Annotated in this window: 51 protein-coding genes (1 of these 51 running past the window's edge); 19 read left to right on the top strand and 32 right to left on the bottom strand. The window is 65.3% G+C overall.

Annotated features, from left to right (window positions below; all coding sequences use genetic code 11):
• Positions 1 to 334: 334 nt before the first annotated feature.
• The 6 genes from E0702_RS09345 to E0702_RS09370 all read right to left on the bottom strand — a co-directional run bounded on the left by E0702_RS09345 (position 335) and on the right by E0702_RS09370 (position 8,744).
• Positions 335 to 1,816, bottom strand: a complete 1,482-nt coding sequence (locus E0702_RS09345) for a bifunctional 2-methylcitrate dehydratase/aconitate hydratase (protein WP_205741916.1) — start codon at positions 1,814 to 1,816, stop codon at positions 335 to 337.
• Between the two features lie 193 nt (positions 1,817 to 2,009).
• Positions 2,010 to 3,200: a 2-methylaconitate cis-trans isomerase PrpF gene (gene prpF / locus E0702_RS09350; RefSeq protein ID WP_132043145.1), complete on the bottom strand. Its 1,191-nt coding sequence runs from the start codon at positions 3,198 to 3,200 to the stop codon at positions 2,010 to 2,012.
• On the bottom strand, positions 3,197 to 5,821 hold the full coding sequence (acnD, locus tag E0702_RS09355) for a Fe/S-dependent 2-methylisocitrate dehydratase AcnD (RefSeq protein WP_132043147.1): 2,625 nt from the start codon (positions 5,819 to 5,821) through the stop codon (positions 3,197 to 3,199). The genes prpF and acnD overlap by 4 nt, the downstream gene beginning before the upstream one ends.
• Before the next feature lie 90 nt (positions 5,822 to 5,911).
• A complete protein-coding gene (gene prpC, locus E0702_RS09360) occupies positions 5,912 to 7,039 on the bottom strand; it encodes a bifunctional 2-methylcitrate synthase/citrate synthase (RefSeq protein ID WP_132043148.1) in 1,128 nt (375 codons plus the stop codon).
• 56 nt (positions 7,040 to 7,095) lie between these two features.
• Positions 7,096 to 8,001, bottom strand: a complete 906-nt coding sequence (gene prpB, locus E0702_RS09365) for a methylisocitrate lyase (RefSeq protein ID WP_132043150.1) — start codon at positions 7,999 to 8,001, stop codon at positions 7,096 to 7,098.
• Between the two features lie 32 nt (positions 8,002 to 8,033).
• Positions 8,034 to 8,744, bottom strand: a complete 711-nt coding sequence (locus tag E0702_RS09370) for a GntR family transcriptional regulator (RefSeq protein WP_132043152.1) — start codon at positions 8,742 to 8,744, stop codon at positions 8,034 to 8,036.
• Between the two features lie 226 nt (positions 8,745 to 8,970).
• On the opposite strand from E0702_RS09370, the gene pabB reads away from it, so the two are divergent.
• Positions 8,971 to 10,347, top strand: coding sequence for an aminodeoxychorismate synthase component I (pabB, locus tag E0702_RS09375; RefSeq protein WP_132043154.1), 1,377 nt, complete (start codon positions 8,971 to 8,973; stop codon positions 10,345 to 10,347).
• A gap of 108 nt (positions 10,348 to 10,455) precedes the next feature.
• A complete protein-coding gene (locus E0702_RS09380) occupies positions 10,456 to 11,076 on the top strand; it encodes a phosphoadenosine phosphosulfate reductase domain-containing protein (protein WP_132043156.1) in 621 nt (206 codons plus the stop codon).
• A gap of 55 nt (positions 11,077 to 11,131) precedes the next feature.
• Here E0702_RS09380 and cysB read toward each other — a convergent pair whose 3' ends face one another.
• Complete coding sequence (gene cysB, locus E0702_RS09385) at positions 11,132 to 12,103, bottom strand: HTH-type transcriptional regulator CysB (protein WP_132043158.1); 972 nt, start codon at positions 12,101 to 12,103, stop codon at positions 11,132 to 11,134.
• A gap of 240 nt (positions 12,104 to 12,343) precedes the next feature.
• Here cysB and trxA point away from each other — a divergent pair, with 240 nt between their 5' ends.
• Positions 12,344 to 12,667, top strand: a complete 324-nt coding sequence (trxA, locus tag E0702_RS09390) for a thioredoxin (RefSeq protein WP_132043160.1) — start codon at positions 12,344 to 12,346, stop codon at positions 12,665 to 12,667.
• 78 nt (positions 12,668 to 12,745) lie between these two features.
• Here the strand turns inward: trxA and E0702_RS09395 are convergent, their stop codons facing one another.
• Together E0702_RS09395 and serS are read right to left on the bottom strand one after the other, a co-directional pair.
• A complete protein-coding gene (locus tag E0702_RS09395) occupies positions 12,746 to 13,840 on the bottom strand; it encodes an AI-2E family transporter (RefSeq protein WP_132043162.1) in 1,095 nt (364 codons plus the stop codon).
• A 143-nt stretch (positions 13,841 to 13,983) separates the two neighbouring features.
• Entirely contained in the window at positions 13,984 to 15,261 is a 1,278-nt protein-coding gene (serS, locus tag E0702_RS09400; protein WP_132043164.1) for a serine--tRNA ligase, read from the bottom strand.
• A 179-nt stretch (positions 15,262 to 15,440) separates the two neighbouring features.
• On the opposite strand from serS, the gene E0702_RS09405 reads away from it, so the two are divergent.
• From E0702_RS09405 to E0702_RS09415, 3 genes are all read left to right on the top strand, one after another.
• Positions 15,441 to 18,767 carry an FAD-binding and (Fe-S)-binding domain-containing protein gene (locus tag E0702_RS09405; RefSeq protein WP_132043166.1) on the top strand — a complete coding sequence of 1,109 codons (3,327 nt, stop codon included), beginning with the start codon at positions 15,441 to 15,443 and terminating at the stop codon, positions 18,765 to 18,767.
• Between the two features lie 40 nt (positions 18,768 to 18,807).
• A complete protein-coding gene (locus E0702_RS09410; RefSeq protein WP_132043168.1) occupies positions 18,808 to 20,607 on the top strand; it encodes a cation:proton antiporter in 1,800 nt (599 codons plus the stop codon).
• Between the two features lie 211 nt (positions 20,608 to 20,818).
• Positions 20,819 to 22,894: a TonB-dependent receptor family protein gene (locus E0702_RS09415; protein WP_132043170.1), complete on the top strand. Its 2,076-nt coding sequence runs from the start codon at positions 20,819 to 20,821 to the stop codon at positions 22,892 to 22,894.
• Between the two features lie 173 nt (positions 22,895 to 23,067).
• Here E0702_RS09415 and trpC read toward each other — a convergent pair whose 3' ends face one another.
• From trpC to E0702_RS09440, 5 genes are all read right to left on the bottom strand, one after another.
• Positions 23,068 to 23,877, bottom strand: a complete 810-nt coding sequence (gene trpC / locus E0702_RS09420) for an indole-3-glycerol phosphate synthase TrpC (protein WP_132043172.1) — start codon at positions 23,875 to 23,877, stop codon at positions 23,068 to 23,070.
• A gap of 26 nt (positions 23,878 to 23,903) precedes the next feature.
• Positions 23,904 to 24,923: an anthranilate phosphoribosyltransferase gene (gene trpD, locus E0702_RS09425; RefSeq protein WP_132043330.1), complete on the bottom strand. Its 1,020-nt coding sequence runs from the start codon at positions 24,921 to 24,923 to the stop codon at positions 23,904 to 23,906.
• 16 nt (positions 24,924 to 24,939) lie between these two features.
• Positions 24,940 to 25,548: an anthranilate synthase component II gene (locus tag E0702_RS09430; RefSeq protein WP_132043174.1), complete on the bottom strand. Its 609-nt coding sequence runs from the start codon at positions 25,546 to 25,548 to the stop codon at positions 24,940 to 24,942.
• Positions 25,549 to 25,567: 19 nt separating this feature from the next.
• Entirely contained in the window at positions 25,568 to 27,064 is a 1,497-nt protein-coding gene (gene trpE / locus E0702_RS09435; RefSeq protein WP_132043332.1) for an anthranilate synthase component I, read from the bottom strand.
• A gap of 255 nt (positions 27,065 to 27,319) precedes the next feature.
• A complete protein-coding gene (locus E0702_RS09440) occupies positions 27,320 to 28,018 on the bottom strand; it encodes a phosphoglycolate phosphatase (RefSeq protein ID WP_132043176.1) in 699 nt (232 codons plus the stop codon).
• Between the two features lie 104 nt (positions 28,019 to 28,122).
• Between E0702_RS09440 and E0702_RS09445 the strand changes: the two genes are divergently transcribed.
• Positions 28,123 to 29,421, top strand: a complete 1,299-nt coding sequence (locus tag E0702_RS09445; RefSeq protein ID WP_132043178.1) for an NAD(P)/FAD-dependent oxidoreductase — start codon at positions 28,123 to 28,125, stop codon at positions 29,419 to 29,421.
• Here the strand turns inward: E0702_RS09445 and E0702_RS09450 are convergent.
• The 10 genes from E0702_RS09450 to E0702_RS09495 all read right to left on the bottom strand — a co-directional run bounded on the left by E0702_RS09450 (position 29,413) and on the right by E0702_RS09495 (position 36,643).
• Complete coding sequence (locus E0702_RS09450) at positions 29,413 to 29,736, bottom strand: GIY-YIG nuclease family protein (protein ID WP_368816856.1); 324 nt, start codon at positions 29,734 to 29,736, stop codon at positions 29,413 to 29,415. The two genes, E0702_RS09445 and E0702_RS09450, sit on opposite strands and share 9 nt — an antisense overlap.
• Position 29,737: 1 nt before the next feature.
• On the bottom strand, positions 29,738 to 30,439 hold the full coding sequence (rpe, locus tag E0702_RS09455; protein ID WP_132043180.1) for a ribulose-phosphate 3-epimerase: 702 nt from the start codon (positions 30,437 to 30,439) through the stop codon (positions 29,738 to 29,740).
• Positions 30,440 to 30,664: 225 nt separating this feature from the next.
• Entirely contained in the window at positions 30,665 to 31,261 is a 597-nt protein-coding gene (locus tag E0702_RS09460) for a HupE/UreJ family protein (protein WP_132043182.1), read from the bottom strand.
• A 65-nt stretch (positions 31,262 to 31,326) separates the two neighbouring features.
• Entirely contained in the window at positions 31,327 to 31,962 is a 636-nt protein-coding gene (ureG, locus tag E0702_RS09465; RefSeq protein WP_132043184.1) for an urease accessory protein UreG, read from the bottom strand.
• Between the two features lie 147 nt (positions 31,963 to 32,109).
• Positions 32,110 to 32,829 (bottom strand): urease accessory protein UreF, encoded by a 720-nt coding sequence (locus E0702_RS09470; protein WP_132043186.1) that lies wholly within the window; start codon positions 32,827 to 32,829, stop codon positions 32,110 to 32,112.
• The gene (ureE, locus tag E0702_RS09475) at positions 32,819 to 33,292 is read right to left on the bottom strand and encodes an urease accessory protein UreE (protein WP_132043188.1); all 474 of its coding nucleotides are present in this window, start codon (positions 33,290 to 33,292) and stop codon (positions 32,819 to 32,821) included. The genes E0702_RS09470 and ureE overlap by 11 nt, the downstream gene beginning before the upstream one ends.
• 44 nt (positions 33,293 to 33,336) lie before the next feature.
• Complete coding sequence (ureC, locus tag E0702_RS09480; RefSeq protein WP_132043190.1) at positions 33,337 to 35,040, bottom strand: urease subunit alpha; 1,704 nt, start codon at positions 35,038 to 35,040, stop codon at positions 33,337 to 33,339.
• Positions 35,037 to 35,399, bottom strand: coding sequence for an urease subunit beta (locus tag E0702_RS09485; protein WP_132043192.1), 363 nt, complete (start codon positions 35,397 to 35,399; stop codon positions 35,037 to 35,039). Before E0702_RS09485 ends, ureC begins: the two co-directional genes overlap by 4 nt.
• Positions 35,400 to 35,410: 11 nt before the next feature.
• Positions 35,411 to 35,713, bottom strand: coding sequence for an urease subunit gamma (gene ureA / locus E0702_RS09490; RefSeq protein WP_132043194.1), 303 nt, complete (start codon positions 35,711 to 35,713; stop codon positions 35,411 to 35,413).
• Between the two features lie 48 nt (positions 35,714 to 35,761).
• A complete protein-coding gene (locus E0702_RS09495; protein WP_132043196.1) occupies positions 35,762 to 36,643 on the bottom strand; it encodes an urease accessory protein UreD in 882 nt (293 codons plus the stop codon).
• Between the two features lie 1,186 nt (positions 36,644 to 37,829).
• On the opposite strand from E0702_RS09495, the gene cysP reads away from it, so the two are divergent.
• From cysP to msrQ, 6 genes are all read left to right on the top strand, one after another.
• Positions 37,830 to 38,840, top strand: coding sequence for a thiosulfate ABC transporter substrate-binding protein CysP (gene cysP / locus E0702_RS09500; protein ID WP_132043198.1), 1,011 nt, complete (start codon positions 37,830 to 37,832; stop codon positions 38,838 to 38,840).
• Between the two features lie 16 nt (positions 38,841 to 38,856).
• Positions 38,857 to 39,708: a sulfate ABC transporter permease subunit CysT gene (cysT, locus tag E0702_RS09505; RefSeq protein ID WP_132043200.1), complete on the top strand. Its 852-nt coding sequence runs from the start codon at positions 38,857 to 38,859 to the stop codon at positions 39,706 to 39,708.
• On the top strand, positions 39,708 to 40,535 hold the full coding sequence (gene cysW / locus E0702_RS09510; RefSeq protein ID WP_132043202.1) for a sulfate ABC transporter permease subunit CysW: 828 nt from the start codon (positions 39,708 to 39,710) through the stop codon (positions 40,533 to 40,535). The genes cysT and cysW overlap by 1 nt, the downstream gene beginning before the upstream one ends.
• Entirely contained in the window at positions 40,532 to 41,680 is a 1,149-nt protein-coding gene (locus E0702_RS09515) for a sulfate/molybdate ABC transporter ATP-binding protein (RefSeq protein WP_132043204.1), read from the top strand. The genes cysW and E0702_RS09515 overlap by 4 nt, the downstream gene beginning before the upstream one ends.
• Positions 41,681 to 41,892: 212 nt before the next feature.
• Positions 41,893 to 42,909, top strand: coding sequence for a protein-methionine-sulfoxide reductase catalytic subunit MsrP (gene msrP, locus E0702_RS09520; protein ID WP_132043206.1), 1,017 nt, complete (start codon positions 41,893 to 41,895; stop codon positions 42,907 to 42,909).
• Complete coding sequence (msrQ, locus tag E0702_RS09525) at positions 42,909 to 43,553, top strand: protein-methionine-sulfoxide reductase heme-binding subunit MsrQ (protein ID WP_132043208.1); 645 nt, start codon at positions 42,909 to 42,911, stop codon at positions 43,551 to 43,553. The genes msrP and msrQ overlap by 1 nt, the downstream gene beginning before the upstream one ends.
• Before the next feature lie 149 nt (positions 43,554 to 43,702).
• Here the strand turns inward: msrQ and E0702_RS09530 are convergent, their stop codons facing one another.
• Entirely contained in the window at positions 43,703 to 44,131 is a 429-nt protein-coding gene (locus tag E0702_RS09530) for a GNAT family N-acetyltransferase (RefSeq protein WP_132043210.1), read from the bottom strand.
• A gap of 115 nt (positions 44,132 to 44,246) precedes the next feature.
• On the opposite strand from E0702_RS09530, the gene E0702_RS09535 reads away from it, so the two are divergent.
• Positions 44,247 to 44,837, top strand: coding sequence for a YajG family lipoprotein (locus E0702_RS09535; RefSeq protein ID WP_132043212.1), 591 nt, complete (start codon positions 44,247 to 44,249; stop codon positions 44,835 to 44,837).
• 3 nt (positions 44,838 to 44,840) lie between these two features.
• Here the strand turns inward: E0702_RS09535 and E0702_RS09540 are convergent, their stop codons facing one another.
• Positions 44,841 to 45,482: a thiopurine S-methyltransferase gene (locus tag E0702_RS09540; protein ID WP_132043214.1), complete on the bottom strand. Its 642-nt coding sequence runs from the start codon at positions 45,480 to 45,482 to the stop codon at positions 44,841 to 44,843.
• Between the two features lie 6 nt (positions 45,483 to 45,488).
• A complete protein-coding gene (locus tag E0702_RS09545) occupies positions 45,489 to 46,127 on the bottom strand; it encodes a TIGR04211 family SH3 domain-containing protein (RefSeq protein WP_132043216.1) in 639 nt (212 codons plus the stop codon).
• Between the two features lie 546 nt (positions 46,128 to 46,673).
• Between E0702_RS09545 and miaB the strand changes: the two genes are divergently transcribed.
• The 5 genes from miaB to lnt all read left to right on the top strand — a co-directional run bounded on the left by miaB (position 46,674) and on the right by lnt (position 52,051).
• Positions 46,674 to 48,017 (top strand): tRNA (N6-isopentenyl adenosine(37)-C2)-methylthiotransferase MiaB, encoded by a 1,344-nt coding sequence (miaB, locus tag E0702_RS09550; protein ID WP_132043218.1) that lies wholly within the window; start codon positions 46,674 to 46,676, stop codon positions 48,015 to 48,017.
• Between the two features lie 92 nt (positions 48,018 to 48,109).
• The gene (locus tag E0702_RS09555) at positions 48,110 to 49,195 is read left to right on the top strand and encodes a PhoH family protein (RefSeq protein ID WP_132043220.1); all 1,086 of its coding nucleotides are present in this window, start codon (positions 48,110 to 48,112) and stop codon (positions 49,193 to 49,195) included.
• Positions 49,192 to 49,680: an rRNA maturation RNase YbeY gene (gene ybeY / locus E0702_RS09560; RefSeq protein WP_132043221.1), complete on the top strand. Its 489-nt coding sequence runs from the start codon at positions 49,192 to 49,194 to the stop codon at positions 49,678 to 49,680. Before E0702_RS09555 ends, ybeY begins: the two co-directional genes overlap by 4 nt.
• The gene (locus tag E0702_RS09565) at positions 49,677 to 50,558 is read left to right on the top strand and encodes an HlyC/CorC family transporter (protein WP_132043223.1); all 882 of its coding nucleotides are present in this window, start codon (positions 49,677 to 49,679) and stop codon (positions 50,556 to 50,558) included. The genes ybeY and E0702_RS09565 overlap by 4 nt, the downstream gene beginning before the upstream one ends.
• Positions 50,559 to 50,581: 23 nt before the next feature.
• Positions 50,582 to 52,051 (top strand): apolipoprotein N-acyltransferase, encoded by a 1,470-nt coding sequence (lnt, locus tag E0702_RS09570; protein WP_132043225.1) that lies wholly within the window; start codon positions 50,582 to 50,584, stop codon positions 52,049 to 52,051.
• A 228-nt stretch (positions 52,052 to 52,279) separates the two neighbouring features.
• On the opposite strand, the gene phaC is transcribed toward lnt, so the two are convergent.
• From phaC to prmB, 5 genes are all read right to left on the bottom strand, one after another.
• Complete coding sequence (gene phaC, locus E0702_RS09575; RefSeq protein WP_132043227.1) at positions 52,280 to 54,118, bottom strand: class I poly(R)-hydroxyalkanoic acid synthase; 1,839 nt, start codon at positions 54,116 to 54,118, stop codon at positions 52,280 to 52,282.
• A gap of 142 nt (positions 54,119 to 54,260) precedes the next feature.
• Positions 54,261 to 54,683 carry a phasin family protein gene (locus E0702_RS09580; protein ID WP_132043229.1) on the bottom strand — a complete coding sequence of 141 codons (423 nt, stop codon included), beginning with the start codon at positions 54,681 to 54,683 and terminating at the stop codon, positions 54,261 to 54,263.
• 203 nt (positions 54,684 to 54,886) lie between these two features.
• Entirely contained in the window at positions 54,887 to 55,372 is a 486-nt protein-coding gene (locus tag E0702_RS09585; RefSeq protein WP_132043231.1) for a hypothetical protein, read from the bottom strand.
• 84 nt (positions 55,373 to 55,456) lie between these two features.
• Positions 55,457 to 56,542 carry a chorismate synthase gene (aroC, locus tag E0702_RS09590; RefSeq protein WP_132043233.1) on the bottom strand — a complete coding sequence of 362 codons (1,086 nt, stop codon included), beginning with the start codon at positions 56,540 to 56,542 and terminating at the stop codon, positions 55,457 to 55,459.
• 32 nt (positions 56,543 to 56,574) lie between these two features.
• Positions 56,575 to 56,942, bottom strand: partial view of a 50S ribosomal protein L3 N(5)-glutamine methyltransferase gene (gene prmB / locus E0702_RS09595; protein WP_132043235.1) — the 3' portion only. Its footprint extends 586 nt past the window's final position; the window shows 368 of its 954 coding nt (coding positions 587-954); its start codon lies beyond the right edge, outside the window; the stop codon is at positions 56,575 to 56,577.

Consider the following 56,942-nt stretch of genomic DNA (forward strand, 5'->3'; position numbering starts at 1 on the left):
AGGCCTTGAGGCCGCCGTCACGAGTGGCGCACATTCTAGCGAATCTGCCGCGACTGTCAACCGGTATTTTTCGACACCTTCCGAAAAACCCATTGCAGAACAGTCACTTCTGCCACATTCACCGCCGGTAACGTTTGTCCGTTGCCGGCAGAGGATGCGTACTTTACGGCTTTCCCGGCGGGTCCGCAAGCCCTTTCGGAAAAAATTCGAGTTCATCAAAATTCGACGTAGATACGCCACAACATGCACTTCGACACTACTTCGTCACTCCTCTGCCTTGCCAGAGGGGCGGGGCCATGCCTGGCACTCGAGCCCATGGCCCCTCCCCCCACCGTCAGATCACCAGGAGATCCATGAAGCGATGAACCGGTGTCGCCTCCAGGCCCTGCTGGTCCTGACAGAGCGTGACTATCCTCTCGCTGCGTGCCCGCGGGAAGCGCGTCTCGAGATTGCGCCGGAACTTCTCTTCCAGCACCGGAATTCCCTCCTTGCGACGCCGGCGATGGCCGATGGGATACTCCACCGCGACCTGCTCGGTAGAGGTGCCGTCGGTAAAGAAGACCTGAATGGCATTGGCGATGGAGCGCTTTTCGGGGTCCAGATAGTCACGGGTATAACGAGGCTCCTCCACGACCTCCATCTTGCCACGCAGCGTGTCGATCTCGGGATGCGCAACATGAAAGTCATCCTCGTAGTGCTCCGCGTTCAGCTCTCCAAGCATCAGGGGCACGGCCACCATGTACTGCAGACAGTGGTCTCGATCCGCCGGGTTGGCCAGGTCGCCCTCCTTGGAGATGATGCGAATCGCCGACTCGTGAGTGGTGATCACGATTCGCTCGACCTCATCGAGCCGCCCCTTGATCATGGGATGCAGGGTCACCGCCGCCTCGCAGGCGGTCTGGGCATGGAACTCGGCCGGGAAGGAGAGCTTGAAGAGGATATTCTCCATCACGTAGCTGCCGAACTCGCGCTGAAAGCGGAAGCGCCGCTCCTCATCGGGCTTGGTGGCCAGATCACGATTGGTGTGACTGAACAGCACATCATAGAACCCCCACTGGGAGGCGGTGAGTGCCCCGGGGATACCCATCTCGCCGCGCAGGGCGATATCCGCCAGGCGTACCGCCCGGGAAGTGGCATCCCCCGCCGCCCAGCTCTTGCGTGAACCGGCGTTGGGAGCGTGTCTGTAGGTACGCAGGCTCTGGCCATCCACCCAGGCATGGGAGAGCGCCGCGAGCAGCTGCTCACGGTCGGCCCCGAGCAGCCGGGCCGCTACCGCCGTGGAGGCTACCTTGACCAGCACCACATGATCGAGCCCCACCCGATTGAAGGAGTTCTCCAGCGCCAGCACGCCCTGAATCTCGTGAGCCATGATCATCGCTTCGAGAACGTCTCGCATCACCAGCGGCGCCTCGCCCTGGGCCACGCGTTTCTGGGACAGGTGGTCGGCCACGGCAAGGATGGCCCCCAGGTTGTCGGAAGGGTGCCCCCACTCTGCCGCCAGCCAGGTGTCGTTGTAATCGAGCCAGCGCACGATCGCCCCGATGTCCCAGGCCGCCTTGACGGGGTCGAGCCGGAAGGAAGTGCCCGGCACTCTGGCCCCGTGAGGCACCACGGTTCCTTCCACCAGGGGTCCGAGGTGCTTGGTACACTCGGGAAAGCGCAGCGCCAGCAATCCGCAGCCCAGGGTGTCCATCAGGCAGAGCCTGGCCGTATCCCAGGCTTCGTCGCTTGCGATGCGATAGTTCAGAACATAGTCGGCGATCTTCTGCAGCTCGGCGTCATAGTCAGGCCGCACATTGGCTTCCACGGTACTCATGATCATCTCCTGCCGTCGCTTGAACCCCTACCCTACCATGACCATAGAAAACGCCCCGGATCCTGTCTTGAACTGGGATCCGGGGCGTTGGGTGCTGCCTCCTCGTGAAGTGCCGCCCCATCGGCCATCGCTGCCCTATCGACTATGTCAGACGATGGCCTGGCGACGGGGTGGCACCTCGATCAAGGCTATACTAGAAGCTGTCACCGGGCACGCGCACCCACCCCTCCATCAGCACCCGGGCGCTGCGGCTCATCACCGCCTCGTCGATGACCCAGCGACCCTCCACCAGGCTCGCCTCGGCCCCCACCCGCAGAGTGCCCGAGGGGTGCCCGAAGGTGACAGCGCGGCGCTTGCCGCCGCCTGCGGCCAGATTGACCAGGGTGCCCTCGATGGCGGCGGCCGAGGCGATCGCCACCGCCGCGGTTCCCATCATGGCGTGATGCAGCTTGCCCATGGAGAGGGCACGCACCACCAGGTCGATCTCGCCGGCCTCGACCCGCTTGCCGCTGGAGGCGACGTAGTCGCTCGGCGGCGCCACGAAGGCCACCTTGGGGGTGTGCTGACGGGACGCCGCCTCGCCGACGTCGCTGATCAGCCCCATCTTCACCGCCCCATGAGCGCGAATGGTTTCGAACATTGCCAGCGCATCGGCATCGCCGTTGATCGCCTCCTGGAGCTCGGTACCGGTGTAGCCGAGCTCGGCGGCATTGACGAAGATGGTCGGAATACCGGCGTTGATCAGCGTTGCCTTGAGCGTACCCCCCTTCACCACGTCGGGCGGCACCTCGAGGTCATCGACCAGGTTACCGGTGGGGAAGATGGCTCCCTCGCCGTCGGCCGGGTCCTTGAAGGCCACCGGAACCTCGGCGGCCGGAAAGGTCACGCCATCCAGCTCGAAGTCACCGGACTCCTGAACCTGGCCATCGCGGATCGGCACCCGAGAGACGATCGTCTTGCCGATATTGGCCTGCCAGATGCGCACCTCGACCTCGCCGTTTTCCGGGATGCGCGCCGGGTCCACCAGGCCATTGCCGATCGCGAAGGGCCCCACCGCCGCGGAAAGATTGCCGCAGTTACCGCTCCAGTCGACGAAGGCCTTGTCGATGGAGACCTGGCCGAACAGGTAGTCAACGTCGTGGCCGGGGCGCTCGCTGCGACTCACGATCACCGTCTTGCTGGTGCTGGAGGTGGCGCCCCCCATGCCATCGATCTGCTTCTGGTAGGGGTCCGGACTACCGATCACCCTCATCAACAGGCGATCGCGCGCTTCACCCGCCACCTGCGCAGCCTCCGGCAGATCACACAGCCTGAAGAAGACCCCCTTGCTGGTGCCGCCACGCATATAAGTGGCGGGGATCCTGATCTGGGGTAACTGACTCATGCGCTCGCCACCTCCTCACTCCCTACCCCCTCCAGGAAGTCCTTGGCGAAGCGCTGCAGCACGCCCCCGGCGGAGTAGACGGTGACCTCCTCCGCGGTATCCAGACGGCAGATCACCGGGACCCGGTCGACCTCGCCGGTCTTGCGATGGATCACCAGCTCGAGGGTCGCCCCCGGTTCAGCCTTGCCTTCCACATCATAGGTCTCGGTGCCATCCAGCTGCAGGGTATGCCGGGTGGTCCCCTCCTGGAACTGCAGCGGCATCACGCCCATGCCGATCAGGTTGGTGCGGTGGATGCGCTCGAAGCCCTCGGCGGCAATCGCTTCGACCCCGGCCAGGGCCACGCCCTTGGCCGCCCAGTCACGCGAGGAGCCCTGGCCATAGTCGGCACCGGCGATGATGATCAGCGGCTGCTTGCGATTCATGTAGGTCTCGATGGCCTCCCACATGCGCATCACTTCACCTTCCGGCTCGACCCGCGCCAGCGAGCCCTGCACCACCTCGCCGCTCTCGTCCCGCACCATTTCGTTGAACAGCTTGGGATTGGCCAGGGTGGCCCGCTGGGCCGTGAGGTGGTCGCCACGATGGGTCGCGTAGGAGTTGAAGTCCTCCTCGGGCAGGCCCATCTTGTGCAGATACTCCCCGGCGGCGCTATCCATCATGATGGCATTGGACGGCGACAGATGGTCGGTCGTGATGTTGTCCGGCAGGATCGCCAGCGGCCGCATGCCCTTGAGCTCGCGCTCCGCCGCCATGGTGCCTTCCCAGTAAGGGGGGCGACGAATATAGGTGCTCTGCGGACGCCAGTCGTAAAGCGGGCTCTCGGCCTTCTCGGCGGCGTCCAGGTCGAACATCGGGATATAGACCTGCTTGAACTGCTCCGGCTTGACGTGCTCGGCGACAATGGCATCGATCTCCTCGTCGGAGGGCCACAGGTCCTTGAGCGTCACCGGGTTGCCGTCCGCGTCGGTACCAAGCACATCCTTCTCGATATCGAAGCGCACGGTACCGGCGATGGCGTAGGCAACCACCAGCGGCGGCGAGGCCAGGAAGGCCTGCTTGGCGTAGGGGTGAATGCGGCCATCGAAGTTGCGGTTACCGGAGAGCACCGCGGTGGAGTAGAGATCACGATCGATGATCTCCTGCTGGATCTCGGGATCCAGGGCGCCGGACATGCCGTTACAGGTGGTGCAGGCGTAGGCAACGATGCCGAAACCGAGCTTCTCCAGCTCCGGAAGCAGACCGGCCTCCTCAAGATAGAGGCGCGCCACTTTTGATCCCGGGGCAAATGAGGACTTCACCCAGGGCTTGCGAATCAGGCCGAGCTCATTGGCCTTCTTGGCCAGCAGCCCCGCGGCGACCACGTTGCGTGGGTTTGAGGTGTTGGTACAGCTGGTGATGGCGGCGATGATCACCGCACCATCCGGCAGCTTGCCCTCTCTCTCCTCCGCCAGGGCCTTGTCGTAGTCGACCGCAATGCCACGCTTCTCCAGATCGCTGGTGGCCAGGCGACGATGCGGATTGGAGGGACCCGCCAGGTTGCGCTCGACGGTGGAGAGATCGAAGGTCAGCACGCGCTCGTACTTGGCACTCTCCAGGCTGTCGGCCCACAGGCCAACCTGCTTGGCATAGGTCTCGACCAACGCGACCTGCTCCGGCTCGCGGCCGGTGATGGTCAGGTAGTCGAGCGTCTGCTCATCGATATAGAACATCCCCGCGGAGGCGCCATACTCCGGCGTCATGTTGGAGATGGTGGCACGGTCGCCGATGGTCAGGCTCCTGGCCCCTTCGCCGAAGAACTCCAGGTAGGCCCCCACCACCCGCTCCTTGCGCAGGAACTCGGTGATCGCCAGCACGATATCGGTGGCGGTGATCCCCGGCTGTCGCTTGCCGGTCAGCTCCACACCGACGATATCGGGCAGACGCATCATGGAGGGGCGCCCGAGCATCACGGTCTCGGCCTCGAGCCCGCCGACCCCGATGGCGATGACCCCCAGACAGTCGATATGCGGCGTGTGGCTATCGGTGCCCACACAGGTGTCGGGGAAGGCAACGCCATCCCGCGACTGCACCACCGGCGACATCTTCTCCAGATTGATCTGGTGCATGATGCCGTTGCCGGCGGGAATCACGTCGACGTTCTCGAAGGCGGTCTTGGTCCACTCGATAAAGTGGAAGCGGTCCTCGTTGCGACGATCCTCGATGGCGCGGTTCTTGTCGAAGGCATCCGCCTCGAAACCGGCGTGCTCGACGGCCAGGGAGTGGTCGACGATCAGCTGGGTGGGCACCACCGGGTTGACCTTGGAGGGATCGCCCCCCTGCTCCGCGATCGCATCCCTCAGGCCGGCCAGATCGACGAGGGCCGTCTGGCCGAGGATGTCGTGACACACCACACGCGCTGGGTACCAGGGAAAGTCCAGGTCACGGCGACGCTCGATCAGCTGCTTCAGGGCGTCGGTCAACAGCGCCGGCTCGCAGCGGCGCACCAGCTGCTCGGCCAGCACCCGTGAAGTGTAAGGAAGGGTCTCATAGGCACCGGGTTGAATCTCCTCGACGGCAGCACGCACATCGAAGTAGTCCAGCTCGGTACCGGGGAGCGGTTTACGATAATCAGTATTCATGGCTTCGAGATCTCTTGCAGACAGCTGGCCGCGAGGCGGGAAAAGGCGACAGGACGGCTCGAGGAGCCGCCCTGCAATGCCCCTGGTCGATCAGTCACGCTGCTCGATGGGCACCCACTCGCTGTGTTCCGGGCCCACATAGTCGGCGCTGGGACGAATGATGCGGTTGTTGGCACGCTGCTCGAAGACATGCGCGGCCCAGCCGGTCACCCGCGACATCACGAAGATCGGGGTAAACAGCTTGGTGGGGATATCCATGAAGTGATAGGCGCTGGCATGGAAGAAGTCGGCGTTGCAGAACAGCTTCTTCTCGCGCCACATTACCGCCTCGACACGCTCGGAGACCGGGTAGAGCACGCTGTCACCGACGTCCTCGGAGAGCTTCTTCGACCACTCCTTGATGATGGCATTGCGCGGATCGGACTCGCGATAGATCGCGTGACCGAAGCCCATGATCTTGTCCTTGCGCTCGAGCATGCCGAGGATTTCGCGCTCGGCCTCATCCGGCGACTGCCAGTTCTCGATCATCGCCATGGCGGCCTCGTTGGCACCGCCATGCAGCGGACCCCGCAGGGAGCCAATGGCACCGGTCACGCAGGAGTGCATGTCGGAGAGCGTGGAGGCGCAGACGCGAGCGGTAAAGGTCGAGGCATTGAACTCGTGCTCGGCATAGAGAATCAGCGAAACGTTCATGACCCGGGCATGCAGCTCGGAGGCCGGCTCGCCCCGCAGCATATGCAGGAAGTGTCCGCCGATGGAGGCATCATCGGTCTCGGTCTCGATGCGCACCCCGTCGTGGCTGAAGCGGTACCAGTAGCAGATGATCGAGGGCAGGACGGCGAGCAGACGGTCGGCGACATCCTGCTGCTCGTCAAAGCTCTGCTCGGTCTCGAGGTTGCCCAGCATGGAAGCGCCGGTGCGCATCACGTCCATGGGGTGGGCATCCCTGGGGATCTGCTCGAGCACGCTCTTGAGTTCGGCAGGCAGGCCGCGAAGCCCCTTGAGCTTGGTGATATAGGCGTCGAGCTCGGCCTGGTTGGGCAGCTTGCCCTTGAGCAGCAGGTAGGCCACCTCCTCGAACTTCGCCTTCTCGGCCAGCTCCTTGACGTCGTAGCCACGGTAGGTCAAGCCGGAGCCGGTCTTGCCCACGGTGCACAGGGCGGTGGTGCCGGCACTCTGGCCGCGCAGGCCTGCGCCGCTGACGGGTTTATCAGCCATGTTATCTCTCCTCTTGATGGTGTATCCGTGGTGCTGTTTCCAGTGCGGCATGCGCCTCAGGCGTCGCTGCCCTTCTCTTCAAGCTGACTCTCCGCGAACAGGGCATCGAGCTTCCGCTCGAAGCTGTGGTAGTTGAGGAAGTCGTAGAGCTCATCGCGGGTCTGCATCATGTCGACCACATCACGCTGATGGCCATTGTCATGGATGCTCTGATAGACCTTGAGCGCCGCCGCATTCATGGCACGGAAGGCGGACAGCGGATAGAGCACCATGCGGCAGCCCACCTCGGCGAGCTCCTGCTGGGAAAACAGCGGCGTGGCACCGAACTCGGTGATATTGGCCAGAATCGGCGCATCGACGCGCTCACAGAAGGCCTTGTAGTCGTCGAGGGTGTGAACCGCCTCGGCGAAGATGGCATCGGCACCCGCCTCGATGCACGCCTGGGCGCGCTCGATGGCGGCATCCAGCCCATCCTTCTGGAAGGCATCGGTACGCGCAATCAGATAGAAATCCGGTTCGATACGCGCGTCGGCGGCGGCCTTGACGCGGTCCACCATCTCCTGCTGGGAGACGATCGCCTTGTTGGGGCGGTGACCGCAGCGCTTCTGGGCCACCTGATCCTCCAGATGGACCGCCGCCACGCCGGCGCGCTGCATCTCCTTGACGGTGCGCGCGATATTGAAGGCGCCGCCCCAGCCAGTATCGATGTCCACCAGCAGCGGCAGGTCGGTGGCACCACAGATGCGGTGAGCATCCTCAACCACGTCGTTCATGGTCGTCATGCCCAGGTCCGGCAGGCCGAAGGAGGCATTGGCCACGCCGCCGCCGGAAAGATAGATGGCCTGATGGCCTACACGCTCGGCCATCATGGCCGTGTAGGCATTGATGGTACCGACGATGGGGAGAGGGCGGTTGGCCTCGAGAGCGGCACGAAAGCGAGCGCCGGGGGTCTGCTGGGTCATGGTGTTTCTCCTGGTGATATCGGGAAGATGGGTCAGGCCGGGGAGTCTTCCGACTCCCTCAGGGACGCGGCGTAGCGATCGACGACATTGGCCCGGGAAGCACTGACGTGACGGCGCATCAGTAGCTCGGCAAGCTCGGCGTCACCGGCCTCGATGGCATCGACGATGCGGTGATGCTCGACGAAGGCACGCTGGGGGCGCGACCCACTGGCGCTGAACTGGGTGCGATAGAGCCGCACCAGGTAGTAGAGGTCATCGCAGAGCATGGTCACCAGCATGCGATTGTGGCTGCCCTGGACAATGCGATAGTGGAAGTCCAGGTCACCCTCGCGCTGGAAGTAGGCCTCCCCCTTCTTGAGGTCGGCCTGGCGTTCATGCAGCGCCAGCACCTCACGCAGGCCGGCAATTTCCTCGGCGGTCATGTGCTCCGCCGCCAGGCGGGCGGCCATGCTCTCGAGGGCCTCGCGGACATCGAACAGTTCAAGCAGCTCCTGTATGGAGAGCTTCACCACCCTCGCGCCAACATGAGGGACGCGCTCGATCAGCCGGTGGGCTTCCAGCCGGCGCATCGCCTCGCGCAGCGGCCCGCGAGAGATGCCATAGGTCCTGGACAGCCCCGGCTCGGTAATCTTGCTGCCCGGCACCAGCTCGCCACGCACGATGGCGTCCTGCAGCTGCTGGAAGACCCGTTCGGCGAGAGTGCGAACTTCGGGGCTAGGTGATTCGGCTTCGACTGGCTTCATGATGATTGTCGACAATTCTTGAGTGAAGAAAGAGTAGCCATTGCCGGACTTCGGGTCAACACGGCGTCATGGGCGAGTGATACGTCTTTGGTTGTAGACATTTTCCCCTTCTCGCTTCGAGATGTCGACAATGTTGTCGGCCACATAGAGACCAATGGTGCATATCGACGAGGACAACGACGTTTTCGACGCCTAGAATGGGCTCCCCGATTGCATAGGCCCTGCGATGACCGCCCAGCTCCAGATCACGCCTCACCCCTACCGGCCCACCCCGCTATCCGCCTTCGCCCGCCTGCGCCGAAGGCCGGGGGCCGTGCTGCTGGACAGTGGTCGACCAGAGGCCCCGGGCGGCCGCTACGACATTCTGTCGAGCGACCCGCTGGCGGTGCTGACGGTGGATGAGTCAGGCCGGGTGGAGGGCGTGCCAGAGCTTCGGGACCTGGCTCCCTTTGACGCCCAGCAGGCCCTGCTCGAGGGCCTGAACGAGAGCATGACGGTACCGGAGAGCGAGCTGCCCTTCCTGGGTGGGCTGATCGGCTACTGGAGCTACGACCTCGGCTACTATCTGGAGCGAGTGGGGAAGCGTGCCCGCCGTGTCGTGACGCTGCCTGACAGCCGGGTCGGCCTCTACGACTGGGCATTGATCCAGGATCATGAGCGTAGAGAGGCCTGGCTGGTGGCCACCCCGGAGCGTCGCCAACAGGCACTCGAGTGGCTGAACGCCGCCCCCGCACCGGAGGCCCCCTTTCAGCTGACGGCCTCCTTTGCTGCCGAGCTCGACCGCGACGCCTATCTGGCACGCTTCGACGCCGTGCAGCACTATATTCGTGCCGGCGACTGCTATCAGGTCAACCTGGCCCAACGCTTCAGCGCTCCCTACCGGGGCGAGCTGTGGAGCGCCTACCGGCGCCTGCGCAAGGCGACACCGACGCCCTTCGCCGGCTTCATGGCCTGGCCCTCCGCCAATGGTGAGCAGGCGATACTCTCGCTCTCCCCGGAGCGCTTCCTTGAGTGCCGCAACGACCATGTGGAGACCCGCCCAATCAAGGGAACACGCCCACGCGGCGACACCCCGACAAGCGACGCCCGCCTGGCCGCCGAGCTTAAGCAAAGCCGCAAGGATCGCGCCGAAAATGTGATGATCGTCGATCTGCTGCGCAACGACCTGGGCCGCCGCTGCCGCCCCGGTACGGTGCGGGTACCTCAGCTCTGTGGCCTGGAGAGCTACGTCAATGTTCACCATCTGGTCAGCGTGGTCACCGGCACGCTTGCCGACGGATGCACGCCGCTGGACCTGCTAGCCGCCGCCTTCCCCGGCGGCTCCATCACCGGCGCCCCCAAGGTGCGTGCCATGCAGATCATCGACGAACTCGAACCCAGCCGGCGCAGCGTCTACTGCGGCAGCCTCGGCTACGTGGATACTCGGGGGCGGATGGACACCTCCATCGCCATTCGCACCGCTGTGGCGGACGGCGACCGCGTGCACCTCTGGGGCGGTGGGGGCCTGGTGGCCGACTCGGAGGGTGAAGCCGAATATCAGGAGACCTGGGACAAGATCCATCACCTGATGGCGGCGCTCGCTACAGAAGGCAACAAAGAATAAGAAAACAAACTCTTATTCTTAAATGATAATAACAACGCAAGAAATCGGTATTGGGCGAACGCCTTGCGGTTCGGCTAGGGTGGTCGACATACGTATCAGGAGCCCCCCATGATCGAGACCCTCGACATCATCAACCGCGACCTCGGCCAGGACCCGGAAGCGCTTATCCGCTGGGCCCTCGACCAGGGCAGCCAGCCGATCTGCACCACCAACTTCCGTCCCTTCGAGGCGGTGATCCTGCATATGGTGGCCAGTCAGCGACCCGACATCCCGGTGGTCTGGATGGACCATGGCTACAATACCGAGGCCACCTACCGCTTCGCCGACGCCTTGGTTCGCCGCCTCGACCTAAACCTGATCAGCTTTCTGCCAATCCGCACCCGCGCTCACCGCGAAGCGCTGGAGGGTCCCTTCCCCGGCATCGATGATCCGCGTCATGAAGTCTTTACCCAGGAGGTGAAGATCGAGCCCTTCGAGCGTGCCCTCGCGCAGATGGCACCGGACGTCTGGTTCACCGCCCTACGTGCCGAGGACACTCCGCAACGTTCCCGCATGGCTCCGGTCAGCCGCAACGCCGATGGCCTGCTGAAGGTAGCGCCCTTGCTGCACTGGACGGCGAAGGAGCTCCACGCCTACCTCCAGCGTCACGACCTGCCCAACGAGTTCGACTATTTCGACCCCACCAAGGTCGAGGCCAAGCGCGAGTGCGGGCTACACCTGCAGCACTGAGTCCGCCGAATGCACGATGGTCGCCTTCGCCGATACATCGAGCTCCCGCAGGCGCCTAGCGCAGCGGTAGTTCGATACCCTCGAAGAGACCGCGCTCATGACGCGGCCCGGCGGCCAGGGCGGCATCCACGGTATCGCGATCCAGGTGAGGCGCGAAACCCTGCAGGAAGTCATACATGTAGCCGCGCATGAAGGTACCGCGGCGAATGCCGATCTTGGTGGTGGAGCTCGCGAACAGGTGGCTGGCGTCCAGCGCCACCAGGTCGGTATCCTGCTCGGGATCCACTGCCATGCCGGCAACGATCCCTACCCCCATCCCCAACCGGACATAGGTCTTGATCACGTCGGCATCGGCGGCGGTCAACACCACATTGGGAGTAAGCCCCTGTTCGCGGAAGGCGTCATCGAGCTGGGAGCGGCCGGTAAAGCCAAACACGTAGGTGACCAGCGGATGGCGTGCGATGGCCTCCAGGGTCAGCTCCTTCTCCTCCGCCAGCGGATGGCCCTGGGGCACCAGGATGCAGCGGTTCCAGCGATAACAGGGGAGCAGTACCAGATCGTTGAATAGCCCCAGGGATTCGGTGGCGATGGCGAAGTCGGCCTGACCATCGCTGACCATCTGGGCGATCTGCTTGGGCGTACCCTGCTGCATATGCAGGGCCACGTCGGGGTACTGGCGGGTAAACTCCCGGATCACCGGCGGCAAGGCATAGCGCGCCTGGGTATGGGTGGTGGCCACCGACAGGCTGCCGCGGCGCTCGTCGCTGAACTCCTGGGCCACCTCCTTGATGTTCTCGGTAAGGCGCAACACCTCACCGGCAAGCTCCACGATGGCCTGGCCGGCAGGAGTCACTCGCGTCAGATGCTTGCCGCTGCGAGCAAAGATCTCGACCCCCAGCTCGTCCTCGAGCAGACGGACCTGCTTGGAGATGCCAGGCTGCGAGGTAAACAGACTCTGAGCGGTGGCGGAGACATTGAGATTATGACGGGTCACTTCCCAGATATAGCGCAACTGTTGCAGCTTCATGACGACTCTCCCGTACCGCCCCATCCGCTGGAGGCGTCAAGGTATCAAAAAGGAATATAAAAAGAGATGTTAATTCATATCTAGCATATAATGCCAGACTTCGCACTAGTCGCCGATGCGCATTCTCGATTTGCCAGCACTCCAGTCGACCGCTAACATCGTCCGACCGGCTGGGTGACCCACACATGTCACCTGCCACCCCTGTCCGCTCGATGCAGCGCAACGAAACTGGAGAACCCCATGGCCAATAACGTCGATGTCACCAACGCCAACTTCGAGCAGGAAGTCCTCAAGGCCGAGACCCCGGTGCTGCTCAAGTTCTGGGCACCCTGGTGCGGTCCCTGCAAGGTGATGGCCCCGGTAGTCGACGAGGTCGCCGAGGAGCGCAGCGGCAACCTCAAGGTCGTCAGCATCAATGTCGACGACGCCCCCGAAATCGCCGCCGAGCAGGGCGTGCGCGGCGTTCCCACCGTGATGCTGTTCAAGTCCGGCACCAAGATCGCCTCGCTGGTTGGTGCGCAGTCCAAGTCCCAGCTCAGCCAGTTCATCGAACAGAACGCCTGAGCAGCAGCGTCCCGCCCGATACATCGCCCCGGCCCTGGCCGGGGCGATGTCGTTTTCGCCCTCTCTACTTCTGCCCTCTCACTCCTCGTCATGCCTGTTGGGCTGGAGCCTCTCCCTTACCCGTGAGGCCTCATTGCCAGGCCCCAGCAGATGCGCGATCCAGCGCGTCTCGGGGTGGCTGTCCAAGGCAATCTTCAGGGTCATGGTCAGCACCACCGACAGCAGCATCCCCACCGCCCCGAAGATCCAGCCCCAGACCACCAGCGACAGGAAGGCGATAAAGGTCGACAGGCCCAGCGCCTTGCCCATCATGCGCGGCTCGACGATATTGCCGAGCAGGAAGTTGATGCCGAGATAGGCCGCGGCGAGCAGCAGCGCATCGAACAGGCCCCCATCGGGAGAGACCACCAGCAGCAGCACCGGTGGCAGCGCCGCAATGGCCGAGCCGATATTGGGAATGTAGTTGAGCCCGAAGGCCAGCACCGCCCACAGCAGCGGAAAGTCCACCCCCACCAGCAGACAGGCGATCCAGACCAGCACCCCGGTTACCAGGCTGACCACCGTCTTCACCGCCAGGTACCGCTTGAGCCTCAGGCTGAACTCGTTGAAACGCTCAAGGCTCGCCGCGGGATTCTCCAGAGCCTGGGAGACCTTGTCGCGAAAACTGAGCGTCTCGAAGAGCAGAAACACCGCCAGCAGCCCCACGATCACACTCTGCATCAGCAGGTTGCCCACCTCGCCGATCAACGACGGGATCCACCCCCCCAGCTGCTCGGCATCCAGCAACTCCGCCAGGCGGTCGGTGTCGATGGCCAGCCCCAGTCGCGACAGGCCATCCAGCAGCCTCAGATAGTAGTCGTAGAGCTTCTGTTCGATGTCCGGCAGGGTGTCGACGAAGGTGCCGAAGCTGTTGACCAGCAGTCCTCCCAGTAGCAAGAACACGACACCGATCACCACCAGGGTCAGCCACACCGACAGGCGCAACCCCAGGCCGTGGCGATTGAGCCATAAGACCGGTGCCGTGCAGATCACCGCGATAAAGGCCGCCAGCAGCATGGGCACCAGCAGACTGGCCCCGGCCCGCATCCCGGCCACAATGACCACCAGTGCCGCCAGGGCCAACACCAGGTTCAGCGGTATGATGCCCGACGTATCGTCGTTAGCGTCTCGCATCCTTATCTCCCAAGCCATTGATGGTTTCCATCATGCCCCCTGGGCAATGCTTCAACAATCGACACCCCCCCTGACTTACACCTCAACAAAACGGCGAACCCCCGCCGGCGGCGGGGGTTCGGGAGGTGCTGGTGCCGAGCATCTTAGCGATTGATGCTCTCCTGGCCGCCCATGTAGGGTCGCAGTACCTCGGGCACGGTCACCGAACCGTCGGCCTGCTGGTAGTTCTCCAGCACTGCCACCAGGCAGCGGCCCACCGCCAGACCGGAGCCGTTGAGGGTATGCAGCAGCTGCGGTTTCTTCTGCTCGGGGTGACGGAAGCGCGCCTGCATGCGTCGTGCCTGGAAGTCCTCGCAGTTGGAGACCGAGGAGATCTCCCGGTAGGTCTCCTGGCTGGGAATCCACACCTCGAGGTCATAGGTCTTGGCGGCGCCAAAGCCCATGTCGCCGGTGCACAGCGTCACCACTCGGTAGGGCAGCTCGAGGGCCTGCAGGATCGCCTCGGCATGGCCCCGCATCTCCTCCAGCACCGCATAGCTCTGCTCGGGCATCACCAGCTGCACCATCTCCACCTTGTCGAACTGGTGCTGGCGAATCATCCCGCGCGTATCGCGCCCGTGAGAGCCCGCCTCGCTGCGAAAGCAGGGCGAGTGGGCGGCCAGTTTCAGCGGTAGCCTCTTGGCATCCAGGATCTCGTCCCGGGCGAAGTTGGTCAGCGGCACCTCGGCGGTGGGGATCAGGTGGTAGCCGCGCTCGTCGTCCAGCCGGAACAGATCCTCGCCGAACTTGGGCAGCTGACCGGTCCCCCGCAACGAGGCCTCGTTGACCATATAGGGTACATAGCACTCCTCGTAACCATGCTCCTGGGTCTGCTTGTCGAGCATGAACTGCGTCAGCGCTCGGTGCAGCCGAGCGATAGGCCCACGCATCACCGCAAACCGCGCCCCGGTGAGCTTGGCCGCCAGGTCAAAGTCGAGATCCCCCTTCAGCTCGCCCAGGTCGACATGGTCGCGTACCTCGAAATCGAACTCCCGAGGCTGGCCCCAACGATGCAGCTCGACATTGTCGCTCTCGTCGCCGCCTTCCGGGACGCTCTCATGGGGCAGGTTGGGAATGCCGCTCACCGCATCATCCCACTCGGCCTGGACCTCTGCCAGGCGTGCCTTGGCGCTATCCAGGCGCTCGCCCAGGTCACTGACCTCGTCGAGCAGCGGCTGAATATCCTCCCCCGATGCCTTGGCCTTGCCGATGGCCTTGGAGCGAGTGTTGCGCTCGTTCTGCAGCGACTCGGTCTCGGCCTGCAGCTCCCGGCGACGGGACTCCAGCGCCCCAAGGCGGTCGATATCCAGGGCAAAGCCCCGCTTGGCGAGTCGTTGGGCGACCGTCTCGAGGTCGCTGCGCAGCAGTTTGGGATCGAGCATGGCATCCGGTCCGTAGCAGTCGGTGATTGGGGTGTCGGCCGCAGGAAGCGGCGGCAGTAGCAGGCCGCCCATTGTAGGCAAAAGGCGGTAGGGGCGCCACGCGAACCGGGCAGCCGGGGTGCGCCTCGGAGCCCCGCGCGGTAGAGTAGAGACACCCTCGCCTGCCCTTGAAGATACCCATGATCGCACGACTGGATACCACCAACGCCGCCACCTCCCCTGGAGTCGCCACGCCCTATCTCCGTTTCCTCGAGGCCCTGAAGGTGGCCGGTTTCGAGGGCGAGGTCGCCCCCGACTATGCCGATCGCACGGTGCTCGCCACCGATAACTCCATCTACCAGCGTCTGCCCCAGGCGGTGCTCTATCCCCGCCACGGCGAGGACCTGCAGCGCATCGCCCACCTGGCGGGTCAGGTGGAGCATCGGCAGGTGGTCCTCACCCCGCGCGGCGGCGGCACCGGCACCAACGGTCAGTCGTTGACCGACGGCCTGGTGGTGGATGTCTCTCGGCACATGAACCGAATCCTCGATATCGACGTCGAGAACCGTCGGGTGCGGGTCCAGGCCGGGGTGGTCAAGGACCAGCTCAATGCGGCACTCAAGCCTTACGGGCTCTTCTTCGCCCCGGAGCTCTCCACCTCCAACCGCGCCACCATCGGCGGCATGATCGCCACCGACGCCAGCGGCCAGGGCAGCTGCGAGTACGGCAAGACCCGCGACCACGTGCTCGAGCTCGAGGTGCTGCTGCTGGGGGGCGAGCGGCTGGTGAGCCATCCGGTCGAGGAGCACGACCTCGAGTTGCTATGTGGCGGCGATACCGTCAGCGCCCGCGTCTACCGCACCGCCCGTGAGATCATCGACACCCAGGGCGAGCTGATCGCCGAGAAGTTTCCGCCTCTCAACCGCTGCCTGACCGGCTATGACCTGGCGCACCTGAGAGACGCCCGGGGGCGCCTCGACATGAACAGCCTGCTCTGCGGCTCCGAGGGCTCGCTGGGCCTCCTCGACGAGGCGGTGCTCAATGTGCTGCCGATTCCCGGACACTCGACCCTGGTCAATGTGCGCTACGCCACCTTCATGGACGCCCTGCGCGATGCTCAGACCCTCAAGAGCAGCGGAGGCGCTTCACAACCCCAGCCGCAGGCGCGTCCCACCTCCATCGAAACGGTGGATGACCGCGTCTTGATGCTGGCCATGGAGGATTTCGTCTGGGATAGCGTTGCGGAGTTCTTTCCGACCGGCGCTCCGGCGGCCGGCGACCCGGCGGCCGGCGACCCGGCGGCCGGCGACCCGGGAGCGGGAGCGGGAGACACCCCGGTGCGCGGCATCAACCTGGTGGAGTTCAACGACGATGACCCCGAACGCCTGAGCCAGCGCGTCGACGCCTTCTGCCGCCACCTGGAGGCGGACGGGGGCGTCGAGCGCCTGGGCTTCACCCTCGCCCGGGGGCGAGCAGAGATTCAGAAGGTCTACGCCATGCGCAAGCGGGCCGTGGGCCTGCTGGGCAATGCCAGGGTCGATGCCAAGGGCGAGAAGCGCCCCATCCCCTTCGTCGAGGACACCGCGGTGCCGCCGGAGCACCTCGCCGACTTTATCGCCGAATTTCGTGCCGCCCTGGATGCCCGGGGCCTCGAGTACGGCATGTTCGGCCATGTCGACGCCGGTGTGCTCCATGTGCGCCCCGCCATCGACATGAAGGACCCCGAGCAGGAGAAGCTGATCCGCGTGGTCTCCGACGAGGTGGCAGAGCTGACGAAGAAGTACGGCGGCCTGCTGTGGGGCGAGCACGGCAAGGGCGTTCGCTCGGAGTATGCACCGACCTTCTTTGGCGAGCTCTATCCCAGCCTGCAGCGGATCAAGGCCGCCTTCGACCCCCATAATCAGCTGAACCCCGGCAAGATCGCCACTCCGGTTTCTATTCGGCCCGAAAACGCGGATAGAGCTCCCCTGGCCGAAAATGACGCCCAGGCCAATCAGTCCAGCCCGGAAGGGGGCGAAGACGAGCAGACCGTCAAGTGGGTCGACCCTGGCCTGCTGACCATCGACGGTGTGACCACCCGCGGTCAGCTCGACCGCACCATCGACGAGCAGGCATGGCAGGCCCATGCCGCCACCGTCTACTGCAATGGCAATGGCGCCTGCTACAACTACGACCCCGACGACGCCATGTGCCCGTCGTGGAAGGCCACTCGCGACCGCATCCACTCCCCCAAGGGGCGTGCCAGCCTGATCCGCGAGTGGCTTCGCCTGCAGGGCGAGGCCGGCGTCGATCTCGTCGAGGAGACGCGTCGAAGGAGGGCCGAGGGCACCTGGAGCTTTATCAAGGGCTTCCCCCGGCGGCTCAGAAACACCCTGGCCAGGCGGCGCGGCGAGGCGGACTTCTCCCATGAGGTGTATGACGCCATGGCGGGCTGCCTGGCCTGCAAGTCCTGCGCCGGCCAGTGTCCAATCAAGGTCAATGTGCCCGACTCCCGCGCCCAGTTCCTGGAGGCCTATCACGGTCGCTACCTGCGTCCGCCGCGTGACTACCTGATCGGCGGCCTGGAGTTCATGGTTCCGACCCTGGCCCGCCTCGCTCCGCTTTACAATGCCGCCCTGGGCAATCGCCTGGTTGACCGCCTGCTGGCCGGCCCCATCGGCATGGTGGACAGCCCCCGGCTCTCCCGCGCCAGCCTTGCCAGGCAGCTGACGGCCTGGGGCGTCGCCGAGGCGACCCCCACCTCGCTCGGCCTGCTGACCGAGGCCCAGAAGGCACGCAGCGTGGTGATCGTCCAGGACGCCTTCACCAGCTATTTCGAGGCCAGGCTGGTCATGGATATCGTCGAGCTGTTGAGCCGGCTGGAGTTCCGTGTCTTCGTGGCCCCCTTCTCCCCCAATGGCAAGCCGCTCAATGTCCAGGGCTTTCTGGGCGCCTTCGAGCGCACCGCCGCCAGGCAGGCCGAGCGGCTCAGGATGCTGGCCGAGGCCGGGGTAGCCCTGGTGGGCATCGACCCGGCCATGACCCTCACCTATCGCCAGGAGTACGTGAAGGCCCTGGGTCCGAAGGCGGTGCCCGAGGTGCTGATGCTCCAGGAGTGGCTGGTGACCCAGGCCACCACTCTGGCCCGACGACTCGATCGTCCCGAGAGCGAATCGGATGCCCCCGGATACCGACTTCTTAGCCACTGCACCGAGAAGACCAACGCCCCGGGAAGCCCGAAAGCCTGGCAACAGGTCTTTGCCGCCTTCGGCCTGGAGCTGGAGCTTCTCGCCAGCGGCTGCTGCGGCATGTCCGGCACCTATGGCCACGAGGCTCGCAACCTGGAGACCTCCAGAGCCATCTACGCCCAGTCATGGCAGCCGGTGGTGGAGGATGACGCCAATACCGGGCGACTGCTGGCCACCGGCTACTCCTGTCGCAGCCAGGTAAAGCGGCTCTCCGAGACCGCCCTGCCCCACCCGCTACAGGCACTGCTGGCCGAGCTCAAGCGCCAGGGCTGCCACGCAGATAGCGCTAGCCATCGTTAGTCACTAATCTGCAGAGTGGAACCCAGCCAGGAGCCTCGCCATGGAAAGCCCCGCGGTATTGATCACGGGCATCGGCCTGCTGTCGCTGACCTGCCAGTGGCTGGCGTGGCGCCTCCGGGTCCCCGCCATCCTGCCGCTGCTGGTCACCGGCATCCTGATCGGACCGATAAGCGGTCTGCTCGACCCCGATGCCCTGCTGGGCAACCTACTCTTCCCGCTGGTCTCGCTGGCCGTGGCGGTGATCCTCTTCGAGGGCAGCCTTACCCTCAATCTGGGGGAGCTTCGCGGTCATGGCCATACGGTGCGGCGACTGGTCACCTGGGGAGCGCTGATCACCGCCCTGGTTAGTGCCCTGGCCGCTCACTGGCTGCTGGGGTTGCCCTGGGGCATGGCCAGCGTGCTCGGCGCCCTGCTGGTGGTCACCGGTCCCACGGTGGTGCTGCCCCTCCTCAAGACGCTACGCGCCAGGGAGTCGCTGAGCCAGATCCTGCGCTGGGAGGGCATACTGATCGACCCGGTTGGCGCCATCGGTGCCGTGCTGGTTTATGAGTACGTGGCAATCGGCTCCGCGGGCGACCCCTTTACCCATACCCTGGCGCTGTTCGGGATGACGCTCGCGATCGGCTTCGGCCTGGGCAGTGCAGGCGGCTACCTGTGGGGCCGGGTGCTGCGGCATCACTGGCTGCCACGCCAGCTGCACAGCTTCGGCACCCTGATGGTCATGCTGACGCTGTTCACCCTCTCCGACCAGCTGCTCCATGAGTCGGGGCTGCTTACCGTGACCGTGATGGGCGCCTGGCTGGCCAATATGAAGCGAGTTCCTACCGAGCCGATCATCGAGTTCAAGGAGACGCTCACCGTCCTGCTGATCTCGGGGCTCTTTATCCTGTTGGCCGCCCGCCTGCGCCTGGATCAGCTCGCCCTGCTCGGCTGGCCCGCCTGGGGGTATCTCGCCATCCTTATACTGGTAGCCCGCCCTCTGGCGGTGTGGTTCTGCACCCTGGGCAGCAATCTCGAGCTCAAGGAGAAGGCACTCCTGGCCTGGATCTCCCCCCGCGGCATCGTCGCCGCGGCCGTCGCCTCGCTGTTCGCCCTGAAGCTGGAGGAGCAGGGCGTGGAGGGTGCCGAGATGCTGGTGCCGGTCACCTTCCTGGTGATTATCACGACCGTGGTGATCCAGAGCCTGCTCTCACGCCCTATCGCCAGGGCCCTGGGGGTGATGACGCCACCGCCCAGCGGTTTTTTGATCCTGGGAGCCAACCCGGTGGCCCGCGCCATCGGCGCCGCTCTCATGCGTGCCGGTCTGCCGGTACGCCTGGCCGATACCGACTGGGAGGCGCTGGAGGCGGCGCGCATGGCGGGGTTGCCGGTCTACTACGGCAAGCCTCACTCCAAGCATGCCGAGACCCACCTGGAGCTGACCGGCCTGGGCCACTTCCTGCCGCTATCTCCCTACCGCGAAGCGAATGATCTGGCGGCGTTGCACTATGCCGAGCGGTTTGTCCCGGGCAGGGTATTTCGTCTGGAGACACGTCGCGAAAGCCAGGCCGAGCGCCAGCTCCCTCAGGACCTGGATATCCTGCCACGTCTGTTTGGCGAGAGGGTCAACTGGGCCGAGCTGGCCAGCCGCGTCGCCCGCGGCGCCGAGGTACGCGTGGCCCACCTGCATGAAGAGCACGACTTCGCCGCCTACCGCCGCGACCATGACGACCATCTGCAGGCGCTGTTCTGCATCGATGCCAGGGGGCATGTCCGCGTGGCCAGCGACCACGCCGACCTCGCCCCGGAGGCCGGTGAGACGGTCATCTGTCTGATCGACCCGGAGTCGCCGGCCTTCTGAACTGAAGTTGTCAGGCTTCGCCGAAACAGCTTCGTTACCACACAGCGAGACCCCAGGACGCGAGTCGCTTCTTTCCGGAAGCAGCGTGTAAAGCCGGATGCTCTTTCTCGCCGGCGAGAATAGCCGGGATCACTACACTGTGATCAGGCATCCCGTCTGCGGAAGACGCGCGCCAAGACCATAACAATCCGCAAGGAAGAGGAAAGGCGCCATGAAAAAGGAGATTCCACTGCTGATGTTGCTTGGAGGGGTCGCTGCCGTTTCGGCCTCTGCTCAAGAGAACAGCGAACGGGACAATAATGATCAGGCGAATCGGCAGCTCCCCACCATCACCATTCACGCACCACGACTGACACGTAGCCTCTATGACACCCCCTCTGCCGTCACGACCCTGACCCGAGAGGAGATCCAGCGGGGACAGCAAGGGGTGCGACTGGACGAGGCCCTGGACAGGGTGCCCGGGGTCTTCTTGCAGAACCGCGATAACTTCGCCCAGGGGCAACGCATCTCCAGTCGTGGTTTCGGTGCACGCGGGACCTTCGGGATCCGCGGCCTGCACATCCGCGTCGATGGCATTCCCTACACCCTGCCCGATGGCCAGGCTCAGATCGATGCGGTGGACCTCGACAGCGCAGAGCGCATCGAGGTGATTCGGGGCCCCTCCTCGGTGCTCTATGGCAACGCCGCCGGTGGGGTGATCGACATCACCACCGGTGACGGCAGCGAACTGTGCCGCTCGCCGGTGTTGCGCCTGCAGGGCGGCAGCGATGACTTCCGCAAGCTTTCGCTGCGCAACGGCGGCGAATCCGAAAACTGGGTCCATAGCGTCAGCGTCTCGGCGCTGGATTTCGATGGCTATCGGGAACAAAGCAAGGTGGAGAAACGCGTGCTCAATGCCAGGGTAGGCTACCGCCTGGATGCCGACCGGAGCCTCTCGGCGCTGGTCAATCTCCTCGACATGCCCACCGCCCAGGACCCCAGCGCCCTGACGCTGGGGGAGGTCGCCGAGGATCCACGCCAGGCCCGCGATATTGCCATCGAACTCGATTCGGGACAGAGCGTGGAACAGCAGCTGGTTGGGCTGCACTATGAGGACCTCGACGCCATGGGGGGAGAAATCAATGTCCGCGGCTTCATCAGCCGGCGGGACTTCGAGCAGCAACTCCCCTTCCCTGGCAGCAGCCTGATCGACTATCAACGGCACTACTATGGCGGCGGCGCCGGTTACACCGGAGCGGCCACCCTGGGTGACATGTCGCTGCGCCATGTCACCGGGATCGACCTGGCACGTCAGGAGGACGACCGTGGGCGCCGCTCGGTGGATGCGCTGGGCGATGTCACCGGTATCACCGCCGATGAGCAGCAGGACGCAACCTCCGCGGGTGTCTTCCTGCAGACGGAGCTGGGGGTGACCGAAACACTCGACCTGAGTGCCGGCGTCCGCCACGACCAGATCCGCATGACGATCGACGATCGTTTTGTCGATGACGGTCGCGACGACAGTGGCGAGCGCACCTTCCGCGAGTGGACCGGCAGCCTGGGACTGAGCTATCGCTACCACCCCGATCATCAGGTCTATGCCACGGTCGGCAACGCCTTCGAGACGCCGACCTTCACGGAGTTCGCGCGTGACGATGGGCGCGGTGGCTTCAACCCTGAGATCCAGCCTCAGAAGGCGCTGAACCGTGAGGTTGGCCTGCGAGGCATCTTCGGCAACGGACTGCGCTACGAGATGGTCGCCTTCTCGGTCGACGTCGACGACGAGTTGATCGGTTACGAGGCCACCGAAGGCAGGACCTACTACAAGAATGCCGGCAAGACCTCCCGCGACGGCATCGAGCTGGGCGTGGACTGGAGCTTCTCACTGGCCTGGCGACTTGCCAGCGCCCTAACCCTGGCCGACTACCGCTTCGACAGGTTCGACGACGGCAGCAACGACTTCAGCGACAACCGCCTCCCGGGGCAGCCGAGGCAGGTGTGGCAAAACGCCCTGACCTGGTACGGCAACGGGGACCGTTTCGCCAGCCTCGAGGCCCAGTACACCGGCGACTACTACGCCGACAACGCCAACGAGGTAACGATCGACGACCATTGGCTGTTCAATCTCAAGGCCGGCGACGGCTGGCGACTCGGCGATGGAGCTACCTACCTGAGCGCCAGCCTGGGCATCCGCAACCTGCTCGACGAGGCGTACTACGAGAATGTGCGCATCAATGCCTTCGGGGGGCGCTACTATGAACCCGCCGCGGGGCGCACCATCTCCGCCGGCCTGGAGCTGTCCTTCTAGGCGAGCTGTTCACCACCCGATGCACCAGCCCCTGTCCTCAGGGCGATAACGCACCGCTGAGAGCCCAGCCGGGTCCCCAGCGAGGGGGTCCTCCGGTGGAGCCGGCCTCCTGTTGTAGGAGCCGGTCCACTACTCTTGAGCAGCCTCGTCCCGCAGAGAGTTGCGAGTCACGTTCAGAAGAACAGTCCGCGCAGGGCCTCACCCGGGTCGGGCTGGCGCATGAAGGCCTCGCCGACGAGGAAGGCATTGACATCATGCTCGCGCATGCGCAGCACGTCGCCGGGGGTGTGAATGCCGGACTCGGTGACCACGGTGACGCCTTCGGGGATGCGCGGCAGCAGCTCGAGGGTGGTATCGAGGGTGGTGTCGAAGGTGTGCAGGTCGCGGTTGTTGATGCCCACCAGGCTGAGATCCAGCTTGAGGGCTCGCTCCAGCTCCAGGGCGTCGTGGACCTCCACCAGCACATCCATGCCCAGCTCCACCGCCTGCCGGTGAAGGTCAGCCATCTGCCTGTCCTCCAGGGCGGCAACGATCAGCAGAATGCAGTCGGCCCCGATGGCACGCGCCTCGCTCACCTGATAGCCGTGGGTGATGAAGTCCTTGCGAATCACCGGCAGCGAGCAGGCGTCGCGGGCCTCGATCAGGCAGTCCTCATGGCCCTGGAAGAAGTCGGCGTCGGTGAGCACCGAGAGGCAGGCGGCACCCCCCGCGGCGTAGCTGGCGGCAATCTCGCCGGGATGGAAGTCGTCGCGGATCACCCCCTTGGAGGGCGAGGCCTTCTTGATCTCGGCGATGATCGCCGGGTCACCCTCGGCGATGCGCCGCTCCAGCGCCGCCACGAAGCCCCGCGGAGAATCCTGCTCGGCGGCCAGACGCAGCAGCTCCGCCTCCGACACGGCGCGGGCACGCTCACGGACCTCTTCGTCCTTGCGCTGGAGAATTCGGGTCAGGATGGTAGGGGTCGCCCCCGGGGATACACTCATGTTTTGACTCCTGGGTGGGGGTACGCTTACTGCAGGAAGACGCGGGTGAAGTTGGCCAGCTCCTTGAGCTTCTCGAGGGGCAGCTTCGAGGCCTGGGCATCCTGGGCCAGGGCCACCCCCTCCTTCAGGCTGTCGGCCACATCGGCGGCATAGAGGGCCGCCCCGGCATTCAGCGACACGATATCGGCCGCCGGCCCCTCGCCTCTCAAGGCCTGCTCCACCAGGCGCAGGCTGTCCTCGGCGGTCGCGACCCGCAGCGAGTCGAGGGACTGCCGCTGGATACCGAGCTCTTCGGGGGTGATCACGTATTCGTGAATCTCGCCCTCCCTGAGCTCCGCCACCCGGGTCGGTCGGGCCAGGGAGATCTCGTCCAGGCCATCCTCGGCATGCACCACCAGCACATGGTGACTCCCCAGGCGGCGCAGCACCTCGGCCATCAGCGGCACCAGCTCCGGGGCATAGACCCCCAGCACCTGATTGGGAGCGCCGGCGGGGTTGGTCAACGGCCCCAGGATATTGAACAACGTACGCACCCCCATCTCGCGGCGCGGCACCACCGCATGGCGCATCGCCGGGTGGTGGTTGGGGGCGAACATGAAGCCCACGCCCACCTGCTCGATGCAGCGCGCCACCTGCTCGGCATCGAGGTCCAGATGGATCCCCGCCACGGCGAACAGGTCGGCACTGCCCGAGGAGGAGGAGACACCGCGGTTCCCGTGCTTGGCCACGTGGCCACCGGCGGCGGCCACCACGAAACTGGAGGCGGTGGAGACGTTGAACAGGTTGGCGCCGTCGCCACCGGTGCCGACGATATCGACCACGTGGTCCGCCTTGAGGTGGACCGGGCGCATCAGCTCGCGCATCACCTGGGCGGCGGCACTGATCTCCTCGGCGGTCTCGCCCTTCATGGCCATGCCCATCAAAAAGGCGGCGATCTGGGGGTCACTGACCTCACCGGTCATGATCTGGCGCATGACCTGGTGGGTCTGGTCGAAGTTGAGGTTCTCGCGGCGCATCAGGGCACCGAGGGCATCTCGCATCTGCATCATGGATCTCCTCGAATCAGGCACGGCCCAGCGGCACCTGGGGGTGACGCTTGAGAAAGTTGGCCAGCAGCTCATGGCCCTGGCGGGTCAGGATCGACTCGGGGTGGAACTGCACGCCTTCCACATCCAGCGCACGGTGGCGCAGGCCCATGATCAACCCGGGGGTAATATCATCGTCGGCGGTCCAGGCGGTGATCTCCAGGCAGTCAGGCAGTCCCTCACGCTCCACGGTCAGCGAGTGGTAGCGGGTGACGTCCAGCGGGTCATCGAGGCCGGCGAACACGCCCTGACCGGCATGACGGATGGCCGAGGTCTTGCCGTGCATCACCTCCGGAGCACGCACCACCCGGCCACCATAGACCTGGCCGATGGCCTGATGCCCCAGGCAGACGCCGAGTATCGGCAGCCTGCCGGCGAAGTGGCGGATGGCCTCCATGGAGATGCCCGCCTGATCGGGCGTGCAGGGCCCCGGGGAGATCACCAGGTGGGTCGGGGCCAAGGCCTCGATCTCGGCCAGGGTGATCGCATCGTTGCGGTGAGTCTCGACCTCGGCGCCCAGCTCGGCGAGATACTGCACCACGTTGAAGGTGAAACTGTCGTAATTGTCGATCATGCAGACTTTCATGGGTCTCTCCGCCACCGGGCTATTCGAGGTTGTCCAGGCCGCGCTCGGCCATGGCCACGGCGCGAAACAGGGCGCGCCCCTTGTTGAGGGTCTCCTGCCACTCCATCTCGGGCACCGAGTCGGCGACGATGCCGGCCCCCGCCTGGACATGCAGCTGGCCATCCTTGATCACCGCGGTGCGGATGGCGATGGCGGTGTCCAGATTGCCGTGCCAGGAGAGATAGCCGACCGCCCCCGAGTAGATGCCGCGCTTGACCGGCTCCAGCTCGTCGATGATCTCCAGGGCGCGGATCTTGGGGGCACCGGAGACGGTGCCCGCCGGAAAGGTGGCGCGCAGGGCATCCATGGCGGTCAGCCCCGGCTTGAGCCGCCCGGTGACGTTGGAGACGATATGCATCACGTGGGAGTAGCGCTCCACCACCATCTCCTCCGTGACCTTGACCGAACCGGTCTCGCTGATGCGGCCGACATCGTTGCGCCCCAGATCGATCAGCATCAGGTGCTCGGCGCGCTCCTTGGGGTCGGCCAGCAGCTCCTCCTCCAGGGCGCGATCCTCCTCTTCGGTGCGCCCACGCTTGCGGGTGCCGGCAATGGGCCTCACCGTCACCTCACCCTCCTCCAGGCGGGTCAGAATCTCCGGCGAGGAGCCGGCCACCTGGTGGTCGCCCAGGTCGAGGAAGAACATGTAGGGCGAGGGGTTGAGACTGCGCAGCGCCCGATAGAGATCCAGCGGCGCGGCCCGGTAGGGAATCGACATCCGCTGGGAGGGGACGCACTGCATGACATCACCGGCCAGCACATACTCCTTGATGGTCTCCACCGCCGACTTGAAGCCCGTCTCGGTAAATCCGGAGCTGAAATCGCCCTCCTCCACCGCCGCACTGCCGGTACCGGGGCTGACGGTATTGAGGGTGGCGCTGCGCAGGCGAATCTCCAGCGCCTCGAGGCGCTCGACCGCGCTGGCATACGCGTCGGGCTGCGCCGGGTCGGCATAGGTCCAGAGGGCCAGGCGACCGGAGAGGTTATCGAACACCACCAGCTCATCGCACACCATGAGCAGGATATCCGGCACCCCCAGCGGGTCGGGCTTGGCCGCGGCGGCCTCGCTGCGCAGGCGCGGCTCGATATAACGGATGGTGTCGTAGCCGAAGTATCCCACCAGGCCACCATCGAAGCGGGGCTGATCGTCCAGCCGGGGCACCTTGAAGCGCGCCTGGAACTGCTCGATCCACTCGAGGGGATCCTTTACCTCGGCGGCGCCATGCAGCTCGCCGTCGACGATATGGCTGATGCTGTGACCTCGCACCTCGATGCGCTCGCGGCAGGGCAGCCCGATGATCGAGTAGCGCCCCCACTTCTCGCCGCCCTGCACGGACTCCAGCAGGAAGGTCCAGGGCGCATTGGCGAGTTTCATGTAGGTAGAGAGCGGTGTGTCGAGGTCGGCCAGCACCTCGCGGGTGACCGGAATACGGTTGTAGCCGGCATCGGCCAGCTGCTGAAAGCGTTCGGGGGACATCATGCCCGGGCTCCTCGGTAAAACGGTTGACGGTGGTAAACGCAGGGCGCCGGGGCGAGTCAGTGGCCGCGGCTCAGAACGATATGAGCGTCACCATCGCCAGCGACAGGGAGCAGGCAGGCGGGCAGCGGCGCGGGCAGCGCTGATGTGAAGGAGTGTATCCGGCAACGTGCGGGTGGTCATCGGGTGGTGTCCGCGTCTTATAGTAATAACATATTGAAAAGGCTATTTCTTATAGCAATAGCCGAATTCACGTTAAACGAGTTCCGCCAGCGATTCAACCACGCTGTCCGGGTCGCTGTCGCGCACCGGCTCACCGTGGTTGTAGCCATAGGGGACCGCCAGGGTGCGAAAGCCCGCCGCCTTGCCGGCGGCGATATCGTGGCGTGAGTCTCCCACCATCAGGCAGGCCGACGGAGACACCGCAAAATGGGCCGCAACATGCAACAGCGGTGCCGGGTGGGGCTTCTTCTCGGCCAGGCTGTCGCCCCCCAGGCACAGCGAGAAGTAGTCGGCCAGGCCCAGGTCATCCAGCAGGGGCGAAATAAAGGCCTCGGGCTTGTTGGTTACCAGCGCCAGGGGCAGATCGCGGTCGCGCAGCCCGTCCAGGCACTCTCGCACCCCCGGGTAGAGCCGGGTGTGGGCACCGGGGGCGCGGGCATAGTGCGCGAGGAAGGCGGCGTGGGCGCGCTCCAGCAGGCCATCTGGCAAAGGGCCAGCCGGCGGGGCGCCGGGGTCACCCTCGTTCACTTGAGCAGTAAATCGCAACGCCCGCTCCATCAATACCAGCGAGCCATTGCCCACCCAGTCACGCACCCGCGCCCTGCCGACGGCGGGCAGGCCCAGCTCGGTCAGGGCGGCGTCCACGGCGATGGCCATGTCGGGCACCGAGTCGATCAGGGTACCGTCCAGGTCGAAGGCCACCAGTTCGATGCCTTCCAGAATGGGGTGCATGCGCTGACTCCAGGAGAGTGAAAGCCATATTGTGCCGCACGGGTCATGGGCAGGGAATGCCAACCGGCCTATGCTGGTGTTTTCACGTGCCAGGGAGTGTCCGTATGAGCATACCGAGAATCGTGGTAGTGGGCGGCGGCGCCGGCGGCCTGGAGCTGGTAACTCGCCTAGGCCGTCGGCTGGGACGGCGCGGTCGGGCCGAGATCGTGCTGGTCGACCGCAGCCCGACCCACATCTGGAAGCCGCTGCTGCACGAGGTCGCCACCGGTGCCCTCGACTCGGGCCTCGACGAGATCGCCTACCCCAGCCATGCCCGCGCCAATGGCTATCGATTTCAACGTGGCACCCTGTGCGGTCTCGACCGACAGCGGCAGCGGCTGCAGCTGGCCGCCGTGCTTGACGATGACGGCCAGGAGATTCTGCCGGCTCGCGAGCTGGCCTACGACCGACTGATACTGGCGCTGGGCAGCGTCAGCAATGACTTCGGCACGGAGGGAGTGGCCGAACACTGCCACTTTATCGACTGCCCCGAGCAGGCCGAGGCCTTCCGGCGCGATATGCTCGATACCTTTCTGCGCTTCAGCGCCAGCACGCAGGACCCATCCCCGCGACTGAGGGTAGGCATCGTGGGGGGAGGCGCCACCGGAGTGGAGCTCGCCGCCCAGCTCTACGATGCCCTGCTGATGCTGCACAGCTACGGGGTCACCGAGCTGGAGCGCCATCAGCTCGAGATATCGCTTATCGAGGCCGCCGATGACGTGCTGCCGGCCCTCCCCGCACGCGTCCGTCAGGCGGTGCGTGATGAACTCCAGGGCCTCGGCGTCAAGGTGCACACCGAAACGCGGGTGACGCAGATCGATGCCGACGCCATCCATACCGCCGACGGCCAGTGTATCGCCACCGATCTCGCTGTCTGGGCGGCGGGCATCAAGGCGCCCGACATCCTCGCCGAGCTGGACCTGACCCTGGCCAAGGGTCAGCGTCTCGTCGTTCACGACACCCTGCAGAACGTCGACGATCCCAATATCTTCGCCCTCGGCGACTGCGCCAGCTGCCCCCAGGAGGACGGCGGCACGGTGCCGCCACGCGCCCAGGCCGCTCACCAGCAGGCCCTGCACCTCTACCGCAACCTGCACGCCCAGCTCGACGGCAAGCCACTCAAGCCATTCGTCTATCGCGACCGCGGCTCGCTGATCTCGTTGGCCCACTTCGAGGCGATCGGCACGCTGATGCGCGGTACCTCGGCCCGCCGCCTGTTCGTCGAGGGCCACCTGGCCAAGTTCTTCTATATCTCGCTCTACCGTCTGCACCAGCGAGCCGTTCACGGCAATCTGAAGACAGGGATCATCATGCTGGTAGATGGACTGAACCGATTCATACGCCCGCGCCTGAAGCTACACTGAGGCCCCTTCGGTCCGCTGACGCAGCCAGGCCCGCTTGCGGGCGGCCGTTAGGCGCTTGATCTCGGCCTCACGGCGCAGCGCCGTGCCATGGTCACCGACTGGCTCGTGATGGCGCAGCGTCAGGGGCCCCTTGCCGCGCAGCGCCTTGGCCCCCCGCCCCGCCCGATGCTCGGCCAGGCGCCGGTCGACGTCGGTGGTAATGCCGGTATATAGGGCCCCCGCGGCCGTCTCGATCACGTAGAGATACCAGCGGGGCGCCTTGGCCTGGGGTGTCTCGGCCTTGGGTATCTCGGCGTGGCGAGCCTCGGTGCTCACCTCAGCGCACGCTGGCCAGCTGTTCGCGGAAGTCGCGAATCACACCGTCGTAGCGATGCGGATCGGCCTCGTTGCGAGCCTTGAACACCGCCGAACCGGCCACGAAGGTGTCGGCTCCGGCACGCGCGATCTCGGCGATATTGTCCACCTTGACCCCGCCATCCACCTCGAGGCGAATGTCCCGGCCGGAGGCATCGATGCGCTGGCGTGCCTCGCGCAACTTGTCGAGGGTGGCGGGAATGAACGACTGCCCCCCGAAGCCCGGGTTGACGCTCATCAGCAGCACCATATCGATCTTGTCCATCACATAGTCGAGATAGGAGAGCGGAGTGGCCGGGTTGAAGACCAGGCCGGCCCGGCAGCCGCCGTCACGGATCAGCTGCAGGGAGCGGTCGATATGGTCGGAGGCCTCGGGGTGGAAGGTGATGATGCTGGCCCCGGCGTCAATGAAGTCGCCGATCAGCTGGTCCACCGGACGCACCATCAGGTGAACATCGATGGGAGCGGTTACGCCGTGCTTTCTGAGGGCCTCACAGACCATGGGCCCGATGGTCAGGTTGGGCACATAATGATTGTCCATCACATCGAAATGGACGATATCGGCACCGGAGGCCAGCACGTTGTCCACCTCCTCGCCGAGGCGGGCGAAGTCGGCGGAGAGGATCGAGGGCGCAATCTGGAAGTCGCGGGGGGCAGCGGTCATGATGGCACGGTTCCTGTAGGTCCTGTAGGTGTAACGCAAGGCTAGCGAAGACGCTATTTTAGCAGCTCATCGCGCCGCGCTCGCCCCCGTTGCGAACGAGAACGACGAGAGCGACGAGGCGGCGCCTCGGCAATCGGCCTGCGCGCGGACATACGACAACGCCTCGCGCGCTCCCGGGAGCGCGCGAGGCGTGTCGGTGGATCAGGCAGCGTGCGCCCGGCCGCGTCAGCTCAGCGCCAGTGCACCGCCCAGTGCGGCCACCGCACCACCCAGCAGGCGCAGCCAGCGGCTATCGGCGCGCTGCATCCAGGCACCCAGGCCGCGGCCCGCCACGGTGATCGCCAGGGTCGCCAGCAGGAAGCCGACCATATAGCTGACCAGCGCCGCGCCGTGCGGCATCTCGGTGCCATGGGCGTGGCCATGGAACAGCATGAACAGCGCCACCAGCGCCGCGCCGGCGGCACCGGGCAACCTCGTCAGGGTGGCAATCAGGATGCCCGCCAGCAGTACCGAGGCGATGATCCCCGCCTCCACGCCGGGCAGCGCCACGCCGCCCAGCGCCAACATCGCTCCCAACAGCATACCGCCAATCATGAACAGCGGCGCGCCGCGTCGCATCAGCGGCCCCTGGCGTACACTCCAGACGCCAATGGCGGCCATGGCCAGCAGGTGGTCGAGGCCCATCAGCGGGTGCAGCAGACCGCTGAGAAAGCCGCCGTGAGTATGCTCACCGTGGCCGGGGTGGGCCAGAGCCAGCGTGGCGGTCAGCAGCAGGCCCACGGCCAGCAGTGCCTGAAGGGCGCGTTGCGGTGCAGTCTTCATAGGAACTCCCTGTGCAAGGATTGGGTGGCAGATTGGGGTGACGCTCGGCCGGTTCGTGGCCGCGCTCAGGCGGTCTCGGCGCCTGCCGAACGCCGATCGGGCAGCATGCCCTGCCTAAGAATGAAGCGAATGATCTCTTCCAGACCGACTCCGTCGTGCAGGTTGGTGAACACGAAGGGACGCTCGCCGCGCATCTTCCGCGCGTCGCGCTCCATCACCTCAAGGGAGGCGTGCACGTACTCGGCGATATCGATCTTGTTGATGATCAGCAGATCCGACTTGGTGATGCCGGGACCGCCCTTGCGCGGAATCTTGTCGCCGGCGCCGACGTCGATTACGTACAACGTCAGGTCCGAGAGTTCCGGGCTGAAGGTGGCCGCCAGGTTGTCGCCGCCGGACTCCACGAACACCAGCTCCAGGCCGGGGTGACGGGCCTGCAAGTCATCGATCGCCGCCAGGTTCATGGAGGCGTCTTCGCGGATCGCGGTATGTGGACAGCCGCCGGTCTCCACGCCGAGGATGCGGTCGGCGTCCAGCGCCTGATGGCGCAGCAGGAAGTCGGCGTCCTCGCGAGTGAAGATATCGTTGGTCACCACGCCGATGTCGTAGTGGTCGCGCAGGGCGCGGCACAGCTGGCGCAGCAGCGCGGTCTTGCCGGAGCCCACGGGGCCACCGACCCCGACACGTAGACAGTGAGTCATGGCACTCTTCCTCTGGGTCACACGCTTGGATGTGACAGGTTCAGTCGTTGCGCGCGCGATTGCGGCACGCGCGATGGTTTCCCGACCAGGGTATGGCGGCAGGTGTCGGCGCCTCACCGGACGGGCTCGATCGGGCGGCGGTCGCCCTCAACTGCGGAACATCCGCGAATACTGGGTCTCGTGCTGAGCGCTGACCAGGGCCAGCCCCGGCAACAGCGCCCCCAGCTCGGCGGTGGCGCGCCCCTCGGCGGCGTCCACCGCCGCCACCAGACGCGGACGCAGCACTTCATACAGGCGCTGGGCGGCCACATGACCAAGCGGCATCACCTTGCAGGCCACCGCCAGCTGGTTTTCCAGCCAGGCCCAGGCGAAGCCCAGCTGGGCCTGACGTGGCGCCAAACGACGCCGGTGGGCAACCCAGGCGAACACCGTAAGGTAGCCGGGTTCCGGTGGCAGCGCGGCATCACCCCGCGCCGGGCAGGGCAGCAGATCCAGCCCGCGCAGCAGCCGCAACAGCGCCTCGCCCAGCCGCCGCTCCTCCTCGTAGAGCTCGGCGGTTTCGCGCTGGGCCAGTAACCAGTCGTTCCAGTCGCACAGTGCCGCGCTGTCCGCCGCGGCCCAGGCCGCCTGCAGGTGACCCAGTACCGGCAGCTCGCAGCGGCTCAAGCCGTCATCCAGCACCCCGCTCAACCAGTCTGCCAGTGCCGCTTCGTCACTCACCCAGCCCCGCTCGATGGCCCCCTCCAGCCCCTGGGACCAGGCAAAGGCACCGATGGGCAGCGCCGGGCTGACCAGCTGCAGCAGCCCCAGCAGCGCCAGATCCGAGGTGCCCCCCGCAGCGGGCCGCTGCACGACATCAGTGGGCATGGTGGTGACCATGCGCAGGCCCCGCCGAATAGGCACCCGGCTCCGGGTCGAAGGGCGCCTGATGGCGGCTCAGCCGTGCGCCCAGGCGCTCGGCCAAGTCCTCCAGCACATGGTCAGGAGGAAAGCGCACCCAATGGCCACCGTCATCGTCCGTGCCGATGGCCAGCGAGACATGGCGGTTGCCCAGGTGGTAGCAAAGCCGACCCAGCGCCAGCCCCCCATCGATATGCGCGGTGACCACCGGTTCGGCGGCGGCCCGTACGCGTACCAGCTCCCCGTTGCGGGCGCGCAGCCGGTCGCCCTCGCGCAGCACCGAGCCGCGCTCCAGAAACAGCCCGACCTCGCGGCCACCGTCGGTAAGTGCCCGCAGACGCCCCCGGGTGCGCCGGTCATAAGGCAGGGTCAGGGTATCCAGCTCCGCGCCGTCGGCCTCGCCGGCGACGCGTTCGATCAATTCCAGCATCGTGGTCTCTCCTGCTGTTTTCAGAACCGTGTTTAGAGCCGTGTTCAGAAAAGGTGATAGCGCTGGGCCAGGGGCACCTCGGCCAGGGGTTCACAGGTCAGCAGCTCGCCGTCGGCATGGACCTCGTAGGTCTGAGGGTCCACCGTCAGCGTCGGGCAGGCATCGTTGAGCTTCATGTCGGTCTTGCGCACCTGGCGCACGTCGCGACAGGCCACCAGCCGGCTGTTCAGTCCCAGGCGCTCCGCCAGGTTGTGCTCCAGCGCCGCCTGGCTGACAAAACTTATGCGGGTGGCGCTGGCCGCCTTGCCAAGGGCACCGAACATGCGCCGGTAGTGCACCGGTTGCGGCGTCGAGATCGAGCCGTTGGGATCACCCATGGCCGCCCCCGCCACCATGCCTCCCTTGAGCACCAGCTCCGGCTTGACGCCGAAGAAGGCCGGCCGCCACAGCACCAGGTCGGCCAGCTTGCCGACCTCCACCGAGCCGATCTCGTGGGCCACGCCGTGGGTGATGGCCGGGTTGATCGTGTACTTGGCGACATAGCGCCGGGCCCGCACATTGTCGGTACCCCGCTCCCGATCCTCGGGCAGCAGGCCGCGCTGAACGCGCATCTTGTGGGCGGTCTGCCAGGTGCGGCAGACCACTTCGCCGATCCGCCCCATGGCCTGGGAGTCGGAGGAGATCATCGAGATCACGCCCAGGTCATGAAGAATATCCTCGGCGGCGATGGTCTCCCGGCGAATGCGGGAGTCGGCGAAGGCCACATCCTCGGGAATATTGGGGTCGAGGTTGTGGCACACCATCAACATGTCGAGGTGCTCGTCCACGGTGTTGACCGTGTAGGGCCGGGTCGGATTGGTCGACGAGGGCAGCACGTAAGGCAGCGCGCAGGCGGTGATGATGTCCGGCGCGTGACCACCGCCGGCGCCCTCGGTGTGGTAGGTGTGAATGCAGCGCCCCTTGAATGCCGCCAGGGTATCCTCGACGAACCCCGACTCGTTGAGGCTGTCGGCGTGGATGGCGATCTGCACGTCGTAGCGCTCGGCAACGTCAAGGCAGGTGTCGATGGAGGCCGGCGCCGCGCCCCAGTCCTCGTGGATCTTCAGCCCCATGGCACCCGCCTCGAGCTGCTGCTCCAGCGCCCGGGGGCTGCTCGAGCTGCCCTTGCCGAGCAGGCCGATGTTGATCGGCAGCTCGTCCACCGCCTGCAACATCTTGCCCAGATGCCAGGCTCCCGAGGTGCAGGTGGTGGCATTGGAGGCGGTGGTGGGGCCGGTGCCGCCGCCGATCATCGTCGTCAGGCCGCTCATCAGCGCCTCGTCGACCTGCTGGGGGCAGATGTAGTGGACATGAGTATCCACGCCACCCGCGGTGAGGATCCGTCCCTCGCCGGCGATGATATCGGTGCCGGCACCGATCACGACGCTCACCCCCTCCTGGGTGTCCGGGTTGCCCGCCTTCCCGATGGCGGCGATGCGGCCCGCCTTCAGCCCCACGTCGGCCTTGACGATGCCCCACCAGTCGAGGATCACCACATTGGTGATCACGGTATCCATGACCCTATCATCGTGGCACTGGCTCTGGCCCATGCCGTCGCGAACCACCTTGCCACCACCGAAAATGACCTCGTCGCCGTAGTGGGTCGCGTCGCGCTCGATCTCGATCCACAGCTCGGTGTCACCCAGCCGGATCCGATCACCGGTGGTCGGCCCGTACATGTCGGCATATGCCTGGCGAGAAATCTTCACGCGCCTGCCCCTCCGCTGTTCTGGCTGCTTTCCTGACTGCCTGCCGCCCCCTCTTCAAGCGCCCCCATCACCTCGCCGCGGAAGCCGTGAATCTGTCGCCGGCCGGCAAACGGCACCAGCGTCACCTCACGGGTCTGACCCGGCTCGAAGCGGATCGCCGTGCCCGCGGCAATGTCCAGACGCCAGCCGATGACCGTGGCGCGATCGAAGCGCAGGGCCGGATTGGTCTCGGCGAAATGGTAGTGGGACCCCACCTGAATCGGCCGGTCGCCGGTATTGGCCACGCTCAGGCTGATGCGCTCACGCCCCGCGCACAGCGCAATGGCGCCGTCGCGCAGCTGATACTCACCGGGAATCATCGCTACTCTCCTTACACGATCGGGTTATGGACAGTGACCAGCTTGGTGCCATCGGGGAAGGTGGCCTCCACCTGAACGTCCTGAATCATCTCGGCGACACCCTCCATGACCTCGTCGCGGCCCAGCAGATGGCGGCTGGAGCCCATCAGCTCGGCCACGCTGCGCCCATCACGCGCGCCTTCCATGATCGCGCAGCTGATCAGCGCCACCGCCTCGGGGTAGTTCAACTTCAGCCCTCGGGCCTTGCGCCGCTCGGCGAGCAGGCCGGCGGTGAACAGCAGCAGCTTGTCTTTGTCTCTTGGGGTCAGTTCCATCAGTCAGCTCCAGTTATCCAATGGTGGCGTCCGTACGGCGGTCGCCACTCAGGTCAGCCAGATGCGCGGCACCGTCGCCGCCTGTCCGGTCAGCCGGGGGCGCAGCAGCTCCCGGGCGTGCTGAAACAGCGCCCAGGCCTGATTACGCTCCTGGCCCAGGTAGCGCAGCAGCAGCACGCCGCGGCGGACGGTGACCGCCCAGTACTCGGCGGCTGGCAGGGCATCACGCAGCGCCACCGTGGCCTCCGCCGGGTCGGGCAGACCCACGACCCACAGGGTGCCCTGTACGGTGGCGCCTCCCTGCCCCCAGGGGCCGTGGAAACGGGGATGTTCCGGCTCAAGCAGCTGACGCTCCAGCCACAGCGGTCGGCCGTTGTGCAGCAGCCGAAACCGCTGCTCCAGGCGGCCACTGGCGAAGGGCAGCCCGCTGGCCGGGCGCCCCAGCCCCAGCAGCTCCCAGCCCAGGCAGCGCGCACCACTCGCCAGCTCAAGGGTCAAACTCTGTACGCCTCGCGAACCGTCGAAGGCCAGGGTTTCCTGAGGCACCCACTCCAGGATCGCGTCATCGGCCACCGCCAGCCGGGTGTGCTGAGTCCAGGCCACCGCGTGGCTGTCGGCCCGGTAGAGCTTGCTCGCCGCCGGTGTGGTCACCAGCGCCTGGGCACCCGTCTCCACACTCACGTCGATCTGCAACGCATCGCCGCTGACCAACCCACCTGGGGGGTGCAGCAGATAGACATGGCAGCAGCCACTGCGTCCTTCCGGGTAGAACGGGCGCTGCACCCGCAGCGGGCCGTGGTGATACGCCCGGCTCATCCGGGTCACCCCCGACGCGTCGGTGTCATCCATGCTGAAGCCCAGCGATAGCGCCGCATCCCAGCGGCGCGCCGCGTCGAAGCGGTGCCCGGAACTCACTGGGTTCTGTGTCATCACGCGTCACTCCCTCCTGTAGCCGCTCTCGCCACCCGCCCTGGCCGGCTGGCTTGTTTCCAGCAGCCAGCCGCCAGGCGTCTCGCTTTATAGTACGCCTCTTATCGGCACCTATTTCGGCACCATTCTCGACATAAACCCACGGAAATACCCAGCCATTCACGGCAGAAATATCGTCGTTATTGCGCAATTTTTGACAAGCCAATCCACGACACCCTTGAAAAAGGGTGCAGAACAAAGTGATAATTATCACTAAACTTGTCTACGGTGTTTTACGAAAAAACCGGCTAATATCTTTCGCCAACAATACTTCGACTCAACACGAAACCATTCTCGCAAAATGCGCGGAAACACGATCAAACCAACCAAACCATCGCGCAGCCAAAACCACCTCGTCGCATCGCGACAACACGCAAGATGACGCAACGACATCCGGTATCGCCTGACACTTGATGGTCAGCAGTGATTCATCATCATGTTGCCGAAAAAGTGCCGACACGACGCAGCCAGGGCCCAGCGCGTCTCGCGCCGGAGGCCGGCGGGATGGCAGTTCACTTCGACATTAAGGCGGTTTTCGGGGGACACAGAGGCCCCAGTCGCTAAGGCGCGCTCGATGAGCTCCAGGGCCAGCGGCCCGGCTGTATTGAACACCACATAACGCAACACTCTCGCTAGTCTTGCATCACTCCTGGCCTTGACAAGATGGGGAACCTTGTCGTGCCAAGCGTTACACCCAAGGGACTGGGCTGAATCGAGGCGCTACTGATTAGCACCCTCGGTTGGATAACGAACCACCGAGATATTCGATATCCACGGCGATCGATCTGAGGGCGAAAATAGCTCCGTCGACACATCCTGTCAAGGCTTTTTTTGAAAAAAATGAGCCCCATATTTCGCCATCACATCTTTCGATTATTACTGGCTATTTTTTGTACCACACCTTCGGTTACGAATGCCTATTATTTGTACCATCCTCACGATGGCGATTGGCTATTTCCTGTACCAACAGGATGAAAATCGCCCGCATGATTACCGCGGCGTCACCCTCCTGGGCAAGACTCCACACCAGGAGGAGCTCGGTTCGACTTCATATATTCAAAAAACGAATAACAAAAACCATTGTAATTACCTTTCATGGGTCATAACCTGCTTCCACTGCGATACATCTATTACCCGGAGTCTCGTCATGACCCTCGATCTGCGTTTTTCGCGCTCACTGCTCGCTATTGCCCTGGGTGCCGGCCTGGCCGCGCCGGCGGCGGCCGCCGACCGGGAGCTGCTCAACTCCTCCTACGATATTGCCAGAGAGCTCTTCGCGGCGATCAACCCCGAGTTCATCGCCCACTGGCAGGAGAACGAGGGCGAGGAGGTTTCCATCCAGCAGTCCCATGGCGGCTCCTCCGCTCAGGCTCGCGCCATCCTTCAGGGGTTGCGCGCCGACGTGGTGACCTACAACCAGGTCACCGATGTCCAGGTACTGGCCGACGACGGCCTGGTGGCCGAGGACTGGCAGCAGCAGCTGCCCAACAACGCCTCGCCCTACTACTCCACCACCGCTTTCCTGGTGCGCAAGGGCAACCCCAAGGGCATCGAGAGCTGGGACGACCTGGACGATGAAGGGGTGGAGATCGTCTTTCCCAACCCCAAGACCTCGGGTAACGGCCGCTATACCTACCTGGCCGCCTGGGGCTTCGCGGATCACCAGTTCGACGGAGACGAGGCCAGGATCCAGGACTTCATGCGCGACTTCCTGGGCAACGTGGTGGTGTTCGATACCGGCGGTCGCGGTGCCACCACCAGCTTTATCGAGCGCGGTATCGGCGATGTGCTGATCAGCTTCGAGTCCGAGGTCAACAATATTCGTGGCGAATACGGCAGCGATGACTACGAGGTGATCGTGCCGCCGGTCAGCATTCTGGCGGAGTTCCCGGTCGCGGTGGTCGAGCCCAATACCGAGCGCAATGGCACCGAAGAGCTGGCCCGCGCCTATGTGGAGTACCTCTATAGCGAGGAGGCACAGCGCCAGCTGGCCGGCTTCAACTACCGTGTGCATGACGAGTCGGTGGCCGAGGAGTTTGCCGATCAGTTCCCGGAAACCGAGCTGCTGCGTGTCGAGGAGGTCTTCGGCGGCTGGGATGCGGCCATGGAGACCCACTTCGGCAGCGGCGGCCAGCTCGACCAGCTGCAGCGTCGCTGAGCCTGGGGGACGATCGATGAGCTCCCTGGCCCTCCGCCTGCCCCGTCGCCGCGTGCTGCCCGGTTTCGGTCTGTCGCTGGGCATCAGCCTGACGTTCGTCTCGCTGGTACTGCTGCTGCCGATGACCGGCCTGGTGGGCCAGCTCAAGGGGCTCAGCCTCGCCGAGTACTGGGCGATCATCAGCGATGGCCGGGTGGTGGCCAGCTACACGGTCACCATCGGCGCCGCCGCGGTGGCGGCGCTGGCCAATGCCGTGTTCGGACTGCTGCTGGCCTGGGTGCTGGTGCGCTACGAGTTTCCGGGCAAGCGCCTGCTCGATGCCCTGATGGACCTGCCCTTCGCGCTGCCCACGGCGGTGGCGGGCATCACCCTGGCCACCCTCTACGCCGGCAACGGCTGGGTCGGCGGCCTGATCGAGCCGCTGGGCCTCGAGGTGGCCTACACCTGGGTCGGGATCGCCCTGGCCATGGCCTTCACCAGCATCCCCTTCGTGGTGCGGACGGTGCAGCCGGTGCTGGAGGACCTCCCCCACGAGGTGGATGAGGCCGCCATGACCCTGGGCGCCTCGGACGCCACCGGCTTTCGCCGCGTGATCCTGCCCTACCTGTGGCCGGCACTGGTCACCGGCACCGGGCTCGCCTTCGTGCGCTCGCTGGGCGAATTCGGCGCGATCATCTTTATCGCGGGCAATGCCCCGTTCGAGACCGAGATCACCGCGCTGATGATCTTCGTCAAGCTTCAGGAGTACGACTATGCCGGCGCCTCGGCGATCGCCTCGGTGGTACTGGCCGTCTCGCTGGCCCTGCTGCTGGTGATCAATATCTGGCAGGGGCACTTCATCAAGCGACTCCATGGAGGACGTGGCTGATGCAACGTATCGGTGATGCCCCCGCGGTGCGCCGCGCCCTGATCACCGCCGCCGTGCTTCTCGCGGGACTGTTCCTGCTGCTGCCGCTGGCGGCCATCTTCGCCCAGGCCTTCTCCCAGGGTGTCGGGGTGTTCTGGCACAATATCAGCGACCGCTACACTCTGGCGGCGATCGGCCTGACCCTGTTTATCGCCGTCCTGACCATCCCCATCTGCCTGGTGTTCGGGGTGGCCCTGGCCTGGCTGGTGACCCGCTTCGACTTCCCCGGTCGGCGCCTGCTGCAGACGCTGATCGATATTCCCTTCGCGGTATCGCCGGTGGTGGCCGGGCTCATCTACCTGCTGCTCTACGGCCGTAACGGCTGGATCGGTGGCTGGCTCGACGCCCACGATATCCAGCTGATGTTCGCCTGGCCGGGCATCCTGATGGTGACGGTATTTGTCACCAGTCCCTTCGTGGCCCGGGAGCTGATCCCGCTGATGCAGGCCCAGGGCTCCCGCGAGGAGGAGGCCGCCGTGACCCTGGGGGCACCGGGCTGGACCATCTTCCGCCGGGTCACCCTGCCCAATATCCGCTGGGCACTGCTCTACGGCGTGGTGCTGACCAACGCCCGGGCGGTGGGCGAGTTCGGTGCCGTCTCGGTCGTTTCCGGGGCCATCCGCGGCCAGACCATGACCCTGCCCCTGCATCTGGAGCAGCTCTATCAGGACTACAACGCCGTGGGCGCCTTCGCCAGCGCCGCCCTGCTGGCCCTGATCGCCCTGTTCACCCTGGCCGCCAAGGCCGGCCTGGAATGGCGCACCGCGCGCCAGGAGGTTACCCCATGAGCATCCGATTGACCGATATCGCCAAGCACTATGGTCACACAGGGAAGGGTCACACAGGGAAGGGTCACACAGGGAAGGGTCGCCCCGGCCAGGCTAATGGACGCGCCCTGGAGCCGGTGAACCTGGAGGTCGCCGACGGCGAGCTGGTCGGCCTGCTCGGCCCCTCGGGCTCGGGCAAGACCACCCTGCTGCGCATCATCGCCGGTCTCGAGTCGCCGGACCGCGACCCGGCCGGGCGCATCCTGTTCGGCGATCGCGACGTCACCGACGTGCATGTTCGCGACCGCCGCATCGGCTTCGTCTTCCAGCATTACGCGCTGTTCCGCCATATGACGGTGTTCGACAATGTCGCCTTCGGCCTGACCGTGCTGCCGCGGCGAGAGAGGCCCTCCAGCGGCGAGATCCGCGCCCGGGTCCATCGCCTGCTGGAGATGGTGCAGCTCGAACACTTCGCCGGGCGCTATCCGGCCCAGCTCTCCGGCGGCCAGCAGCAGCGGGTCTCCCTGGCCCGGGCCCTGGCCCTGCGCCCCGATGTCCTGCTGCTGGATGAACCCTTCGGCGCCCTGGATGCCAAGGTCCGCCAGGAGCTGCGCCGCTGGCTGCGCCAGCTGCACGATGAACTCGGCTTCACCAGCCTGTTCGTGACCCACGATCAGGAAGAGGCGCTGGAGCTCTCCGACCGAGTGGCGGTGATGAGCCATGGCCGCATCGAACAGATCGACACCCCGGACGCCCTCTACCGCTCACCGGCCAACCGCTTCGTGTTCGAGTTTCTGGGCGACGTCAATCATCTGGAGGGCGAGGTGCGTGGCGGCACCCTGACCTGCGGCGAGGCGAAGCTGGCGGTGGACCTTCCCGATGGCCACCAGGAACTGCTGCTGCGGCCCCATGAGGTGCGCCTGGCAGAGGCGCCCACGCCGGAGGCCCAGCTGCCCGTCACCGTCACCGCCATCTCCCCGGTAGGGGCCGAGGTGCGCATCGAGGTCGCCGCGGACTGGCTGGTCGAGCCCTGGCTGGCCACCTTACGCCACGCCGACTACGAGCGCCTGGCGCTCACCCGTGGCCAGCGACTATATGCCATTCCACGCCACTGGCACCGTTTCAGTGCCGAAGGCACCCGGCAGTGCCAGGCCATCACGGCCTGATGACGCCCCCTGTCCGCCGGGCGCCCACGGCGGACAGCCTCCTCCTCCCACGGGTTCGACGACCGTTCCCGCATGAACTTTTCACGCCGCCGCCTCTCTGATGTCAGGAGTCCGCGCGATGCGGTGTACCGGACAGTCCCCGACGCCCAGCCCGACGCCCATTGATGCCACCGGCTCTCGCCCTCTCTCAGCCAGCCCAGCCGAGGCCCACGATGCTGATCAAGATCGCCAAACCGCATGATCTGCGCGACTCCGATGTGACACCGGAGTCCGTCTATCTCTCCCGTCGCCGTTTCATGGGGGGCATGGCGGGACTGGGGGCGGGGCTTGCCCTTGGCGGCCCGGCCCATGCCGATGCCGACTATGCGGATGTACCCGACGGCGACGGACCGACCTGGCTGAAGGAGAAGATCGACGCCACACGCTGGCGGGCGGTCACCCCTCGCGATCCCGAGAAGGACAAGCTGACCCCCTTCGACGATGCCAGCGGCTACAACAACTTCTACGAGTTTGGCTCCGGCAAGTCAGACCCCGCGCGCCGTGCCGGCAGCCTGGAGACCCAGCCCTGGAGCGTGGTGATCGATGGCGAGGTCAACAACGGTGGCCGTCTCGCCCTGGAGGATCTCGCCAGCCCCTCGCGTTTCGAGGAGCGGATCTACCGGCTGCGATGCGTGGAGGCATGGTCGATGGTGATTCCCTGGCTGGGACTCCCCCTCGCCGAGGTGATCAGGCGCGCGGAACCCACCAGCAGGGCCAGATACGTGCGCTTCGAAACCCTGGTCGACCCGGAGCAGATGCCGGGGCAGCGCTCCGCGTTCTCGCTGATCGACTGGCCCTATGTCGAGGGACTGCGCCTCGACGAAGCCATGCACCCCCTCACCCTGCTCGCCCTCGGCATGTATGGTCGCGAGCTGCCCAACCAGAACGGCGCCCCCCTGCGACTGGTGGTGCCCTGGAAGTATGGCTTCAAGAGCATCAAGTCGATCGTGCGCATCTCGCTGGTGGAGGAGCAGCCGCTCAACTCCTGGCAACAGATCGCCCCGGATGAGTATGGCTTCTACGCCAACGTCAATCCCCGGGTCGACCACCCCCGCTGGAGCCAGGCCACCGAGCGCCGGCTGCCCAACAGCCTGTTCAGCCCCAACACCATCGATACCCTGATGTTCAACGGCTACGCCGACGAGGTCGCCGACCTGTACGCGGGGTTGGATCTACGGACACACTATTAATGGCCATCCTGAGCCGCTTGAAGACCCTTCCGAACCGCTGGCAGCTCTGGCGCCTGGGCGTATTTCTGGCGGCCCTGGCCCCACTGGTGATCTGGGGCTGGCAGGTGGCCAGTAACGCCGCCGGCCCCGAGCCGGGCCGCTATCTGTTGCTGAATATCGGCCTCGGCGCGCTGTGGATGCTGCTGCTCACCCTGAGCCTGACGCCACTCTCCCGGCTCACTCGCTGGAAGGGCTTTGCGCTGATCCGCCGTCAGCTGGGCCTCTGGACGCTGGCCTACGCCAGCCTGCACATGCTCAGCTACGCCCTGTTCATCCTGGGGCTCGACTGGGGCATGCTGGGCAGCGAGCTGGTGAAGCGCCCCTATATCATCGTCGGCATGCTGGCCCTGAGCGGCCTTGTCGCGCTGGGCGTGACCTCGAACCGCTGGTCGATGCGTCGACTGGGCAAGCGCTGGAAGTCATTGCACCGCCTGGTCTACGGCATTCTCGGACTGGTCCTGCTGCACTTCTTCTGGGTCGTGCGCGCCGACCTCGGCGAGTGGCTGCTGTATGCCACGATCTCGGCACTGGTCATGGCGACCCGTCTGCCGCCGGTCGCCCGAACACTGCCCAGACTTCGCTACCGCTTCAGCCGTGCGTCCTAGGCCAGCTTCTGTTACCCTCTTTCTACTCCTCCCTTCTATTAGCTCTTCTTTTATTGCCCCCCGATGCTTCCGGACAGGCCGCGCCGAACGGGTATCGGCCATGCCGAACGGCCAGTGGTCTTGCCCGGCAGATCGCAGATACCCAGGGCCTATCGATCCCAGACCATCAGGGTCTCGTTCTCCCCGGTCAGTGGCTCGAGGCGCTCCTCCACCGCATGAAACCCCAGGCGGTGGTAGAAGGAGACGGCACGCACATTACGCGAATAGACACTCAGGGTGAGGCGCTTATGACCGGCCATGGCATGGGCCATCAACCGTGAGCCATGGCCATAGCGCTGCACCCTGGGATCGATGAAAAGCGCCTGCAGATGGTCGCCGTCGAGGGCGATGAAGCCGATTACCCTGCCCTCCACCTCGAGCACCGTGACCTCCTCGGCCTGAGGCAGCCGCTCCTGCACCATGAGCTCGGCGCGGGATATCCAGAAGGTCTCGGGGATAAAGTCGTGGGCGCGCATCGAGGCACGCAGCCAGATATCGGCAAGCAGAGGGATATCCTCGGCGGTGGCGGGGCGAATCATCACGCGGCTCCTGCTGAGCGTACCAACAGTGTAATCGAGGAGTCAGAGACGTACCCCGAGTTATCTCGAGGGCGCTATACTGCGCTTCGACATTCATCCTGGACGGGAGCTCCCCATGCTGCGTCGACGCTTTCTTCGCCTCTCCCTGGCCCTGGTCGCCGCCGGCTGGCTGGCCGGCTGCACCGCCCCCCAGACCCTGCAGCTCGACCCCAAGCGCAGCGCCGCGGTACCGGTCGCCGGCAATGGGCAGGCCGTCACGGTGATCGCCGCGGATGGACGTGACGGCGAGGTGATCGGCACCCGTACCGGCAGCGCCATGTCCACGGCCACGATCACCGTCCATGCCCACGAGCTGATGCCGAAACTGCAGCGCGAGGCCGAGCGAGCCGTGCGGGAAATGGGCTTTACACCCACCACCCAGCGTGCCGAAGGCCGCCCCCACCTGACCCTGACACTCGATCACCTGGGCTACGAGCGGGGCAAGAGTCGGCCCGTGATCGGCGAGTCACGCCTGGAGGCCGTGTTTGTGGCCGAGGCGACCAATGGCGGCACCACCTACACCGGCACCTACACCTCAAGGCGCACCCAGAGCTACGCCGTGCGGCCGGACCAGCAGAGCAATACCCGAATGGTCAACGACCTGCTCGTCGACGGCCTGAACCGGGCCTTTCGTGACCCGGAGCTGGCCCGCCTGCTGGCCCGCTGAGGGTCACTCGACGGGACCTCGACGCACCATGGCCCAGACATGCTCCCGGAAGCCGCTGCCCGGCTCCGGGGCGCCCCTCTCCAGCAGCGTGATCCGGAAGTTGGGTTCGAACAGCTCCCGCACCTCCTCTTCCGGCACATGAAATGGCGGCCCGGCCTGCTCCTCACCGGCCGCACGCTCAAGGCCGATAAGCAGTCCGCTGGCCCCCGGAGGTATCAGCTGCGCCAGATGAAAGGCGTAGCGCTGGCGGGTAGCGGGTGGCAGGGCGATCAGCGCGGCACGGTCATAGAAGGCGCCGATCTCGGCCGCCTGCTCGATATGGAAATGAAAGAAGTCACCGCACCAGAGCTCGACATTGGCCTGGCGGCTTATCTCGAACCCCGCCTGGTGGTAGCGGGAAACGGGCTCGCTCCCCTCGGCGAGAAACTGCTCGACCGCCTGGGGCGCCAGCTCGATACCCAGCACCGGATAGTCGCGATGGCCCAGCCAGCGCATGTCGTGGCTCTTGCCGCATAGCGGCACCAGCACCTTGACTCCGGGACTCACCCCCAGCAACGGCCAGTGGTGGCACAGGACGGGGTGCGGTGCATCGCGATGGAAACCGATGCGCCCTTCGCGCCAGCGAGTCAGCCATTCATTCACCATGGCGGCTCAGAACCAGCGATCGCGCTTGCGACGGCGGCGCGGCAGATGGGGAACGATCAGGCCTACCAGCAGGCCGGCACCGGCCACGCCGCCGCCATACATGAAGTAGCGCATCAGCAGGTCCTCCTCCTGGGTATTGAGGCGAGCCTCCAGTTCTCGCGCGGTCTGGCGGGAGTGATCGGCTTCGCTATCCAGCTGGTGGTTGCGTGACTCCAGCTCGGCAACCCGCGCCTCGCGAACCTCGAGGGTCTCACGCAACGCGGCTGTGCGCTGCTCCCACGCCTCATCGATGCCTTCGAGTTCGGCCTCGAGCTCGGCCACCCGCTGCTCAAGCTCGGGCAGGCGCACCTGAGCACTGGGGACCTCCTGGATCTCGCGGCTAAGCACCCAGACGGCGTCGCCGCCGGGACCTCGAACGCGGGTATAGTCGCCGCTGGTCTCCAGCCGCTCGACAGGCTCGCCGGCGGTAAGGGTGCCGACGATGCGATAGCCGTCGGTGGGACCGCTGCGTACATAGGTGGTCAGGGAGTCGGAGACCCAGACGGTGTCGCTCTGCTCCTGAGCCGCCAGCGGCAGCGCCAGCAGGCCTAGCAGGGTGCCCAGACATACGCCCAGACCGGTTCGTGTGCTGTGGTGTTTCGTCATGCCATGATCCTGACTGTAGAGTCCTTGCCTGAAGCGTCCTGGCTGAAAGGTGTTTCCTGGAAACATCCTGAAGGTGGCGCCCTGGCGGGGAAGCGCTGCGGCGCCCAAGTCCCTGGAGGCGATAACTGACGCCACATCCACACACAGGTGACAACCGACCAGCCCTCTGCAAGGGTTATGCACAGCTTCTGTGGACAACCCCCGGGACAACCGTGGGAAAGTCGCCCGCTGCCCCCGCCACACCTTGGCTCGACGGCTGCTGGTCAGTGCATGACCAGTGTCATCCGACTCATCGAACACTCTTCAGGGCCCAGGCCCCGGCGCTATCCAGCCGGGGGGCGCTAGGTTAGCACACTCGTGCCACCTGGCACCGGGCTGGCTCCAGGCGGTCACGGCACGTATACTATAGGGCTGTTTTCAACGATGGCCCAGGCGGCCACCGCCATCCATTGCCGTGCCTCCGGCGAACTTGAGCCGTGAGCGCCGCGCACCACAGAACCCACCGGTGACAGACGTCGGGCGCCTGGCGCCACGACCCCTACTCTTATGGCGAAGAAACTCTTCATCAAGACACACGGCTGCCAGATGAACGAGTACGATTCCGCCCGCATGGCGGATCTGCTCGGCGAATCTCACCGTCTCGAACTCACCGACGACGAGCAGGAGGCGGATGTCATCCTGCTCAATACCTGCTCGATCCGCGAAAAGGCCCAGGAGAAGGTGTTCCATCAGCTGGGACGCTGGAAGAAGCTCAAGGAGAACAACCCCGATCTGGTGATCGGTGTGGGCGGCTGCGTGGCGAGTCAGGAAGGCGAGGCGCTGCGCAAGCGCGCGCCCCATGTCGATATGGTGTTCGGGCCCCAGACCCTGCATCGGGTCCCCTCCATGCTCGACTCGCGCCAGCAGGACCAGATCTCGGTCGTCGACGTGACCTTCCCGGAGATCGAGAAGTTCGATCACCTGCCCAAGCCCAGCTCCGACGGCGCCACCGCCTTCGTCTCGGTCATGGAGGGCTGCTCCAAGTATTGCACCTTCTGCGTGGTGCCCTACACCCGTGGCGAGGAGGTCTCGCGGCCCTTCGAGGCGGTGATGGACGAGGTCATTCACCTGGCCGACCAGGGCGTGCGCGAGATCAACCTGCTGGGGCAGAACGTCAACGCCTACCGTGGCCTGAACCAGCTGGGTGATGAGATCGACCTGGCCGAGCTGATCGGTTGCGTGGCGGCCGTTGAAGGCATCGACCGCATTCGCTTCACCACCTCCCACCCGGTGGAGTTCTCCGACAGCCTGATCGAGGCCTATGGCGAGATTCCGGAGCTGGTCAGCCATCTGCACCTGCCGGTACAGGCCGGCTCCGACCGCGTGCTCGCCGCCATGAAGCGCGGCCATGGCGTCGAGGAGTATGTCGAGAAGCTGGAGCGCATTCGCGCGCTACGCCCCGACATCAGCTTCTCCTCGGACTTCATCATCGGCTTCCCGGGAGAGACGGAGGCGGACTTCGAGGCCACCATGAACCTGATTCATCGCATCGGCTTCGACCACTCCTTCAGCTTCGTCTACTCGGCACGCCCCGGCACACCGGCGGCCAGCCTCGAGGATGACACCCCCGAGAGCGTCAAGAAGCAGCGCCTGGCGATCCTTCAGGAGCGCATCAACCAGCAGGCCATGCAGATCAGCCGGCGCATGGTGGGCACCACCCAGCGTATCCTGGTCACCGGCTTCGCGCCACGCGACCCGGGTCAGCTCTCCGGCCGCACCGAGAACAACCGGGTGGTCAACTTCCGTGCCCCCAACCCCACCGAGCTGATCGGCTATTTCGTCGACGTCGAGATCAGCGAGGCATTGCCGAACTCGCTGCGTGGCGAGCTCGTCTCCCCGGCGATCCACTGAGACCCGACGCCTCTGCTCGACCAATGATTGCCGCGGCGGCCGCCGCGGCAGTATGCTGACGCCACACTCATCTTCCAGGGGATCCGCCCGCCTTGAGCCAGACAGCCTCCCAGGCCAACCGCATCATCACTCTGACCCTCGAACCCAACGACCCGCGCCGCCTGGCCAACCTCTGTGGCCAGCGCGACGAGAACCTCAAGCTGGTGGAGTCCCGTCTGGGCATCACCCTGCGCAACCGCGGCAACATCTTCCAGCTGGCCGGGCCCATCCATCGGGTCAAGGCCGCCGCCAACGTGCTCGAACACCTCTACCGCGAGACCGAGGCCAGTGACCTGGAGCCGGATACCGTGCACCTCTTCCTGCAGGAGTCCGGTCAGCAGGCGCTCGAGGAGGATGAGGGCGATGCCGATGGCGCCGAGGTGCTGATCCGCACCCCACGCACCCTGATCAAGCCACGCGGCCTCAATCAGCAGGGCTATGTGCAGAGCATCCGCTCCCACGACATCAACTTCGGCATCGGCCCGGCGGGCACCGGCAAGACCTATCTGGCGGTCGCCGCGGCGGTGGAGGCCCTCAATCAGCAGGAGGTTCGCCGCATCCTGCTGGTACGCCCGGCGGTGGAAGCCGGCGAGAAGCTCGGCTTCCTGCCCGGTGACCTGGCCCAGAAGATCGACCCCTACCTGCGCCCGCTCTACGACGCCCTCTACGAGATGATCGGCTTCGAGCAGGTGGCCAAGCTGATCGAGCGCCAGGTGATCGAGATCGCCCCGCTGGCCTATATGCGCGGGCGCACCCTCAACAACGCCTTCATCATCCTCGACGAGAGCCAGAATACCACCCGCGAACAGATGAAGATGTTCCTGACCCGTATCGGCTTCGGCTCCACCGCGGTGATCACCGGCGATGTCACCCAGGTCGACCTGCCCCGCGGCCAGAGCTCGGGGCTGATTCAGGTCCTCGAGGTGCTCAAGGGGACACCCGGCATCGGCGTGACCCACTTCGCCGCCAAGGATGTGGTTCGCCACCCCCTGGTGCAGCGCATCATCGAGGCCTACGATAGCTTCGAGGCCGAGCAGGAGGCCGCCGAGCGTGCCCGCAAGGAGGCTCGGGAACAGGAGCGCGAGACCCTGCGCCAGGAGCGCCAGGAGCGCCTCGGTCGCGAGCGGGGCGAGTCATGACGTCTCCCCGGGTCGATCGCCAGGTCGCCCTCGAGGCCGAGGGCCTGCCGAGCCAGGCCGAGCTGGAGGCCTGGGTGGGCGCGGTGCTGTCGCGCCATGTGGTGGAGGAGGACAGCGAGCTCAGCGTGCGCCTGGTGGACACGGCGGAGAGCCAGACGCTGAACCGCGACTACCGCGGCCGCGACAAGCCCACCAACGTACTCTCCTTCCCCTTCGAGAACCCGCCCGGCGTGACCCTGCCGCTGCTCGGCGACCTGGTGGTCTGCCATCCCGTGGTGGTGGCCGAGGCCGCCGAGCAGGACAAGGCACTAGGCGATCACTACGCTCATATGGTGGTTCACGGTACGCTGCACCTGCTCGGCTACGATCATCTGGAGGATGACGAGGCCGAGGCCATGGAGGCCCTGGAGCGCGAGATCCTGGCCGAGCTTGGCATCACCGACCCTTATCGGATCGCACCCGAGGACGAGAGAGCCGATTCATGAGCGAAGATCGATCGAGTGGCCAGGGCAACCGTTCCTGGATCGAGAAACTGCTGGGGGCACTCTCCAGCGACAGTGACGAGCCCAGCTCACGAGACGAGCTGCTGGAGTTCCTGCGCCAGGCGGCAGGCCGCCTGAAGCTCGAGCAGGATGCCATGATGATCATCGAGGGGGCGCTGAAGATCAGCGACCAGCAGGTTCGCGAGGTGCTTATCCCGCGTTCCCAGGTCACGGCCATCGCCATCGACCAGCCGCTGGATGAGTACCTGCCGGTGATTCTCGAGACCGGCCACTCCCGTTACCCGGTCATCGGCGAGAACCTCGATGAGGTCAAGGGGATCCTGCTGGCCAAGGACCTGCTGCCGCTGCTGCGCAACGGCCAGGAGAGCGGCAGGCCCTTCCGCCTCGAGGAGGTGGTGCGGCCAACGCTGTTCGTACCGGAATCCAAGCGTCTCAACAGCCTGCTCAAGGAGTTTCAGAGCACGCACAACCATATGGCGATCGTGGTCGATGAGTATGGCGGTACCGCCGGCATCGTCACCATCGAGGATATTCTCGAGGAGATCGTCGGCGAGATCGAGGACGAGCATGACGCCGACGACGAGGAGGATATTCGCGATCTGGGCGAGGGGCGCTACGCCATCCGCGCCCTGACCCCCATCGAGGAGTTCAACGAGCGCTTCGAGACACACTTCTCCGACGAGGAGTTCGACACCCTCGGCGGCCTGGTGATGCAGCGCTTCGGCCACCTGCCGGCACGGGGTGAGCATACCATCATCGGTGGCTGGCGCTTCACGGTACTGAATGCCGACAATCGTCGCATCCGGCTACTGGAAGCCGAACCCTGCAACCCCGACGACGCTCTCGACGACAACGACTGACGCGCCTGCCACGGAGGGCCAAGATGCCAGCGTTTCGCCTCCCCACTCCCCTCGGCTGCCTGCTGGCAGCCGCGGCCGGTGTTCTTACCACCCTTACCGCTTCACCCTTCGAACTGTGGTGGCTGGGCCCGGTAGCCGCGGGACTCATCTATCTGGGTATCCACACCCTGACACCCGCCCAGGCTGCCCTGCGCGGCTGGTGCTATGGTCTCGGACTGTTCGGCTCCGGCGCCTCCTGGGTCTATGTATCGATCCACGACTATGGCTATACCGGCATCCCGCTGGCGCTATTCCTCACCACGCTGTTCGTCGCGGGGCTGGCACTCTTCCCCGCCGTGACCCTGTGGCTCTATCGCCGCCTTACCGGCCCGCGTCTGGCCTGGCTCAGCTTTGCCGGCGCCTGGGTTCTGGGCGAGTGGCTGCGCACCTGGCTGTTCACCGGCTTTCCCTGGTTGCTGCTGGGGACCTCGCAGGTGGACTCGCCTCTCGCCCCCTGGGCCCCGGTGGGCGGGGTCTATCTGCTGTCACTGATCACCGTGCTGACCGGCACCCTGGGCGTCGAGCTGCTCCGTCGACACTGGTGGGCCGCACTCCCTGTCGCCGTCCTGTGGCTTGCCCCCATGGCACTGCCCGCCCAGTGGACGAGCCCCGCCGGTGAGCCGCTGCGCGTGGCGCTGCTGCAGGGCAACCTCGATCAGGCCATCAAGTGGACCCCAGCCGGCCAGCGCGAGGCCGCCAATCGCTACAGCGCGCTGACCCGAGCACACGGCGACGACGCCCCGGACCTGATCATCTGGCCCGAGGCGGCCCTGCCGATGTTCGAGCGCGAGGCACGCCCCATCCTCGAGCGGGTGCAGTCCAATCTTGCCCCCGGCACCGCCCTGCTCACCGGCATCCTGCAGCGTGACGACGCCGGACTCTACTACAACAGTGTGATCGGCCTGGGTGATGTCGAGGGGGAGTACCGCAAGACGCGTCTGGTGCCCTTCGGCGAATACCTGCCCCTGGAGAGCCTGCTTGCCGATACCATCGCCTTCTTCAATCTGCCGATGCCGGCCATGACGCCCGGGCCGGAAGGCCAGGCGCCGCTCAGGGCCGCCGGCACCACCATCGGCAACGCCATTTGCTACGAGATCATCTATCCGGATCGCGTCGCCGCCCAGGCGCGCCAGGCGGCGCTGCTGCTGACGGTGTCCAACGACACCTGGTTCGGCCGCTCCATCGGTCCCCTGCAGCATCTGCAGATGGCCCGGCTACGTGCCCTGGAGAACGGCCGCTACGTGATTCGTGCCACCAGCAATGGGGTCACCGCCATCATCGATGCCCACGGACGTATCACCACCCGGGCTCCCCAGTTCGAGATGACCAGCCTTGTCGGCGAGGCGATCCCCATGCAGGGGCTCACCCCCTTCACCCGCACCGGCAGCTGGCCCATCTGGCTGCTCGCCGCCCTGATGGTGCTGCCGGGGCTTCGGCCCCGCCGCAAGCAGTAGGAGGGAGGCTCTGCCTCGCGAAGGAGGCCGAAGGCCTCCCGGCGGAAGCACACAGGCGGAAGCACACAGTGGACGAAGTCACCACGGGGCGCCTGACGCGATGGGGAGCACTCCTCCTGCAACGTGCCCTCCCAGGTCGGTCGGTGATGCGCCCAACGAATCGCCCCCGTAGCAAAAGCTACGGGGGCGATACTCTTCCAGCTTATCGCTTAAGCCCAGCTTACAGCTTCAGGCTTCCGACGAAGTCGGGATTTCGCCCAGCACCTCGGGGATGGTCATTTTGACATAGCGTCCCGGCGCCGGTTCGATGATGGAGAGCTCGCCATCACCGGGCTGGCGTGCCGCCACCATCTTCTTGGCATCGACATAGCCATTGTCGGTCATCCACGCCTGCCAGTGGGGCCACCAGGAGCCTTCGTGCTGCTGGGCACCGGCCAGCCACTCCTCGTGGGTCTCGGGCAACGAATCGTTGGTCCAGTAGCCATACTTGTTCTTGTGCGGCGGGTTGACCACCCCGGCGATATGCCCCGACCCCCCCAGCACAAAGGTCACCGGCCCCTTGGGCAGCAGCGCCCCATAGTAGGTACTGTTCCACTTGGCGATATGGTCCTCCCGGGTAGAGAGGAAATAGCTGGGCGTGGAGATCTTGCGCAGGTCGATCTTGACCCCGTCGAGTTCGATGCCACCGGGCTCGACCAGCTTGTTCTCCATATACATATGGCGAAGGTACCAGCCATGGGTTGCCGCCGGCAGATTGGTGCCGTCGGTGTTCCAGTAGAGCAGGTCGAAGGGGGCCGGCACATCGCCTTTCAGGTAGTTGCTGATATAGAAGGACCAGAACAGGTCGTTTTCGCGCAGCAGGTTGAAGCTGAAGGCCATCACGCGACCATCCAGATAGCCGTCACGCTCCATCTTCGCCTCGATGCCCTCAAGCACCGGCTCGCTGAGGAAGGTGCCGATCTCGCCCGGATCACGGAAGTCCTGCAGCGTCGTCATGTAGGTAGCCGACTTGATCCGACGCCCACGGCGAGTGCTGGTGAGATAGGCCACGGTGGAGGCCGCCAGGGTGCCGCCGACACAGTAGCTGAGCAGGTTGACCGACTTCTCGCCGGTGGCCTGCTCGATCGCCTCGATGGCGGCGATGGGGCCCAGCTGCATGTAGTCGGCCCAGGTCAGGTCGCGCTGGGCCGGGCCCGGGTTGCGCCAGGAGATCAGGAAGACAGTGTGCCCCTGACCGACCAGCCACTTGACGAGGGAGTTATCCTCGCGCAGATCGAGGATGTAGTACTTGTTGATCCAGGGCGGAACGACCAGCAGCGGCGTCTTGTAGACCTGCTCGGTGGTGGGGGCGTACTGGATCAACTGGATCAGCTCGTTCTCATAGACCACCGAACCAGGCGTCACGGCGATGTTCTTGCCCACCTCGAAGGCGCTGCGATCGGTCATGGAGACATTGAGCCCCTCGGCGGAGTTGCTCAGGTCCTGGCGCAGGCGAGCCAGGCCATCGACCAGGTTCTGACCCCGGGTCTCCAATGTCTTGCGCATCACCTCGGGATTGGTGGCAACGAAGTTGGTGGGCGACATGGCATTGACCATCTGGCGGGCATAGAACCCCAGCCGGCTCTTCTGCTCGGTGGGCAGGTCCAGGCCATCGATCAGCTCCTCGACCAGGCGCGAGAAGAGCAGATACTGCTGCATGATCGCCAGATAGTAGGGGTCGCTGGTCCAGGCCTCATCCTTGAAGCGGCGATCGCCCTTGTTCGGCGTTACCAGCGGCTCGACCTGCTCGCCCGCCATGGCCCGCAGCCCGTTCTGCCATAACTGGACCTGATCCTGCATCAGCCGCGCCTGGGTCTGCCAGAGCTGTGGCGGATTGCTCATCAGCGACTCGGCCGCCGCCTGGAAGCTCTCCCGCATGTCCCCATAGACCGAATCGGCGGCATCGCTGGGCACCATGCGCTCCAGCAGGTCGCCCATCAAATGCCGATACTCCTCGCCGATCTGCTGAAGCTGGGCATTCCACGCCTCCAGCTCGGCCTCTGTCGGTGCTTGAACCCCTGGCTGCATTGAACCCTCCTGGTCCGTCGGCCATGTCATGCCGACATCAGATAACATGCACCGCCACCCTCACACAGAGAGGGCGGCGGATCGGACAGCGGCCCCGCGAGGAGCCGAATTGCGCCGGGTGACAGCGACTGAACAACTGTTCTCAGCTCTTGCTGGAGCCACCCCGTGAGGATTTCGACTTGGCCGGCTCACCGCTGTCCGCCGCAGACGCCTGCTTGGTAGCCTCGCCCATGGCCTTGGCTTGCTCGGTAAAGAGCTTCTCCATCTCGGCCTTGAACTCCAGGCTCATCTCGGAGAGCGCCTTGGCGTCCGCCATCATCTGCTGAGAGAGCTCGTTCATCATCTCGGCCTGGCGGGTGCCGAAATCACGCAGGCTGTCGGCATCCTGAACCTCGCTGGCATCCCGCATGCGCTCGGTGCCCATCTGACTGTAGCGCTTCAATGATTCCATCTGATACTGGGAGAGTTTCTCCATGTTGTTCAGCATCAGGGAGTTGAGCTTGCGCATCGGCTCGAAGAGCTGACGAGTCTGTTCGTTGAAGTTCTCGATCATTTTGTCCTGCATGACACATCCTCCCGAAGGGTGGTGTTAGGCGAGTGGCTCACCCAGCCATGTTGCACTGCACAAAGACTAGTCTGGCTCCAGTAGTGTTGCAAGACCGTATTGCAAGACCAAGTTGCAAGACCGTATTGCAAGACCATGCTGCATGGGGCCATGACGTCGAGATGAGACAAGACCTGGGGCTTATATCAGCATGGCGGTTTGCATCAGCTGTCGCGCTTGGTCCGCGAACGGGCGCTCGCAGCCCCCTTGGCGGACTTGGCACGGCTTGAGGAGTTGCCGCTGCTGGTCTTGGTGGAAGCACTTCTGGAACCCGCATCGGCCTTTTCGCTGTCCCTACCGGTCTTGGTCGCACGACTGTCCGTCCCCTCCTCGGGCTCGGACTGAGCGGCGGGCTGACCGGCCTGCTTGAGCATGTCGAGCATCATCTGCTGATAGGTACCAAAGCTGGACAGCCCCTGGGAGAGCCCCTGAGACAAGCCCTGCGATAGTCCCTGGGTCATGCCCTGCCCCATGCCGGTCTGCTGCAGGAAGGGCTGCATCAGGCTCATCGGGTCATAGCCCTCTACCCCGGACTCCATCTGTTTCTGGATCCGATCCAGCAGATCCTTCTGGAAGGCCGCCACATCCGGCAGCCCCAATGCCTGGCGAAACTCATCGGGGGTAAGGTCAAACTCGACGTTGATCTTCATGGTGTCAGCCCTGTCCGTTGGTCTGCCTCGCAGTGTAGCAGCCTATCCTGGCCTGCCCTCAACGAGATGGTCGTCAACGCGTCTTCATCGCAGTGTCGGGGTCTCGACGCTGACATCGGCGTTCTGGCCACGCTGACGCAGCAGGTGATCCATCAGGGTAAGCGCCATCATCGCCTCGGCGATCGGCGTGGCCCGAATGCCCACACAGGGGTCATGGCGCCCCTTGGTAATCACCTCCACCGGATTGCCCTGTATATCGATGCTGCGCCCCGGGGTGGTAATGCTGGATGTCGGTTTGAGCGCCAGGTGCGCGATGATCGCCTGTCCACTTGAGATACCGCCCAGCACACCGCCGGCATGGTTGGAGAGGAAGCCTTCGGGCGTCATCTCGTCGCGGTGCTCGCTGCCACGGCTGGCCACGGCGGCGAAGCCGTCACCGATCTCCACCCCCTTCACCGCATTGATGCTCATCAGACCATGCGCCAGCTCGGCGTCGAGCCGGTCGAACACCGGCTCGCCGAGCCCCGGCGGTACCCCCTCGGCCACTACCGTGATCTTCGCCCCTACCGAGTCCTGGTCGCGGCGCAGCTGATCCATGTAGGTCTCGAGCTCCTCGACACGACTGGCATCGGGACAGAAGAAGGGATTGGCCTCCACCGCCTCCCAACTCCTGAAGGCGATCTCGATGGGGCCAAGCTGGCTCATGTAGCCGCGAACGGTGATGCCCCGAGACGCGAGGTACTTCTTGGCGATGGCCCCGGCGGCCACACGCATCGCGGTCTCACGAGCGCTGGAGCGCCCCCCACCGCGGTAGTCACGGATACCGTACTTGTGGTGATAGCTGTAGTCGGCATGGGCCGGGCGGAACTGGTCCTTGATCTTCGAATAGTCCTTGGAGCGCTGATCGGTATTCTCGATCAGCAGGCCAATGGCGGTACCGGTGGTCAGCCCCTCGAAGACCCCCGAGAGGATACGCACCCGATCGGGCTCGCGACGCTGGGTGGTATGACGCGAGGTGCCGGGGCGACGACGATCCAGGTCGCGCTGAAGGTCCTCCTCGCTGAGCGGCAGGCCAGGCGGGCAACCGTCGACGATGGCGCCCAGCGCCGGGCCATGGCTCTCGCCGAAGGTGGTGACGGTAAACAGCTTGCCGAAGGTATTGCCGGACATGGGCGTTCCTCGAGTGATCGAAAGTCGGTGAATCAGGCGAAGGACGCCGCATGGGCGTCGAGTTCATCGGCAGTCAGGGCAAACACCCCCTGGCCACCGCGCTCGAAGTCGAGCCACAGGAAGGGCACCTCGGGGAAGGCCGCCTCCAGATGGTGATCGGAATTGCCCACCTCGACGATCAGCACGCCGCGCTCGGTCAGGTGTTCACGAGCCTCGCGCAGGATACGCCTCGTGATATCCAGCCCGTCCGCGCCGGATCCCAGTGCCAGCGCAGGCTCGTGGCGGAACTCGGCGGGCATGATGGCCAGATCCCGGGCATCCACATAGGGTGGATTGGAGACGATCAGGTCATAGCGGCCGGGAAGCGCATCGAACAGATCCGATGCCACTGCTCTCACCC

The organism is Halomonas marinisediminis (assembly GCF_004347715.1).
Taxonomy (GTDB): domain Bacteria; phylum Pseudomonadota; class Gammaproteobacteria; order Pseudomonadales; family Halomonadaceae; genus Halomonas; species Halomonas icarae.

What these genes read in the sequence shown, in the direction of transcription:
- prpB (WP_132043150.1), bottom strand. Translation starts at nt 8,001, where the DNA reads ATGACCCAGCAGACCCCCGGCGCTCGCTTTCGTGCCGCTCTCGAGGCC.
- E0702_RS09430 (WP_132043174.1), bottom strand. Translation starts at nt 25,548, where the DNA reads ATGAAAGTCTGCATGATCGACAATTACGACAGTTTCACCTTCAACGTG.
- msrP (WP_132043206.1), top strand. Translation starts at nt 41,893, where the DNA reads ATGCTGATCAAGATCGCCAAACCGCATGATCTGCGCGACTCCGATGTG.
- E0702_RS09370 (WP_132043152.1), bottom strand. Translation starts at nt 8,744, where the DNA reads ATGAAGCCAGTCGAAGCCGAATCACCTAGCCCCGAAGTTCGCACTCTC.
- E0702_RS09530 (WP_132043210.1), bottom strand. Translation starts at nt 44,131, where the DNA reads ATGATTCGCCCCGCCACCGCCGAGGATATCCCTCTGCTTGCCGATATC.
- E0702_RS09545 (WP_132043216.1), bottom strand. Translation starts at nt 46,127, where the DNA reads ATGACGAAACACCACAGCACACGAACCGGTCTGGGCGTATGTCTGGGC.
- trpC (WP_132043172.1), bottom strand. Translation starts at nt 23,877, where the DNA reads ATGAGTGTATCCCCGGGGGCGACCCCTACCATCCTGACCCGAATTCTC.
- miaB (WP_132043218.1), top strand. Translation starts at nt 46,674, where the DNA reads ATGGCGAAGAAACTCTTCATCAAGACACACGGCTGCCAGATGAACGAG.
- E0702_RS09380 (WP_132043156.1), top strand. Translation starts at nt 10,456, where the DNA reads ATGATCGAGACCCTCGACATCATCAACCGCGACCTCGGCCAGGACCCG.
- trxA (WP_132043160.1), top strand. Translation starts at nt 12,344, where the DNA reads ATGGCCAATAACGTCGATGTCACCAACGCCAACTTCGAGCAGGAAGTC.
- pabB (WP_132043154.1), top strand. Translation starts at nt 8,971, where the DNA reads ATGACCGCCCAGCTCCAGATCACGCCTCACCCCTACCGGCCCACCCCG.
- phaC (WP_132043227.1), bottom strand. Translation starts at nt 54,118, where the DNA reads ATGCAGCCAGGGGTTCAAGCACCGACAGAGGCCGAGCTGGAGGCGTGG.
- ureE (WP_132043188.1), bottom strand. Translation starts at nt 33,292, where the DNA reads ATGCTGGAATTGATCGAACGCGTCGCCGGCGAGGCCGACGGCGCGGAG.
- E0702_RS09470 (WP_132043186.1), bottom strand. Translation starts at nt 32,829, where the DNA reads ATGCCCACTGATGTCGTGCAGCGGCCCGCTGCGGGGGGCACCTCGGAT.
- E0702_RS09345 (WP_205741916.1), bottom strand. Translation starts at nt 1,816, where the DNA reads ATGAGTACCGTGGAAGCCAATGTGCGGCCTGACTATGACGCCGAGCTG.
- E0702_RS09415 (WP_132043170.1), top strand. Translation starts at nt 20,819, where the DNA reads ATGAAAAAGGAGATTCCACTGCTGATGTTGCTTGGAGGGGTCGCTGCC.
- E0702_RS09540 (WP_132043214.1), bottom strand. Translation starts at nt 45,482, where the DNA reads ATGGTGAATGAATGGCTGACTCGCTGGCGCGAAGGGCGCATCGGTTTC.
- ureG (WP_132043184.1), bottom strand. Translation starts at nt 31,962, where the DNA reads ATGACTCACTGTCTACGTGTCGGGGTCGGTGGCCCCGTGGGCTCCGGC.
- ureA (WP_132043194.1), bottom strand. Translation starts at nt 35,713, where the DNA reads ATGGAACTGACCCCAAGAGACAAAGACAAGCTGCTGCTGTTCACCGCC.
- cysP (WP_132043198.1), top strand. Translation starts at nt 37,830, where the DNA reads ATGACCCTCGATCTGCGTTTTTCGCGCTCACTGCTCGCTATTGCCCTG.
- E0702_RS09585 (WP_132043231.1), bottom strand. Translation starts at nt 55,372, where the DNA reads ATGAAGATCAACGTCGAGTTTGACCTTACCCCCGATGAGTTTCGCCAG.
- E0702_RS09485 (WP_132043192.1), bottom strand. Translation starts at nt 35,399, where the DNA reads ATGATTCCCGGTGAGTATCAGCTGCGCGACGGCGCCATTGCGCTGTGC.
- trpE (WP_132043332.1), bottom strand. Translation starts at nt 27,064, where the DNA reads ATGTCCCCCGAACGCTTTCAGCAGCTGGCCGATGCCGGCTACAACCGT.
- E0702_RS09445 (WP_132043178.1), top strand. Translation starts at nt 28,123, where the DNA reads ATGAGCATACCGAGAATCGTGGTAGTGGGCGGCGGCGCCGGCGGCCTG.
- acnD (WP_132043147.1), bottom strand. Translation starts at nt 5,821, where the DNA reads ATGAATACTGATTATCGTAAACCGCTCCCCGGTACCGAGCTGGACTAC.
- E0702_RS09565 (WP_132043223.1), top strand. Translation starts at nt 49,677, where the DNA reads ATGAGCGAAGATCGATCGAGTGGCCAGGGCAACCGTTCCTGGATCGAG.
- E0702_RS09515 (WP_132043204.1), top strand. Translation starts at nt 40,532, where the DNA reads ATGAGCATCCGATTGACCGATATCGCCAAGCACTATGGTCACACAGGG.
- trpD (WP_132043330.1), bottom strand. Translation starts at nt 24,923, where the DNA reads ATGCAGATGCGAGATGCCCTCGGTGCCCTGATGCGCCGCGAGAACCTC.
- prpC (WP_132043148.1), bottom strand. Translation starts at nt 7,039, where the DNA reads ATGGCTGATAAACCCGTCAGCGGCGCAGGCCTGCGCGGCCAGAGTGCC.
- E0702_RS09405 (WP_132043166.1), top strand. Translation starts at nt 15,441, where the DNA reads ATGATCGCACGACTGGATACCACCAACGCCGCCACCTCCCCTGGAGTC.
- E0702_RS09410 (WP_132043168.1), top strand. Translation starts at nt 18,808, where the DNA reads ATGGAAAGCCCCGCGGTATTGATCACGGGCATCGGCCTGCTGTCGCTG.
- E0702_RS09580 (WP_132043229.1), bottom strand. Translation starts at nt 54,683, where the DNA reads ATGCAGGACAAAATGATCGAGAACTTCAACGAACAGACTCGTCAGCTC.
- cysW (WP_132043202.1), top strand. Translation starts at nt 39,708, where the DNA reads ATGCAACGTATCGGTGATGCCCCCGCGGTGCGCCGCGCCCTGATCACC.
- rpe (WP_132043180.1), bottom strand. Translation starts at nt 30,439, where the DNA reads ATGACCGCTGCCCCCCGCGACTTCCAGATTGCGCCCTCGATCCTCTCC.
- ybeY (WP_132043221.1), top strand. Translation starts at nt 49,192, where the DNA reads ATGACGTCTCCCCGGGTCGATCGCCAGGTCGCCCTCGAGGCCGAGGGC.
- E0702_RS09395 (WP_132043162.1), bottom strand. Translation starts at nt 13,840, where the DNA reads ATGCGAGACGCTAACGACGATACGTCGGGCATCATACCGCTGAACCTG.
- serS (WP_132043164.1), bottom strand. Translation starts at nt 15,261, where the DNA reads ATGCTCGATCCCAAACTGCTGCGCAGCGACCTCGAGACGGTCGCCCAA.
- lnt (WP_132043225.1), top strand. Translation starts at nt 50,582, where the DNA reads ATGCCAGCGTTTCGCCTCCCCACTCCCCTCGGCTGCCTGCTGGCAGCC.
- E0702_RS09440 (WP_132043176.1), bottom strand. Translation starts at nt 28,018, where the DNA reads ATGCACCCCATTCTGGAAGGCATCGAACTGGTGGCCTTCGACCTGGAC.
- E0702_RS09460 (WP_132043182.1), bottom strand. Translation starts at nt 31,261, where the DNA reads ATGAAGACTGCACCGCAACGCGCCCTTCAGGCACTGCTGGCCGTGGGC.
- prpF (WP_132043145.1), bottom strand. Translation starts at nt 3,200, where the DNA reads ATGAGTCAGTTACCCCAGATCAGGATCCCCGCCACTTATATGCGTGGC.
- msrQ (WP_132043208.1), top strand. Translation starts at nt 42,909, where the DNA reads ATGGCCATCCTGAGCCGCTTGAAGACCCTTCCGAACCGCTGGCAGCTC.
- aroC (WP_132043233.1), bottom strand. Translation starts at nt 56,542, where the DNA reads ATGTCCGGCAATACCTTCGGCAAGCTGTTTACCGTCACCACCTTCGGC.
- cysT (WP_132043200.1), top strand. Translation starts at nt 38,857, where the DNA reads ATGAGCTCCCTGGCCCTCCGCCTGCCCCGTCGCCGCGTGCTGCCCGGT.
- E0702_RS09535 (WP_132043212.1), top strand. Translation starts at nt 44,247, where the DNA reads ATGCTGCGTCGACGCTTTCTTCGCCTCTCCCTGGCCCTGGTCGCCGCC.
- E0702_RS09495 (WP_132043196.1), bottom strand. Translation starts at nt 36,643, where the DNA reads ATGACACAGAACCCAGTGAGTTCCGGGCACCGCTTCGACGCGGCGCGC.
- cysB (WP_132043158.1), bottom strand. Translation starts at nt 12,103, where the DNA reads ATGAAGCTGCAACAGTTGCGCTATATCTGGGAAGTGACCCGTCATAAT.